At 70.1% G+C, this 57,671-nt stretch carries 49 protein-coding genes (1 of these 49 running past the window's edge); 23 read left to right on the forward strand and 26 right to left on the reverse strand.

Going from position 1 to position 57,671, the window contains the following annotated elements; translation table 11 throughout:
* Positions 1-959 precede the first annotated feature (959 nt).
* Positions 960-3,014: a transglycosylase domain-containing protein gene (locus ITJ69_RS04270; protein WP_228504859.1), complete on the forward strand. Its 2,055-nt coding sequence runs from the start codon at positions 960-962 to the stop codon at positions 3,012-3,014.
* 99 nt (positions 3,015-3,113) lie between these two features.
* Here ITJ69_RS04270 and ITJ69_RS04275 read toward each other — a convergent pair whose 3' ends face one another.
* Genes ITJ69_RS04275 through ITJ69_RS04290 form a run of 4 tightly spaced genes read right to left on the reverse strand, consistent with a single transcriptional unit; the run spans position 3,114 to position 7,157 of the window.
* Entirely contained in the window at positions 3,114-4,124 is a 1,011-nt protein-coding gene (locus tag ITJ69_RS04275) for an ABC transporter substrate-binding protein (RefSeq protein ID WP_123938322.1), read from the reverse strand.
* A gap of 11 nt (positions 4,125-4,135) precedes the next feature.
* Entirely contained in the window at positions 4,136-5,008 is an 873-nt protein-coding gene (locus ITJ69_RS04280) for an ABC transporter ATP-binding protein (RefSeq protein ID WP_194672102.1), read from the reverse strand.
* Positions 5,005-6,081: a FecCD family ABC transporter permease gene (locus tag ITJ69_RS04285; RefSeq protein WP_235035879.1), complete on the reverse strand. Its 1,077-nt coding sequence runs from the start codon at positions 6,079-6,081 to the stop codon at positions 5,005-5,007. The genes ITJ69_RS04280 and ITJ69_RS04285 overlap by 4 nt, the downstream gene beginning before the upstream one ends.
* The gene (locus ITJ69_RS04290; protein WP_235035880.1) at positions 6,078-7,157 is read right to left on the reverse strand and encodes a FecCD family ABC transporter permease; all 1,080 of its coding nucleotides are present in this window, start codon (positions 7,155-7,157) and stop codon (positions 6,078-6,080) included. Before ITJ69_RS04290 ends, ITJ69_RS04285 begins: the two co-directional genes overlap by 4 nt.
* Positions 7,158-7,185: 28 nt before the next feature.
* Here ITJ69_RS04290 and ITJ69_RS04295 point away from each other — a divergent pair, with 28 nt between their 5' ends.
* Entirely contained in the window at positions 7,186-8,025 is an 840-nt protein-coding gene (locus tag ITJ69_RS04295) for a siderophore-interacting protein (protein ID WP_123938320.1), read from the forward strand.
* 183 nt (positions 8,026-8,208) lie between these two features.
* On the opposite strand, the gene ITJ69_RS04300 is transcribed toward ITJ69_RS04295, so the two are convergent.
* The 3 genes from ITJ69_RS04300 to ITJ69_RS04310 all read right to left on the reverse strand — a co-directional run bounded on the left by ITJ69_RS04300 (position 8,209) and on the right by ITJ69_RS04310 (position 11,527).
* Complete coding sequence (locus ITJ69_RS04300) at positions 8,209-9,123, reverse strand: carbohydrate ABC transporter permease (protein WP_123938319.1); 915 nt, start codon at positions 9,121-9,123, stop codon at positions 8,209-8,211.
* A 1-nt stretch (position 9,124) separates the two neighbouring features.
* A complete protein-coding gene (locus ITJ69_RS04305; protein ID WP_111086244.1) occupies positions 9,125-10,096 on the reverse strand; it encodes a carbohydrate ABC transporter permease in 972 nt (323 codons plus the stop codon).
* A 75-nt stretch (positions 10,097-10,171) separates the two neighbouring features.
* Positions 10,172-11,527: an extracellular solute-binding protein gene (locus ITJ69_RS04310; RefSeq protein ID WP_111086245.1), complete on the reverse strand. Its 1,356-nt coding sequence runs from the start codon at positions 11,525-11,527 to the stop codon at positions 10,172-10,174.
* A gap of 308 nt (positions 11,528-11,835) precedes the next feature.
* Between ITJ69_RS04310 and ITJ69_RS04315 the strand changes: the two genes are divergently transcribed.
* Entirely contained in the window at positions 11,836-13,341 is a 1,506-nt protein-coding gene (locus ITJ69_RS04315; protein ID WP_194672103.1) for an alpha-N-arabinofuranosidase, read from the forward strand.
* Between the two features lie 464 nt (positions 13,342-13,805).
* On the opposite strand, the gene ITJ69_RS04320 is transcribed toward ITJ69_RS04315, so the two are convergent.
* Positions 13,806-14,840, reverse strand: coding sequence for a LacI family DNA-binding transcriptional regulator (locus ITJ69_RS04320; protein WP_194672104.1), 1,035 nt, complete (start codon positions 14,838-14,840; stop codon positions 13,806-13,808).
* A 191-nt stretch (positions 14,841-15,031) separates the two neighbouring features.
* Between ITJ69_RS04320 and ITJ69_RS04325 the strand changes: the two genes are divergently transcribed.
* The 4 genes from ITJ69_RS04325 (at position 15,032) to ITJ69_RS04340 (ending at position 20,317) form a co-directional block, all read left to right on the forward strand.
* On the forward strand, positions 15,032-15,979 hold the full coding sequence (locus ITJ69_RS04325; protein WP_131846757.1) for a carbohydrate ABC transporter permease: 948 nt from the start codon (positions 15,032-15,034) through the stop codon (positions 15,977-15,979).
* Positions 15,976-16,965 (forward strand): carbohydrate ABC transporter permease, encoded by a 990-nt coding sequence (locus ITJ69_RS04330; RefSeq protein ID WP_228504860.1) that lies wholly within the window; start codon positions 15,976-15,978, stop codon positions 16,963-16,965. The genes ITJ69_RS04325 and ITJ69_RS04330 overlap by 4 nt, the downstream gene beginning before the upstream one ends.
* 100 nt (positions 16,966-17,065) lie before the next feature.
* On the forward strand, positions 17,066-18,400 hold the full coding sequence (locus ITJ69_RS04335; RefSeq protein WP_173169216.1) for an ABC transporter substrate-binding protein: 1,335 nt from the start codon (positions 17,066-17,068) through the stop codon (positions 18,398-18,400).
* Between the two features lie 87 nt (positions 18,401-18,487).
* Positions 18,488-20,317 carry a glycoside hydrolase family 35 protein gene (locus ITJ69_RS04340; protein ID WP_194672105.1) on the forward strand — a complete coding sequence of 610 codons (1,830 nt, stop codon included), beginning with the start codon at positions 18,488-18,490 and terminating at the stop codon, positions 20,315-20,317.
* A 119-nt stretch (positions 20,318-20,436) separates the two neighbouring features.
* Here ITJ69_RS04340 and ITJ69_RS04345 read toward each other — a convergent pair whose 3' ends face one another.
* Together ITJ69_RS04345 and ITJ69_RS04350 are read right to left on the reverse strand one after the other, a co-directional pair.
* Positions 20,437-20,901 (reverse strand): hypothetical protein, encoded by a 465-nt coding sequence (locus ITJ69_RS04345; RefSeq protein ID WP_123938473.1) that lies wholly within the window; start codon positions 20,899-20,901, stop codon positions 20,437-20,439.
* Positions 20,898-21,197 (reverse strand): biopolymer transporter Tol, encoded by a 300-nt coding sequence (locus ITJ69_RS04350; RefSeq protein WP_194672106.1) that lies wholly within the window; start codon positions 21,195-21,197, stop codon positions 20,898-20,900. Before ITJ69_RS04350 ends, ITJ69_RS04345 begins: the two co-directional genes overlap by 4 nt.
* A gap of 44 nt (positions 21,198-21,241) precedes the next feature.
* Here ITJ69_RS04350 and ITJ69_RS04355 point away from each other — a divergent pair, with 44 nt between their 5' ends.
* Positions 21,242-22,315, forward strand: a complete 1,074-nt coding sequence (locus ITJ69_RS04355; protein ID WP_123938475.1) for a spore photoproduct lyase family protein — start codon at positions 21,242-21,244, stop codon at positions 22,313-22,315.
* On the opposite strand, the gene ITJ69_RS04360 is transcribed toward ITJ69_RS04355, so the two are convergent.
* Positions 22,303-22,959 carry a TetR/AcrR family transcriptional regulator gene (locus tag ITJ69_RS04360; protein ID WP_159572344.1) on the reverse strand — a complete coding sequence of 219 codons (657 nt, stop codon included), beginning with the start codon at positions 22,957-22,959 and terminating at the stop codon, positions 22,303-22,305. The two genes, ITJ69_RS04355 and ITJ69_RS04360, sit on opposite strands and share 13 nt — an antisense overlap.
* 92 nt (positions 22,960-23,051) lie before the next feature.
* Here ITJ69_RS04360 and ITJ69_RS04365 point away from each other — a divergent pair, with 92 nt between their 5' ends.
* Positions 23,052-23,399, forward strand: a complete 348-nt coding sequence (locus ITJ69_RS04365; protein WP_131921523.1) for a DoxX family protein — start codon at positions 23,052-23,054, stop codon at positions 23,397-23,399.
* A 22-nt stretch (positions 23,400-23,421) separates the two neighbouring features.
* On the opposite strand, the gene ITJ69_RS04370 is transcribed toward ITJ69_RS04365, so the two are convergent.
* Positions 23,422-24,522, reverse strand: coding sequence for an SDR family oxidoreductase (locus ITJ69_RS04370; RefSeq protein ID WP_194672107.1), 1,101 nt, complete (start codon positions 24,520-24,522; stop codon positions 23,422-23,424).
* 37 nt (positions 24,523-24,559) lie between these two features.
* On the reverse strand, positions 24,560-24,811 hold the full coding sequence (locus ITJ69_RS20315) for a DUF3253 domain-containing protein (protein WP_235035881.1): 252 nt from the start codon (positions 24,809-24,811) through the stop codon (positions 24,560-24,562).
* A gap of 228 nt (positions 24,812-25,039) precedes the next feature.
* Between ITJ69_RS20315 and ITJ69_RS04380 the strand changes: the two genes are divergently transcribed.
* On the forward strand, positions 25,040-26,380 hold the full coding sequence (locus tag ITJ69_RS04380) for an alpha-amylase family glycosyl hydrolase (protein WP_235035882.1): 1,341 nt from the start codon (positions 25,040-25,042) through the stop codon (positions 26,378-26,380).
* Positions 26,381-26,458: 78 nt separating this feature from the next.
* On the opposite strand, the gene mmsB is transcribed toward ITJ69_RS04380, so the two are convergent.
* From mmsB to chvE, 3 genes are all read right to left on the reverse strand, one after another.
* Entirely contained in the window at positions 26,459-27,640 is a 1,182-nt protein-coding gene (gene mmsB, locus ITJ69_RS04385; RefSeq protein WP_111086259.1) for a multiple monosaccharide ABC transporter permease, read from the reverse strand.
* Positions 27,627-29,177, reverse strand: coding sequence for a multiple monosaccharide ABC transporter ATP-binding protein (gene mmsA, locus ITJ69_RS04390; RefSeq protein ID WP_194672109.1), 1,551 nt, complete (start codon positions 29,175-29,177; stop codon positions 27,627-27,629). The genes mmsB and mmsA overlap by 14 nt, the downstream gene beginning before the upstream one ends.
* Before the next feature lie 102 nt (positions 29,178-29,279).
* Positions 29,280-30,410 carry a multiple monosaccharide ABC transporter substrate-binding protein gene (gene chvE, locus ITJ69_RS04395; RefSeq protein ID WP_111086261.1) on the reverse strand — a complete coding sequence of 377 codons (1,131 nt, stop codon included), beginning with the start codon at positions 30,408-30,410 and terminating at the stop codon, positions 29,280-29,282.
* 181 nt (positions 30,411-30,591) lie between these two features.
* Here chvE and ITJ69_RS04400 point away from each other — a divergent pair, with 181 nt between their 5' ends.
* Positions 30,592-31,641, forward strand: a complete 1,050-nt coding sequence (locus ITJ69_RS04400; protein WP_123938481.1) for a substrate-binding domain-containing protein — start codon at positions 30,592-30,594, stop codon at positions 31,639-31,641.
* A 210-nt stretch (positions 31,642-31,851) separates the two neighbouring features.
* On the opposite strand, the gene ITJ69_RS04405 is transcribed toward ITJ69_RS04400, so the two are convergent.
* From ITJ69_RS04405 to ITJ69_RS04420, 4 genes are read right to left on the reverse strand one after another with little or no spacing between them, the layout of a single operon-like run.
* Positions 31,852-32,805, reverse strand: a complete 954-nt coding sequence (locus tag ITJ69_RS04405; RefSeq protein WP_159572352.1) for a carbohydrate ABC transporter permease — start codon at positions 32,803-32,805, stop codon at positions 31,852-31,854.
* 3 nt (positions 32,806-32,808) lie between these two features.
* Complete coding sequence (locus tag ITJ69_RS04410; protein WP_123938482.1) at positions 32,809-33,777, reverse strand: carbohydrate ABC transporter permease; 969 nt, start codon at positions 33,775-33,777, stop codon at positions 32,809-32,811.
* Between the two features lie 58 nt (positions 33,778-33,835).
* Positions 33,836-35,143 (reverse strand): ABC transporter substrate-binding protein, encoded by a 1,308-nt coding sequence (locus ITJ69_RS04415; protein ID WP_194672110.1) that lies wholly within the window; start codon positions 35,141-35,143, stop codon positions 33,836-33,838.
* Between the two features lie 4 nt (positions 35,144-35,147).
* Positions 35,148-37,145, reverse strand: a complete 1,998-nt coding sequence (locus tag ITJ69_RS04420; RefSeq protein ID WP_194672111.1) for a glycoside hydrolase family 127 protein — start codon at positions 37,143-37,145, stop codon at positions 35,148-35,150.
* A gap of 172 nt (positions 37,146-37,317) precedes the next feature.
* Between ITJ69_RS04420 and ITJ69_RS04425 the strand changes: the two genes are divergently transcribed.
* From ITJ69_RS04425 to ITJ69_RS04475, 11 genes are all read left to right on the forward strand, one after another.
* Positions 37,318-38,331, forward strand: a complete 1,014-nt coding sequence (locus tag ITJ69_RS04425; protein WP_194672112.1) for a LacI family DNA-binding transcriptional regulator — start codon at positions 37,318-37,320, stop codon at positions 38,329-38,331.
* Positions 38,332-38,930: 599 nt separating this feature from the next.
* Positions 38,931-40,622 (forward strand): xylulokinase, encoded by a 1,692-nt coding sequence (locus tag ITJ69_RS04430; protein ID WP_194672113.1) that lies wholly within the window; start codon positions 38,931-38,933, stop codon positions 40,620-40,622.
* Positions 40,619-41,377: an L-ribulose-5-phosphate 4-epimerase gene (locus ITJ69_RS04435; protein WP_228504864.1), complete on the forward strand. Its 759-nt coding sequence runs from the start codon at positions 40,619-40,621 to the stop codon at positions 41,375-41,377. Before ITJ69_RS04430 ends, ITJ69_RS04435 begins: the two co-directional genes overlap by 4 nt.
* A complete protein-coding gene (araA, locus tag ITJ69_RS04440; protein WP_194672114.1) occupies positions 41,374-42,903 on the forward strand; it encodes an L-arabinose isomerase in 1,530 nt (509 codons plus the stop codon). Before ITJ69_RS04435 ends, araA begins: the two co-directional genes overlap by 4 nt.
* A gap of 26 nt (positions 42,904-42,929) precedes the next feature.
* Positions 42,930-44,195: a D-arabinono-1,4-lactone oxidase gene (locus ITJ69_RS04445; protein WP_323742975.1), complete on the forward strand. Its 1,266-nt coding sequence runs from the start codon at positions 42,930-42,932 to the stop codon at positions 44,193-44,195.
* An 88-nt stretch (positions 44,196-44,283) separates the two neighbouring features.
* Positions 44,284-44,748 (forward strand): DUF2510 domain-containing protein, encoded by a 465-nt coding sequence (locus ITJ69_RS04450; protein WP_131879525.1) that lies wholly within the window; start codon positions 44,284-44,286, stop codon positions 44,746-44,748.
* A 505-nt stretch (positions 44,749-45,253) separates the two neighbouring features.
* The gene (locus ITJ69_RS04455) at positions 45,254-46,177 is read left to right on the forward strand and encodes a cation-transporting ATPase (RefSeq protein ID WP_131879522.1); all 924 of its coding nucleotides are present in this window, start codon (positions 45,254-45,256) and stop codon (positions 46,175-46,177) included.
* Between the two features lie 217 nt (positions 46,178-46,394).
* Complete coding sequence (locus ITJ69_RS04460; RefSeq protein WP_165901369.1) at positions 46,395-48,059, forward strand: ABC transporter substrate-binding protein; 1,665 nt, start codon at positions 46,395-46,397, stop codon at positions 48,057-48,059.
* Positions 48,056-49,804: a dipeptide ABC transporter ATP-binding protein gene (locus tag ITJ69_RS04465; RefSeq protein ID WP_194672116.1), complete on the forward strand. Its 1,749-nt coding sequence runs from the start codon at positions 48,056-48,058 to the stop codon at positions 49,802-49,804. Before ITJ69_RS04460 ends, ITJ69_RS04465 begins: the two co-directional genes overlap by 4 nt.
* The gene (locus tag ITJ69_RS04470; protein WP_131921535.1) at positions 49,801-50,736 is read left to right on the forward strand and encodes an ABC transporter permease; all 936 of its coding nucleotides are present in this window, start codon (positions 49,801-49,803) and stop codon (positions 50,734-50,736) included. Before ITJ69_RS04465 ends, ITJ69_RS04470 begins: the two co-directional genes overlap by 4 nt.
* On the forward strand, positions 50,733-51,731 hold the full coding sequence (locus ITJ69_RS04475) for an ABC transporter permease (RefSeq protein WP_123672464.1): 999 nt from the start codon (positions 50,733-50,735) through the stop codon (positions 51,729-51,731). Before ITJ69_RS04470 ends, ITJ69_RS04475 begins: the two co-directional genes overlap by 4 nt.
* Position 51,732: 1 nt before the next feature.
* On the opposite strand, the gene ITJ69_RS04480 is transcribed toward ITJ69_RS04475, so the two are convergent.
* From ITJ69_RS04480 to ITJ69_RS04500, 5 genes are all read right to left on the reverse strand, one after another.
* Entirely contained in the window at positions 51,733-52,710 is a 978-nt protein-coding gene (locus ITJ69_RS04480) for a squalene cyclase (RefSeq protein WP_194672117.1), read from the reverse strand.
* A 38-nt stretch (positions 52,711-52,748) separates the two neighbouring features.
* Positions 52,749-54,068 carry a GNAT family N-acetyltransferase gene (locus ITJ69_RS04485; RefSeq protein WP_194672118.1) on the reverse strand — a complete coding sequence of 440 codons (1,320 nt, stop codon included), beginning with the start codon at positions 54,066-54,068 and terminating at the stop codon, positions 52,749-52,751.
* A gap of 29 nt (positions 54,069-54,097) precedes the next feature.
* Positions 54,098-55,573, reverse strand: coding sequence for a cryptochrome/photolyase family protein (locus tag ITJ69_RS04490; protein WP_194672119.1), 1,476 nt, complete (start codon positions 55,571-55,573; stop codon positions 54,098-54,100).
* Positions 55,574-55,611: 38 nt separating this feature from the next.
* The gene (locus ITJ69_RS04495; RefSeq protein ID WP_123291944.1) at positions 55,612-55,974 is read right to left on the reverse strand and encodes a hypothetical protein; all 363 of its coding nucleotides are present in this window, start codon (positions 55,972-55,974) and stop codon (positions 55,612-55,614) included.
* A gap of 64 nt (positions 55,975-56,038) precedes the next feature.
* Positions 56,039-56,578, reverse strand: a complete 540-nt coding sequence (locus ITJ69_RS04500; RefSeq protein ID WP_194672120.1) for a hypothetical protein — start codon at positions 56,576-56,578, stop codon at positions 56,039-56,041.
* 99 nt (positions 56,579-56,677) lie between these two features.
* On the opposite strand from ITJ69_RS04500, the gene ITJ69_RS04505 reads away from it, so the two are divergent.
* Positions 56,678-57,355, forward strand: coding sequence for a DUF402 domain-containing protein (locus ITJ69_RS04505; RefSeq protein ID WP_194672121.1), 678 nt, complete (start codon positions 56,678-56,680; stop codon positions 57,353-57,355).
* 6 nt (positions 57,356-57,361) lie between these two features.
* Here the strand turns inward: ITJ69_RS04505 and ITJ69_RS04510 are convergent, their stop codons facing one another.
* Positions 57,362-57,671, reverse strand: the 3' portion of a protein-coding gene (locus ITJ69_RS04510) for a hypothetical protein (RefSeq protein ID WP_194672122.1). It continues 188 nt past the right edge of the window; only the last 310 of its 498 coding nucleotides appear in the window; its start codon lies beyond the right edge, outside the window — the gene reads right to left on this strand; it ends in the stop codon at positions 57,362-57,364.

Consider the following 57,671-nt stretch of genomic DNA (forward strand, 5'->3'; position numbering starts at 1 on the left):
GAACTCCTCCGGATAGGGCTTGGCCATGATCGACATCCTTCCACCGAGGACCAAGTCCTCAGAGGTCAGGAGTCAACTAAACCTGCAGCAGTCCCGATTGGCGCCATCGCTGGAGTGCTTTACGCTACTGACGTGAACTGCAATGAGCTCTGAGCGACAGCAGCATGCCCAACGTCTGACGCTGAGACTCTTGATCGCACTGGGCGCCGTACTAGCCATCGTCGGTCTGATCCTCGGGCTGGTGCGAGGGTTTGGAGCAAGCTACGTAGCGCTTGTCGTTATCGGCATTCTTGTAGCAGCAGGAGCGGCGGTTTACAGATCTAAGCAGAAGCTGCGCTGACCGTTCGCGGCCGAACAGCCCGCGGCCCTCACCGAAGTATCGGTGGGGGCCGCGTTCTGCTTCAAGCGTCGCTAGACGAAATGATCCGCCCTTCTGCCTCTCACAACGCTACGGTTGCGAAACGTCTCGTCGGTAGCACGGCCGCGGCGTTCCGTCCCGCGGGATCCGGGGTGCGGCGGTTCTCACAACCATGTCTCGCAAGCGTCTTCGGTGAGGGTCTCGTCACAGAGGCTTGCGAGACAACGTGGCGATGCAGATCGGGTCTGGCTCGCCTGTGCGTCCGGCAGGGGGACACGGCTCGGCGCGAGGAATACCTCGTTGCCGCGGGCGTGCGCGCGACGACCATCGGGAGCTCGTGTCTCACGTGCTGCACGCTCGTACTGAACTGACCGCCTGGCGACGAGACGCGCAGGGATGGGCGCTCTCGGACTCGCCCGTCATCGTCCGGAGGGCCGAGATCGCCCCCACTGACGTCACGATCCCGTCACGACGGGCGCATTCCCAGCGGACACGGCGGTGTTCCGCGGCGAAGTCCCGGCGACCGCCCGAGATCGGCTGGGACGCTCCCGAACGACAGCACCAGATCGGTGCGGTGATGCACCACGGGGGATCCAGAGCGATGACGATGAGACGTGCAGGGGGAGCCGCGCTCGGCTTCGTGGGCGGCAGTGTGCTCGCCGGCTTGATGGTCGGGGTCGGCGTGACACCGATGATCGCGGTCGCCGGGGTGAGCACGAAGTCGGCGATCGGGGTGTTCGAGTCGCTGCCGGAGCACATCGAGATCGGGGACCTGCCGCAGCGCAACCAGGTCTGGGCCTACCGCGGTGGCGAACCGGTGCACCTGGCGAACGTGTGGGCGCAGGACCGGCAAGAGCTGTCGTTCGACCAGATCAGCGACCAGCTCAAGCACGCTGCGGTCGACGGCGAGGACAAGCGGTTCTACGAGACCGGTGGTGTGGACGCGACGTCGATGGTCCGCTCCCTGGTGAGCGTCGCCGCGTCGCAGGGCGAGGGCGGTGCGGGTGGCTCGACGCTCACGATGCAGCTCGTCCGGAACATCAAGATCCAGCGGGCGAGCGAGCTGCCGACGCTCGAGGAGCAGAAGGCCGGCTACAAGGAGGCGACGAAGCGGTCGCCGCAGCGGAAGCTCGCCGAGATGAAGCTCGCGATCGGCCTGGCGAAGAAGTACACCAAGGAGCAGATCCTGACGGCGTACCTGAACATCGCCTACTTCGGCGACCAGACCTACGGCGTGCAGTCAGCCGCGCAGCACTACTACGGCAAGTCCGCCACCGACCTGACCCCGGCCGAGGCGGCATCGCTCATCGCGATCGTGCAGTGGCCGGAGCGCCGCGACCTGTCCACGCCTGACCACTACCGCGACAACGCTGCACGGCGGAACGTGATCCTCCGCTCGATGCACGAGCAGGGGCACCTGACGACCGACGAGTACCGCACGGCACGGCTGTCGCGGCTGGCCGATTACGTGCGCATCACCGCGCCGCAGCAGGGGTGCGAGGCCGTCGAGACCGGGGCGGAGTTCTTCTGCGACTACGCCAAGCGCGTCGCCGAACGTCTGCCGCAGCTCGGCGCGACGAAGCAGCAGCGCGCCGATGCCTGGCGCACGGGTGGGTACCGCATCCAGACGACGCTGGACCTCGACCTGAACGCGAAGCAGAAGGAACTGCTCGACCGGTACGACCCGAAGACCGAGACCCGGCTGGCGCTGGGCGCGACGCTGAACACCGTCGAGGCGGGCACCGGCCGGGTGCTCACGATGGCGCAGAACACCGACTACGACCGGTCGGAGCAGGCGCCACCGACCGCGACGTCCCTGAACTACGCCGTCGACCAGGCCGACGGAGATTCGACGGGCTTCCAGACCGGCTCGACGTACAAGATGTTCACGCTGCTGGCGTGGCTCGAGGCCGGCCGCAGCCCGGACACGGTCGTGAACGGTACGCCGCACCCGCAGAGCACGTGGACGGCGTGCGGCGAGCAGACGACGGCCTTCTGGCAGCCGAAGAACGACTCGCCTGGCCAGAAGGGGCCGTACTCGGTCCGCTCGGCCACGGCCCAGTCCGTGAACGCCGCCTACCAGTCGATGGCGGCGCAGCTCGACCTGTGCGACATCCGCGACGTCGCGAAGCGCCTCGGTGTGCACCTGGCCGCCGGCGGCGAGCTGCCGTGGAACCCCGCGTCGCTGCTCGGCACCGAGAGCATCGCGCCGCTGACGATGGCGGCGGCGTACGCGGGTGTCGCGAACGGTGGTCGGTACTGCGCGCCGGTCGTCATCGACCAGGTCACCGCACCGGACGGCACGGAGCTCGGCGGGCAGCCGCGCACCTGCTCGCAGGCCGTCTCGCCGCAGACCGCGGCGACGGCCTTCGAGGTCATGCAGGGCGCGTTCCGGGGCGGCACGGCGAGTGGCGGCCAGACCCCGGACGGCACCACGCTGTTCGGCAAGACCGGAACGGCCGACGCCGCCGACCAGGTGTGGTTGGTCGGCGGGAGCTCGCGTGCTGTGACCGCGTACTGGCAGGGCAACACCGACGGCGGGAAGCACAACCTGCGGTACTACTCGAACGGTCAGGGCGGCACCTACGCGGGGTCCCGCGCAGCGGTCTGGCGCGATGCGCAGACCGCGGTGAACGCCGTCTTGCCGGTGGGCTGACGACACCAGGCGGGGCACGTGCACGAGAACGCACCACGGACAGACGGGAGGCCCGTTGCCAGCTGGCAACGGGCCTCCCGTCTGATCGTCGGTTGCGTTTTAGGACAGCTTCTTGCTGTCCTCGAGCCAGCCCGCGAGCTCCGTCATGTAGCCGGCCTGCGAGGCGTAGTCGAGCGCCGGGAAGGTGAAGCTGTGCACCTGGCCGGCCTCGAGCGCCGCGTTGTCAGCGAAGGTCGGCTGCTTCTCGAGGTCCGCGACCTGGTAGCCCTGCTGCGACAGCAGCAGGACGTCGGCCTTGATCTGGCCCGCGTTCTCCCACGAGTAGATGCCCCAGTAGAAGCCCTTCGGCTTCGGGTTCACGAAGTCGACACCGAACGACGAGTACATCTGCAGCAGCGGCTCGTCGGTCGGGCGGGTGACGTAGGCGCCGTCACCGTCGGCGTACATGGAGACGACCGACAGGTCCTGCTCCTTCGCGACCTTCTCGAGCTCGTCACCGGCGGTGTCGAAGCGCTTCTCGGCGGCCTCGATCGTCGACTCCTTCGCACCGAGCGACTCGCTCAGGTCGGCGATCTTCTCGATGACGTCCTCGCCCTTGCCGCCCCACTTGACCTGGACGACCGGCGCGATGGCCTCGATCTGCTTCTCCTGCTCGTTGTCCTTGAAGCCGTAGCCGGGCTGCGTGTCGTCGAGCGTGCCCTTCTCGTCGGTCGGGTAGACCGAGGTCACGACGAGGTCGGGCTTCAGCGCGGCGAGCTTCTCGAGGTCGACGTCGCCGTACCCGGTGCCGAGCTGCGTGATGCCGTCGGTGTCCAGGTCGTCGAAGCGGGCGTCCTTCGCCATGGTCAGCTGGCCGAAGGTGCCGACCGGCTTCAGGCCGTACTCGATGAACGAGATCGCGATGTCGTTCAGCACGACGACGCGCTTCGGCGTGTGGTCGACCTTGACGGTCGTGCCGGTGGCGTCCTCGTAGGACCAGGCCTTCGACGCCGCGGTGTCACCGTCGGAGTCGTTCGAGTCGGTGCTCGAGCAGCCGGCGAGGAGGAGGGCCGAGACGGCCACTGAGGTCAGGAGAGTGGCTCGGAGGGAGCCGCGTCGGGAGAGCTTCACGTTAGGAGAGGCTAACCTAAGTGCGCGGTACCCGCCAGTTCGACGTCTGGTTCGGCATGCGCCGCCAGGTCGTGCTCGTCGGCCTCGGGCACGATCATCGGGGCACCGGTCACGGGGTCCGGGAACACGCGCGCGTGCAGCCCGAAGGCGTGCTCGAGCAACGCGGGGGTCAGCACCTCGTGCGGTGCGCCGTCGGCAGCGACGCCGCCGTCGTGCAGGACGACGAGCCGGTCGGAGAACCGGGCCGCGAGCGACAGGTCGTGCAGGACCATCACGATGGTGGAGCCCTGCTCGCGGTTGAGTCGGCGCACCAGGCGCAGGACCTCGAGCTGGTGCGCGAGGTCGAGGTAGGTCGTCGGTTCGTCGAGCAGCAACGTGTCGGCCTGCTGCGCCACCACCAGGGCGATCCATGCACGCTGTCGCTGGCCACCCGACAGGCTCGCGACGTCGCGGTGGGCGACGTCGGTCAGCCCGGTCGCCGCGATGGCCTGCTCCGCCACGTCGGCGTCGTCCGCGGTCCACGGCTTCGCCCACGACTGGTGCGGGTTGCGGCCGCGCATCACCAGGTCGAGCACGCTCGTGCCCGCGGGTGCGACGGGGGACTGCGGCAGGATCGCGAGCTTCCGCGCGACCTGGCGGTTCGGTTCCTTGCGGATCGGGGCGCCGTCGAGCAGGACCTCGCCGGACTGCGGCTTCAGCACGCGCCCGAAGGCCTTGAGCAGGGTCGACTTGCCGCAGCCGTTCGCGCCGAGGAACGTCGTCACGGTGCCGCGCTCGATGCGCAGGTCGAGATCGGTCAGCACGGGGTGCCGGTCGTAGCCGACGGACAGGCCGCGGGCTTCGAGGACCGGGGTGGACGGCGGGGTGGACGGGGGTGTCGTCATCGGGACATCTCCTTGCGGTGACGGATGAGGAGCCAGATCAGGTACGGGGCGCCGATCACGGTCGTGATGATGCCGACGGGCACCTGCCACGGGAACGCCGATCGGGACAGCAGGTCCGCGGCGAGGACGAGCGCTGCGCCGAGCAGACCGGCGAGCAGCAGGGGCGGACGGTTCGTGCCGGCCAGCCGGAGTCCGACCTGCGGTACCACGAACGCGACGAAACCGACCGGTCCCGCAGCGGCGACGGCGGCGGCGGTGAGCACGACGGCCAGGGCGATCACGAGCAGGCGGTGCCGCTGGACGGCGAGCCCCACCCCGGTCGCGACCTCGTCACCGAGCTGTCCGATGCCGAGCGCCGCACTCGTCGCCAGGGCGATCGGCACCGCGACCGCGGCGACGATCAGCAGCGGCCAGACGCTCGACCACGAGGTGCTCGACAGGCTGCCGACGAGCCATTGCGACGCCGCGGTCGCGATGGTGATCTTGGCGCGGACGAGCAGGTAGCTCGTCACGGCGTCGAGGGTCGCGCTCACGCCGATGCCGACCAGGATGAGCCGGTAGCTCTGCACCCCGCCGCGCCAGCCGAGCCCGTACACGACGGCGGCGGCGACGAGCGCACCGATCGTCGCGGCCACCGGGATCCCGCCGCTGAGCACGATCGAGGACACCGAGTACGTGCCCCCGCCGAGCACGATGGCCGCCACGGCGCCGACGCTCGCGCCCGACGTCACGCCGATGATGTCCGGGGTGCCCAGGGGGTTCCGCGTGAAGGTCTGGGTCAGTGCGCCGGCGATGCCGAGGGTCAGCCCGACGAGCGCTCCGGTGAGGACACGGGGCAGTCGGAGCGTGGTGATGATGAAGCCGTCCGGGCCGGTCTCGAGCCCGACCAGGGAGCGGAGCACGATGCCCGGGGCAATCCAGGTCGAGCCGATCGCGACACCGAGGACGACGAGCACCAGGACCAGACCGAGCGAGGCGGCCGTGTACCAGAACACCCGCGGGCGCCAGGCGAGGCCGATCGGACCGATGCGGACCCCGGTCCGGCCGGGCGCACGGACCGCTGCGCCCGTCACAGGGACACCAGCGATCGGCGACGGGCGACGGCGACGAAGACGGGGCCGCCGATGACGGCCAGGACGATGCCGACCTCGACCTCCGAGAACCCGCCGATCAGGCGTCCGACGACGTCGGCGAGCAGCACGAGCGCCGCTCCGACGAGCCCGGAGACCGGCAGCGTCCACCGGTGCCCGGTGCCGACGAGGGCCCGGGCGACGTGCGGCACCGTCAGGCCGACGAACCCGATCGGCCCGGCGGCGGCGGTCGCTCCGGCTGCGAGCAACGTGATGGCCCCGAGCCCGACGAGCCGCGCGACGAGCACGTTCTCGCCCAGGCCCTTGGCCAGGTCCGAGCCGAGCCCGAGCGCGTCGAGGGCCCGGACGTTCAGGATCGCGAGCACCAGCCCGGCGACCAGGAACGGCCACACCGCGCCGAGGATGTCGAGCTGCCGTGCGGCGAGGGAGCCGACGACCCACAGCCGGTACGCGTCGAGCGAGTCCTGGTCGGTCAGGACGACGAACGAGGTCAGCGCGCCCAGCAGGGCCGAGACGGCGGCACCCGCGAGGGCGAGGGGGACCGGGCTGGCCGTCCCGCTGCCCGCGATGGTCACCGAGAACACCACGACGCTCGCGACCAGCGCGCCGCCGAGTGCGAACCAGACCGTCGCGCCGGTGCTCGTGACCCCGAACACGTAGACGCCGAGGACGACGGCGAGCCCGGCGCCCGACGAGACCCCGAACAGTCCGGGGTCGGCGAGCGGGTTGCGCGTGTGCCCCTGCATCAGGAGCCCCGCGATCCCCAGGGCCGCACCGACCGCGGCACCGATGAGCGTGCGCGGGACCCGGGAGCCCCAGACGATCGCCTCATCGGTGGTCGACCCGGTCCGGAACAGGCCGTCGAGCACCCGGTCGACGCCGATCCGGTTGCTGCCGAGGAGCATGCTCGCGACCGCCACCAGGACCAGCACGACGACCAGTCCGGCGATCACCAGGACGCGGCGACGGACGGCGGTGCGGTGGACACCGAGGGCTGCTGACGCATCGGCGGTGCGGGCCTCCGAGACGGAAGCCAGGGCGGGGGAGGGGGCTGGCACGGAGAACATCTTAGGTTAGCCTTGCCTCATGGCGAAGACTCCGCGGCTCCTGCCCGAGAATCCCCGGCTCTTCCGTGCCCGGGTCCTGCGCACCGAGCGCACGACGCCGTCGATGCAGCGTGTCACCGTCACCGGCGACGACCTGCACGAGTTCCCGTTCCTCGGCTTCGACCACTGGTTCCGCTTGTTCACCGGGCGTCCGGACCAGGACGCGTTCCGGATGCCGGACCTCGACGGCAAGAAGTGGTGGCCGACGTTCCTGGCCATCCCCGAGGACGTCCGTCCGCACTGCGCGAACTACACCGTCGCCGCGTTCCGCCCGATGCCCGACGGCACCGCCGAGATGGACATCGACTTCGTCGTGCACACCGACGCTGACGGCGAGCCCGAGGGCCGTGCCGCGATCTGGGCCTGCGGCGCCCGCCCAGGCGACCAGCTGGCGATGCTCGACCAGGGCTGCATCTTCGACTGCCCGGACGACACCAGCGAGATCGTGATCGCGGCCGAGGAGACCGGCCTGCCCGGCGTGCTCGGCATCGCCGCATCGCTGCCCCGGAACGCCGTCGGACGCATCATCCAAGAGGTCCCCACCGCCGGCGACGTCCGCGAGATCGACGCACCGGCCGGGGTCGCGGTCACGTGGATCGTCCGCGACGAGGTCGACCACCACGCCGTCCCGGGCCGCGCCGCGCTCGCCGAACTGCAGCGGCACGTGCCCGTCGACGACCGCGGGTACGCCTTCGTGGTCGGCGAGTCGACCCTCGCCACCGAGGGCCGCCGGCACCTGCACCGTGCGGGTCTGCCGAAGGCGCGCATCACGTTCTCGGGCTTCTGGAAGCACGAGGCCAAGGAGTCCGTCTCCGCCTGAGCGGTGCCCGTTCCTTCCCATGGCGTGTGCGATGCCTGGTGCTTTCGGGCGTACCGTCACGGAACTTCTCACCAGGTACGCCCGTTTCCGCCAGCTACGCCCGCGCCTGGGACGCGACCAGCACGACGGACGGGAGGCCCGGTGCCAGCTGGCACCGGGCCTCCCGTCCGTCGTGGGGTGGCGTCAGCCCTTGAGGCCGGAACCCGTCACGCCCTCCACGATCTGCCGCTGGAAGATCAGGTAGAGGATGATCAGCGGCAACGCCGCCAGGATCGCTCCGGCCTGGATGTCCGCGTAGCGCTGACCGAAGCTGCCCTGGACCGTGGCGAGCCCGACCGGGATCGTCATGAGGTCCGGGTTCGACAGCACGAACAGCGGCAGCAGCAGGTTGTTCCAGACACCGACGAAGGTCAGGATCGTCACCGCGGCGATCACCGGACGCGACAGCGGCAGGATGACCGACCAGTAGATCTTCCAGATGTTGGCACCGTCGATGCGTGCCGCTTCCTCCAGCTCCTTCGGGATCCCGTCGAAGAACTGCTTGAAGATGAACACCGCGATCACGGCGGGCACCTGCGGGAAGATGACCGACCAGTAGGTGTTCAGCAGGCCGACGGCGTTGAGCTCCTGGAAGATCGGGATGATCAGGACCTGCGTCGGGATCATGATGCCGAGGATGATGAGCAGGAACGCGATGTTCCGACCGCGGAACACCAGGCGGGACAGCGCGAACGCCGCCATCGAGGCGAACATGACCGTCAGGACGGCCGTGATCACGCTCGTGATGGCGCTGGCGAGGTACCAGTTCCAGATGTCACCGGCCTGGAACAGTGCCGCGTAGGAGTGCAGCGTCGGGTTCCAGTTCGACAGGATCGAGTTCGCGCCGAGGGCGGCGACGCCGTTGTCGGACAGCGACGTCTTCAGGGCGAACAGGCTGGGGATGAGCCAGATGATCGCGAAGACGATCAGGATGATCCCGGCGACCAGGTTGAAGCCCTTGCCGGAGACGCCGATCTTGGCGGCGTTCGCGGGGGCGGCGGCCGAGACGCCGGTGCGGAGCTTGGCGCGGCCGGTGGTGATGCTCTCGGTGGCGGTCATGTCAGGCCCCGATCTCTCGCTTGGCGGCAGCGCGCTCGACGAGCTGCCGGATGACCGCGATCGCGACGATCACGATGAACAGGAGCACCGACGCTGCCGAGGCGGCACCGAGTCGGTTGTCGGTGAAGCCGACGCCCGTGATGAGCTGCAGCGAGACCTGGGTGGAGATGCCCGGTCCGCCGTTCGTCATCAGGTACACCTGGTCGAAGATCTTCAGGCTCGCGATGATCTGCAACAGGATGACCAGCGTCGTGGTGCGGCCGAGCAGCGGCAGCGTGATCGACTTGATCTGCTGCCAGTTCGACGCACCGTCGACGGCGGCCGCTTCGTACAGTTCGCGCGGGATCTCCTGCAGGCCGGCCAGGTAGAGCACGAAGTTGAAGCCGAGGGTCCACCAGACGGTGGCGATCGCGACACCGATCATCGCGGTGTTCGGGCTGGACAGCATGCCGGAGCCCGGGGTGAGGCCGATCGCCGACTGCATGCTCGCCCACAGGCCGGTCGCCGGCGTGAAGATGAACACCCAGATGAGCGAGATCGTCGCCGACGGCAGGATGAACGGCAGGAAGAACGCCAGTCGGAAGAACCACTGGCCGCGGTTCATCCGGTTCGTCAGCACGGCGAAGACGAACGCCAGGATGACGAGCGGCGGCGTCGTGTACAGCGTGAACTGCAGCGTGTGCCAGAGCGACGACCAGAAGTCGGAGCGTCCGAGCATCTCGGCGTAGTTCGCGAACCCGGCGAAGCTGCCGAGGCCCGTGCGGACGGTCGAGGTGTTGAAGAAGCTCGAGACGATCATCCAGACCGTCGGGCCGAGCAGGAAGGCCGCGTAGAACAGGCCGAACGGGGCGAGGAAGAGCCAGCCGCTGCGGCCCTGGCCACGGGTGAGGCTGGTGCCGTAGGTGCGGTTCCGGCGCGGACGCGACGCGGTGGCCGCGTCCGTGGGCCGGTCGAGGACAGGTGCTGTGGTCACGTCATCGTGCCTTTCGCGCGGTGTTCACGGCGTTCACGTGGCGGGCAGGTGCATGCCCGGTGGTCGCGTGCCCGGTCACAGCGGGCTCGGGGTGTTCAGGTAGGTCGCGAGCTGCGACTTGATGGCACTGAGCGCCTGTGCGGGCGACGAGCTGCCCTGCTGCACGAGTGCCAGCTGGGCGCCGACGGTGCCCTCGAAGGTCGAACCGGAGCCGCCGTACCAGGCGGGGTCGTCGAACACGGCGGTCTCGGCTGCGGCCGCGTAGTTCGACTGGGGCTTCAGCTCTTTGTAGGCGCTGCTGTCGAAGGTCGGGATGTAGGCGGGGACGTGTCCGCCCTCGGCCCAGGTCAGGCTCTGCTCGAGCATCTGCTTGATGAAGAGCATGTGCTGCTTGCGCTGCTCCGGCGTCCGGTCCTTCTTCGGCAGCACGAAGGTGTGCGAGTCCGCCTGCGTCGCGGGCTTGTCGTAGAGCTGCGGGATCGGGGCCATGCCGAACTTCAGTCCCTTGATGGACTGCGCCGTGCTGATCTCCCACTCGCCCTGCATGAAGAAGCCGGCCTTGCCGTCGAACATCAGGGACTGTGCCGTGGCGTAGTCGAGTGCCTTGTTCATCCAGCCCTGCTTGACCCACTTCTGGGTGCGGCTGGTGACCTCGTTGTAGGCGTCCTCGTTGACGGTGAGCTTCGCGCCGCCGTCGCTGATGAAGGGTGTCGCGTCGTTGATCTGGTTGTACATCGTCCAGAAGAAGCGCCACGGGGTGGCGGTCTCCGGCACGACGTTGGCGACGTTGAGCGCGGTTCCGCCGGTGACCTTCGCGACCGCGGCGAGGGCGCTCTCGAACGTGTCCATGCCGGACAGGTCCTTGAGGTTGCCGTCGCTGTCGAGCAGGCCCGCCTTCTTGCACACATCAACGTTGTAGAAGAGCACGAAGGGGTGGGTGTCGAGCGGGATGGCGATGTTGTTGCCGTCGGTCTTCTGCGCGGTCCACGCCTTCTGGTTGAAGTCGGCGGCACTGAGGCCGACGCTCGCCAGGTCCTCGGACGTGATCGGGTCGAGCAGGTCGCCGTCCCACAGTGGCTTCGCGCGGGTCAGGTGGGCGACCGCGACGTCCGGCGGCTTGTTCCCGACGGTGGCCAGTGTCAGCTTCGAGTAGTACGGGTTGCCCCACGCGAACGTGGTGGCCTGCAGCGAGCTCGATCCGCCGTGCTGCTTCGCGTAGCCGTCCTCCATCGCCTGCATGCGGAGGCCGTCACCGCCGCCGAAGAGGTTCCAGAAGACGAGCGTCTCGGGGTTGAGCGCACTGCCGGCCAGGCCGGCTGCGATCGGGCTCGAGCACGCGGCGAGCGGCAGCACCGTCGCGGCGGCCGCTCCTGCGGCGAGGAAGCCGCGGCGCGAGAGGCGCGACGCGGGTGTTGCTGGGCGGTTCGGCATGGCATCACTCCATCGGGATGGGCCGGGCTCGGGAACAGGGTCGGTGCTCCCGCCGGAGCATCGCTGCTCCGTTCGCGGAACACTGCTGCTCCGTGCACGAGAGCCGTGGGTCGGTGCTCCGTGAGCGCTCACATTAGCGCTCGCGAAGATCATCCGCCACCCCTTTCGCGTCGCCGTGGAACCCGGTAGCGTTTCGGTCAGGTGAGCGCTCACTTTCGTGACGGTCCGCTTCGCTACCCCTGGCGCCGGACCGAGCACGCGCACCGCACGACCCGCAGTACCCGCTCTCGCACGATCGAAGGAGATCCATGCCCCGCACACACCTCGTCCTCGACGCCGCGTTCACCGTGGGGCCGGTGCGACGTCGCCTGTTCGGCGGGTTCGTCGAGCACCTCGGCCGCCACGTCTACGACGGCATCCACGAGCCCGCGCACGAGACCGCCGACGAGCACGGCTTCCGGAAGGACGTCGTCGAGCTCGTCAAGGAACTCGGCGTCTCCGCCATCCGCTACCCCGGCGGCAACTTCGTCTCCGGCTACAAGTGGGAGGACGGCGTCGGCCCCGTCGAGCAGCGCCCGAAGCGCCTCGACCTGGCCTGGCACTCGACCGAGACCAACGAGGTCGGCCTGCACGAGTTCCAGCACTGGCTCGACCAGGTCGGTTCGGAGCTCATGCTCGCCGTGAACCTCGGCACGCGCGGCACCGCCGAGGCGATCGAGCTGCTCGAGTACGCGAACATCAACGCCGGCACCGCACTGTCCGAGTACCGCAAGTCCAACGGCCGCCAGGAGCCCTTCGCCATCAAGATGTGGTGCCTCGGTAACGAGATGGACGGCCCGTGGCAGCTCGGCCACAAGAACGCCGAGGACTACGGCAAGCTCGCCGCCATGACCGCGAAGGCCATGCGCCAGATCCAGCCCGACCTCGAGCTGGTCGCCTGCGGTTCGTCCGGAGCGTCGATGCCGACGTTCGGTGAGTGGGAGCGCACCGTCCTCGAGCACACCTACGACGACGTGGACTACATCTCCGCGCACGCCTACTACGAAGAGGACAACGATCTGCCGTCGTTCCTCGCCGCCGGCGTCAACATGGACCACTTCATCAAGACGGTCACCACCGCCGCCGACCACGTGCAGGCGCAGAAGAAGTCCGACAAGCGCATCGACATCTCGTTCGACGAGTGGAACGTCTGGTCGATCACGAAGTGGAACGAGCAGCAGAAGACCTTCGGGCCGCAGGACTGGCCGGTCGCCCCGCGCCTGCTCGAGGACGTCTACACCGTCGCCGACGCCGTCGTCGTGGGTGGGCTGCTCATCTCGCTGCTCCGCCACGCGGACCGCGTCGCCTCGGCCTCGCTCGCGCAGCTCGTCAACGTCATCGGCCCGATCATGACCGAGCCCGGCGGCCCGGCCTGGCGCCAGACGACGTTCTTCCCGTTCTCGGTGACGTCGCGCCTGGCGAACGGCACGTCGCTGCAGGTCAAGGCCTCGGGTGACACCGTCGACGGCGGCAAGTACGGCGAGGTGCCGGTCGTGGACTCGGCCGCCACCGTGACCGAGGACGGCAAGGCAGCGGTCTTCCTCATCAACCGCCACCCGTCCGAGTCGACCACCGTCACGATCGACCTCGCGGGCCTGGCGGCCTCGGGCGACGTCCGTGCCGAGGGCGTCTGGGACGACGACATCCACGCCGTGAACGACCTCTCGTCCACCGAGCGCGTCGGGCTCCGCACGAACGAGACGGTCAGCCGCGACGGCGACACCATCACGATCGAGCTGCCGCCCGTGTCCTGGACCGCCGTGTCGATCGGCTGAGACGCCTCGGCGTTCGCTGCGGCGGGCGTCGAGTGAGCACAGAGGACGTCGGGCGCTCGCGCCCGACGTCCTCTGCTCGTTCGTGCGGGGCGCGGGCGGGGCGCGTGTCGTGTGTCGTGTGTCGGCCTGGTCCGGTCCGGTCCGGTCCGGTCCGGTTCGCGAAAGCGACAGTCGCCCGGCATGCTGCGGCGTCCGGTCCGTGAAAGCGACAGTTCTCCGCAAATGGTTGGCGGCACACTGTCGCTTTCGCGGGTGTGCCCCGGGCGGCGGACGGGAGGCCCGTGGCGGGCTGGCACCGCGCCTCCCGTCCGCCTGTTGGTCGCGAAAGCGACAGATGTGCGGCCCGCTACGCCGTCAGGTCCGCGAAAGCGACAGTTCTCCGCGGAAGGTTGGCGGCACAGTGTCGCTTTCGCGAACCGGGGCCGCGAACCGGGGCCGCGATCCGGCGCCCGAGCCCGGGCGCGTCAGCGCGCGGCGGGCGGCGGCGCCGTGCTCGCCCGCTCCACCAGGCGCACCGGCACCAGGTCGGGGGCGGAGGACACGGACTCGCCGTCGATCTGGGCGAGCAGGTTCGCGACGGCTCGACGCCCGACCTCGTCGAAGGACTGGTGCACGGTGGTGAGCGGCGGCCAGAAGGAGTCGGACTCGGGGGAGTCGTCGAAGCCCACCACGCTGAGCGACGACGGCACGGACCGCCCGAACTCGTGCGCGGCGCGGAGCACCCCGAGCGCGGTCTGGTCGTTGGCGGCGAACACGGCGGTGATGTCCGGGCGTGCGGCGATGGTGACGCCGGCGCGGTAGCCGGAGTCGGTGCTCCAGCCGCCGTGGAACACCGGCGGGACGAGCCGACCGGCGCGCTCGAGGGTGTCCTGCCACGCGGCCAACCGGCGTGCGGCGGAGTACGACGAGGTCGGTCCGGCGACGTGCCAGACGGTCTCGTGGCCGAGGTCGAGCAGGTGCTGGGTGGCCTGGCGCGCGCCGTCGGTCTGGTCGGTGTCGATCGCCGGGTGGTCGGTGCTGCCGGTGGAGTCGATGATGACCATGGGCACGCCGTCGGGCAGCACGACCTCGGCCGTGTCGATGATGTGCGACTCGATGATGATCACGACGCCGTCGACGGCCTGTTCGTGCAGGCGGGAGAACGCGGAGCGCACGCCTTCTTCGGTGCGCGAGGCCATCGGCAGCAACGTGATCGTGAAGTCGGCGGTACCGGCGGCGTCGGCGATCGCCTCGAGCGTGCGCATGTTGCCGAAGGACGCGAGCGTGAACATGATCACGCCGATGGTGCGGAAGCGCCCCGATCGCAGGGCCCGTGCGGCACGGTTGGGCCGGTAGCCCAGGGTGTCCATGGCGCGCTGCACGCGGTCGCGGGTGTCCGGGCTGACGTTGTCGAACCCGCGGGCGACGCGCGAGACGGTCTGCATCGAGACCCCGGCGGCGTCGGCGACGGCGGCCATCGAGGGGGAGCGGCGGGTGCCGGCGGGGGACTCGGTCGTCATCGGCTCGAGCTCCTTCCGTTGCGGGATCACGCAGTCTGCGTTCCCGGACGCTAGCGCATGTTGACGTTGCCATGCTATCGTCCTGACGTTCGATGTTGACGTCAACATCTGCGACCGCCAGAGCGCCCGTCACCGGGCCCGGGTCGCGGCCGAGACACCGGACACCCGAACGCAGCAGACGAAGGAGTCACATGAGCACGCTCGCAGCGCGGCCCGGCGAGGCAGCCGCAGCGCAGCCGGCAGCCCCCCGCCCGGCAGGTCGCCGGACCAAGGCGCGGGGGCGCTACACCGGCTGGCTGTTCGTCGGCCCCTTCGTGGTCGTCCTGATCGCCATGCTCATCGTCCCGATCGGCTACGCCCTCTGGCTCAGCCTGTTCCGCGACCAGCTCATCGGCGGCAACCAGTTCGTCTGGTTCGCCAACTACGTCCAGCTCTTCCAGGACGCCAAGTTCTGGTCCGGCTTCGGTCGGGTCGCGATCTTCCTGGTCGTCCAGGTGCCGATCATGCTCGGGCTCGCCCTCGTCGCCGCCCTCGCACTCGACAGCGCACGGCTCTGGGGCACGAGCTTCTTCCGCATCGCGGTGTTCCTGCCCTACGCCGTCCCCGGTGTCGTCGCGGCCCTGATCTGGGGCTTCATCTACGGCAACCAGTTCGGCCTGACCGGTGCGGCGAACGACGCGCTCGGCATCGACCTGCTGCAGCCGTTCAGCCCCACCTGGGTGCTGACCTCCATCGGCAACGTGGTCACGTGGGAGTTCCTCGGCTACAACATGCTGATCTTCTACGCCGCACTCCGCACGGTCCCCGGTGAGCTGTACGAGGCCGCCGAGCTCGACGGCGCCGGCCCCCTGCGCACGGTCTTCTCGATCAAGCTCCCGGCCCTGCGCGGCCCGATGGTCATCGCCACCATCTTCTCGATCATCGGCAGCTTCCAGCTCTTCAACGAGCCGAACCTGCTGAAGACCCTGGCCCCGAACGTCATCGGCAGCGCCTTCACCCCGAACATGTACGCCTACTCGCTGTCCTTCAGCGGCCAGCAGTTCAACTACTCCGCCACCGTCGCGATCGTGATGGGCGTGATCACCGCGGTGATCGCCTACGTCGTCCAGGTCCGCGGAACCCGCCAGGAGAACCGATGAGCACCATCCAGCACCCCGCGGCCGGCGCCGCCGGACCGGCCACGGTCACCGAGGCGACCACGACGCAGCGCGACCCGCGCACCCGCTCGACCCGGGCCTCCCGGAAGGCCGAGCGGAAGGCCGAGCAGCACGTCGACGGACGCAAGCCGAAGCGTTCCGGCCTGCTGACCGCGGTCATGGTCGTCTTCGTCGTCTACTCGTTCGCGCCGCTGTTCTACCTGCTCGTGAACAGCACGAAGACGCAGGCGTCGCTGCTCTCCACCTTCGGGCTCTGGTTCGGCGGGGACTTCAACCTCTGGCAGAACATCGTCGACACCGTCACCTACAACGACGGCATCTTCCTGCAGTGGTTCGGCAACACGTTGCTCTACGTGGTCGTCGGTGCCGGTGGCGCCACCCTGCTCGCGACCGTCGCGGGCTACGGCATGGCGAAGTTCCAGTTCCCCGGACGCCGCGCGGTGTTCGCCATCGTGCTCGGTGCCATCGCGGTCCCCGGCACGGCCCTGGCGGTCCCGACCTTCCTGCTCTTCTCGCAGGTCGGCCTGACCAACACCCCGTGGTCGATCATCCTGCCGTCGCTCATCAGCCCGTTCGGCATGTACCTGATCTGGACCTACGCGGTCGACGCGATCCCCGCCGAGCTCCTCGAGGCCGCCCGCATGGACGGTGCCGGCGAGTTCCGGATCTTCTTCACCATCGCGCTCCGCCTGCTCGCTCCCGGTGTCGTGACCGTCTTGCTCTTTGCGGTCGTCGCCACCTGGAACAACTACTTCCTGCCGCTCATCATGCTGAGCGACCCGAAGTGGTACCCCCTGACGGTCGGCCTGAACCAGTGGAACGCCCAGGCCACCGGGTCCGGTGCGCAGCCGATCTACAACCTCGTCGTCACGGGATCGCTCCTCACGATCATCCCGATCGTGGTCGCGTTCCTCTTCCTCCAGCGCTTCTGGCAGTCCGGCCTCGCGGCCGGGTCCGTCAAGGCCTGATCCGTCGGACGGGAGGCCCGTGGCGACCTCGCCACGCGCCATCCGGTCCGGAACGCAGCAGCCCTACCCCCCTCTCCACGAAGAAGTGAAAGGCACCCCCATGAACAAGCGTCTCCGGCGCGGGCTCAGCGCCCTCGCCATCGGCGTCACCGCCACGATCGCCCTCGCCGCCTGCGCGACCGGCGGCTCGTCGTCCGGTGGCTCGTCCGACGACATCACCAAGGCACTGAAGGACGGTGGCACCCTGACCTACTGGTCGTGGACCCCCTCCGCCAAGGCCCAGGTCGCCGCGTTCGAGAAGCAGTACCCCAAGGTGAAGGTCAAGCTCGTCAACGCCGGCACCGGCGCCGACCAGTACACCAAGCTCCAGAACACCGTGAAGGCCGGCTCGGGCGCCCCCGACGTCGCCCAGGTCGAGTACTTCGCGCTGCCGCAGTTCGCCCTGTCCGACTCGCTGCTCGACCTGTCCGGCTACGGCTTCGACTCGCTCGAGGACAAGTTCGCGAAGAGCACCTGGAGCTCGGTGTCGATCGACGACAAGGTCTACGGCCTGCCGCAGGACTCCGGCCCCATGGCGCTGTTCTACAACAAGACGGTCTTCGACAAGCACGACATCGCCGTGCCGAAGACCTGGGACGAGTACGTCGCCGCCGCGAAGAAGCTGCACGAGGCCGACCCGAACGCCTACATCGCGGCCGACTCCGGCGACGCCGGCTTCACCACGAGCATGATCGCCCAGGCCGGCGGTACCCCGTTCACCACCGACGGTGACAAGGTGACCATCAACCTGCAGGACGAGGGCTCGAAGAAGTGGACGAGCACCTGGAACGAGCTCGTCGAGCAGGGCCTGCTGTCGAAGACCGTCGGCTGGACCGACGACTGGTACAAGCAGCTCGGCAACGGTGAGATCGCCACGATGATCACCGGCGCCTGGATGCCCGGCAACCTGGAGTCCGGCGTCGCCCAGGCCTCGGGTGACTGGCGCGTCGCCCCGATGCCGACCTACGACGGCGGCACCGCCCAGACCGCGAACAACGGCGGCAGCGCCGAGGTCGTCATGAAGCAGTCGAAGAACCCGGCCCTCGCCGCGGGCTTCCTGAAGTGGCTGAACTCGTCGAAGGAGTCGACCGGCGTCTTCATGAAGTCCGGTGGGTTCCCCTCGACGACCGCTGACCTCGACTCGTCGGCCTTCCTCGACGAGAAGCCGTCCTACTTCGGTGGGCAGCAGATCAACAAGGTGCTCGTCGACGCGTCGAAGTCCTCGGACAACGACTTCACCTACCTGCCGTACCAGGTGTACGCGAACAGCGTCTACGCCGACACCGTCGGTCAGGCGTACGAGAACGGCACCTCGCTCGACGCCGGCCTCGAGGCCTGGCAGAAGGCCCTCGCCAAGTACGGCAAGGACCAGGGCTTCACGGTCTCGACCAAGTAGGCACCGCACCCTCGGCGGGGCCGTGCGGACACGTCCGCACGGCCCCGCTCCACGCCCGGCTCCGGCCGGCCATGAGAAAGTCACACCATGCGATTCGCCATCGGCGACACCGACTTCCTGCTCGACGGCGAGCCGCACCGGGTCCTGTCCGGCGCGATCCACTACTTCCGCGTGCACCCCGACCTGTGGGCCGACCGCATCCGCAAGGCGAAGCTGATGGGGCTGAACACCATCGAGACCTACGTCGCCTGGAACGCGCACGCCCCGTCGCCCGGGGTCTTCGACCTGACGGGCGGGCTCGACCTGGGCCGGTTCCTCGACCTGGTCGCCGCCGAGGGCATGCACGCCATCGTCCGCCCCGGCCCGTACATCTGCGCGGAGTGGACCAACGGCGGTCTGCCGTACTGGCTCTTCGCCGACGGCACCGTCGGCGTCCGACGCGACGAGCCGGGGTTCCTCGCCGCCGTTTCCTCGTACCTGCACGCGTTGGCGCCGGTGCTGGTCCCGCGGCAGATCGACAACGGTGGACCCATCGTCCTGGTGCAGGTCGAGAACGAGTACGGCGCCTACGGTTCCGACCCCGTCTACCTGTCGAAGCTCGAGCAGATGCACCGGGCGATCGGGCTCACCGTCCCCTTCACGAGCGTGGACCAGCCGATGGGCACGATGCTCGAGGACGGCTCGCTGCCGTCGCTGCACAAGACCGGCTCGTTCGGCTCGCGCTCTGTCGCCCGCCTCGAGCGCCTGCGGCAGGCCCAGCCCACCGGCCCCCTGATGTGCTCCGAGTTCTGGGACGGCTGGTTCGACAGCTGGGGTGAGCACCACCACACCACGCCGGCTGCTGCCTCGGCAACGGACCTGGACGACCTGCTCGCCGCCGGCGGCTCGGTCAACATCTACATGTTCCACGGCGGCACGAACTTCGGCTTCACGAACGGCGCGAACGACAAGGGCGTCTACCGTCCGATCGCGACGTCCTACGACTACGACGCCCCGCTCGACGAGGCCGGTCGGCCCACTCCGAAGTTCCACGCCTTCCGCGCGGTCATCGAGCGCTACGCGCCCGTGCCGCCGCTGCCGGCATCGATGGAGCCGGGTGGATCGGGTCGGCTCGCGTCCGATGCTGCGGACGGAGCCGACCGGGAGGCCCGGGTCGTCCCCGCCGCGGACCTCGCCGTCCGCCTGGACCGCGTCGCGTCGCTCCGCTCCCTGCTGCCCACGCTCACGACGTGGTCGGCGTACGACGAGCCGCCGACCTTCGACGCCCTCGGTGCGGCGAGCGGCTTCGTCCTGTACCGGGCCGAGGTCGACCTGCCGTCCGGCGGCGTGCTGACCGTCGGCACCGAGGTCCGCGACCGCGCGATCGTGTCCGTCGACGGTGTGGTCGTGGGCGTCCTGGAGCGCGAGCACCACGACCGTGCGATCGTCCTGCCGCCGGTGACCGGCACGCTCGAACTGCTCGTCGAGGACCAGGGGCGGGTCGACTACGGCATCCGCATCGGCGAGCCGAAGGGCCTGATCGGCGGGGTCGCCGTCGACGGGGTCCCGCTCTCGCGCTGGACCGCGTCGCCGTTGGCGCTCGACCCGATCGCCCCGTCCGCACTCGATGCGCTGTCCGCCGTGGAACCGGCCGACGGCGAGGCGCTCGCCGGACCGACGTTCGCCACCGGGTCGTTCGACCTCGACGCGGTGGACGACCGCTACCTGTCGCTCGACGGCTTCCGCAAGGGTGTCGCCTGGGTCAACGGGTTCTGCCTCGGCCGGTACTGGTCGCGCGGCCCGCAGCAGACCCTGGCGATCCCCGGCCCGGTCCTGCGTCGCGGCCGGAACGCAGTCGTCGTCCTCGAGCTGCACGCGTCGGCATCCCGCACGGCCCACCTGCTCGTGCAGCCCGACCTGGGCCACACCGAGGGCTGACGCGGCTCGTCGCGTAGCTGGTCGAATCGGGCGTACCGGGTCGGAACTTCCGACCAGGTACGCCCGATTCCGCTTTCCACCGCGGGTGTCATGGGACGTTTCGGTTTCCACCGCGGGTGTCATGGGACGTTTCGGACTTCGTGAGTCGCTGCCCACGCCCGCACCTCGAGGAGCGCCTCGTGTCGCCAGCGCCAGAGCGGGGCGAACTTCGTGCCGTCGTCCGCCCAAGCCCGGGTCAGCAGCCAGATCTGCCGTCGGTGGCCGACCCCGCGATCATCGCGCCACTCGACGTACGCGTCGTCGAGCACCGCGGTGATGCCCGCACGCGGTGCGGTCCACGACGACAGGAAGCCGGAGTACCGGAGGGTTTCGTCGGACAGGTGCACGGCGACGCGACGGAGCCTGGCCGTGGCCCAGGTCCCACCGGCGATGAAGGCGACACCGAGGACGAAGACGAACACCCGCGCCGATGCTCCGGGAACGAAGGCCACGCTCGCGAGTGCGACTCCTGTCCCGATCATCACCGGGCCGAACACGATGAGGTTCAGGATGCGATCCAGGCGCGGCGGACGGATCGTCGTCACGGCAGGGCGTCCAGATCGGCGAGTGCCCGCTCGGCGTCGGCGATCCGATCGGCCTCGGGGCGCGTCCACCACTCCGGGCCGCGTTCGCCCAGACCGTGCTTCGCGAGCCCGTTCCGGTGCCGAGCCGCGGCCAGCGCAGCGTCGTCGCCGGCGCGCTTCGCGGTCTTCACCGCGTTGCGCCCGCGCCCCAGGTGGGAGCGGAGCGCGGCCGCGAGTTCCTCGGGCAGGGCCGGGTCGGTGCGGCGCCAGCGTCGGCGGTTCACCACGAAGTAATGGTCGTCGGCTTCGGCGGTCATGCCCCGAGTCTGCACCGTCAGTGGTCCCCGGTAGACAGGAGTCGATGAGCAACGACCGCGCCCGCCCGATGCTCGACGTCCGTCGGATCTACGCCGAGCCCGCTGCCCTCGAACTGCAGCGCGGGCAAGAGGTGATCGGGCGCTGGCCGGACGCCGAGATCGTGCCGGTGGAGTCCCACTGGAACATCCCCGAGGTGCACGGCGACGAGCGCAACGTGCAGCGGTGGGTCCGGATCAAGACCGAGGCGCTGGTGCTCGGCGTGAAGAAGTCGTTGATCACGCGACCGAACGGCCGCTCCGCCGACTTCATCGCGCCCTCGACGGCGAACGGCTGTGCGATGGCGTGTGCGTACTGCTACGTCCCGCGGCGCAAGGGCTACAGCAACCCCGTCACGGTGTTCGCCAACATCGACCAGATCACGAAGCACGTCGCTCGCAACATCGCGAAGCAGGGGCCGAAGACCGAGCCGAACCAGTGCGATCCCGGGTCGTGGGTGTACGACATCGGCGAGAACAGCGACTGCTCGGTCGACGCGATGATCAGCGACAACGTCCGTGACCTGTGCGACCTGTTCCGGATGACCCCGACCGCGAAGGCGTCCTTCGCGACGAAGTACGTCAACCGCGAGTTGCTCGACTGGGACCCGATGGGCCGCACGCGCATCCGGTTCTCGCTCATGCCGCACGACACCGCGAAGGTCACCGACATCCGGACGAGTCCCGTCGCCGAGCGGATCGCTGCGGTGAACGAGTTCGTCGACGCCGGCTACGAGGTCCACCTGAACTTCTCGCCCGTCATCGTCACCCCGACGTGGGAGTCCGACTGGACCGAGCTGCTGCGGCAGGTCGACGACGTACTGTCACCGGCCGCCAAGGCGCAGATCGCGGCCGAGGTGATCTTCCTCACGCACAACCAACCCCTGCACGAGGTCAACCTCGGCTGGCACCCGAAGGCCGAGGACCTGCTCTGGCGCCCCGACCTGCAGGAGCAGAAGGTGTCGCAGAACGGCGCGGTGAACGTCCGCTACCGGTCCGGGATGAAGGGGCAGCTCGTCGAGCGCTTCCGCGAGCTCGTCGCCGAGCACCTGCCGTCCTGTCGGATCCGCTACGCCTTCTGACGGCCGGCGGGCTGGTTGCGCTCCGCCAGGGCCCGACGGACCTGATCGCCGCGCAGGGGGCGTCCGGCCAGCACGCCGCGCGGGACGTCCACCGCCCGGAACCCGTCGAGCACCAGGTCCACCCAGCGTCGGTACGCCTCGGGTGCGACCCGGCCGAACGTGCGGATCGTCTCCGCGATCGACAGCTGCAGGAGTGCGACGTCGGCCAGGGTGGCGTCGGCGCGGATGACCGCGGCCGCCTGTCCGGCTGTGAAGAGGGCGTCGATCCCGTCCTGCACGGCGATGCGGAGCCGGAGCAGTTCCGGAGCGTCGCGGTAGTCGGTGGTCATGAGTTCGCTGAAGCCGGTGCGGCGCGCCTCGATCGCCGCCGTCTCGCGGACGAAGGTCGCGAAGCCCTCCCACGGGTCCGAGGCGGACAACTCGCGGCAGTGCTCGACGAGGTCGAGCACCTCGTGCATCGGCTCGACCAGGACGGCTTCCCACAGCGCCGCTCGGGTCGGGAAGTGCCGGTACAGGGTCGCGTTGCCGAGTCCCGCTGCGACCGCGATCGGTTCCAGTGCAGCCTGGAGGCCGTGGTCGGTGAACGCGGACCGGGCCGCGTCGACGAGCGCCTGACGGTTCCGGGCGACGTCTCGGCGGGTCATGCACCGAGCCTAGATCGCGTGGCCGGGAATACGGGGAGCAGTCTCCGGTTTGAAACGGGGACAACCATCCGTTTCATCACCTGGAGTTCCCCGTGCACATCGCAGCCGTCGTCCTGTCCCTCGTCCTCGCCGTGGCCCTGCTCGGCTCGGGCGTCATGAAACTCGTCCGCAACCCGAAGATCGTCGCTTCGATGCAGGCCGTCCACGTCACCCCCGCGCAGATGACGGTCCTCGGGTTGCTCGAGGTCGCCGCTGCCGCCGGGCTCGTCATCGGCATCTGGTGGGTGCCGCTCGCCATCGCCGCAGCCGTCGGCGCGGTGGTCTACTTCGTCGGTGCCGTGGTGGCGCACCTCCGAGCGCACGACCGCGACCTGCAGGGCGCCGTCGTCCTGCTGGTGCTGTCGGTCGCGACGCTCGTGGTGCTCCTGCTCGCGCTGTAGCCCGCTGTTCCGGGCCGACGACTCAGGGGATGAGTCGGTCGGCCCGGTAGCGCGCGAACAGGTCGGCGAACGCGCGTTCGGTCCGGCGGAAGGCCGTGAACCCGGCCTCGCGGCTCTTCCCCATGTCGGTGACGACCTCCATCGCGCGACCGAGGTCGGCGTCGGTGTGCCACCACGAGGCGAGCCGTGTGATGTCCGCCTCGGCCAGACCGTGTCGCTCGGCGATGCCGGCCCACTCCGACTCGTACGGCGCCATCTGCTGCTCGAGCGGTCGCGGCTCGTCCTGGTACCCGACCACACGGGCCGGGTCCACGCCGAGGTGTGCAGCCAGGCGCGGCCACATCCAGCGCCACCGGAAGACGTCGCCGTTCACGATGTTGAAGGCCTCGTCGGCACCCTCGGGTGCGGTCGCTGCCCAGACCATCTGCTCGGCGAGGATCCCCGCCTCGGTCATGTCGGTCAGGCCGTTCCACTGCGCCTCGCTGCCCGGGAACACGAAGTCCAGGTCGAGCTCCTTCGCGAGGGTCGCCTGCACCGCGATCGTCAGGCCCATGTTCATCGCGTTGCCGACGGCGTGCCCGATCACGGTGTGCGAGCGGTGCACCGACCACGTGAAGCCCTGGCGCTCGGCGGCGGCGAACAGCTCGTCCTCCTGCGCGTAGTAGAAGTTCGGGGTGTCCAAGCGGGGTTCTTCCTCGTGGAAGGGCGTGTCCGGCATCTCGCCGGCGGCGTAGGCCTCGAACGGGCCGAGGTAGTGCTTCAGCCCGGTCACCAGCGCGACGTGCGCCAGCGGAGCATGCGCGAGTGCAGCGAGCAGGTCGCGGACCATGCCGCCGTTCACACGGATGTTCTCGGCTTCGGTCTCCTGCCGCTGCCACGCGGTGAAGAACACGTGCGTGGGGCGTTCGTCTGCCAGCGCGGCGCCGAGGCTGTCAGGATCGCGGAGGTCCGCGGCGACGGTCCGGACGTCCTGCAGGGGGAGCGGTCGGCGGGACAGCGCGGTCACGTCCCAGCCGAGGTCGAGCAGGTGGCCCACCAGGGCGGAGCCGGTGATGCCGCTCGCTCCCACGACGAGGGCTCGGGGCTGGGCGGAGGTCGGTTCGGTCGATCCGGTTGCAGTCATCCCCGTCCCCAACCGAGGTTGGACGACACGTGTTCCCTCACCGCGGGCGGCGGATGCGGATCGGGCCCTTCGCGGTCGACGGGTCCACGACGGAGCCGCCCTGGGTGATCTCGACCTCGCCGCGCGCCATCATGCGCTGGGCCGCTCGACGGGCGGGCTCCATGAGCGGGCGCCAGTCGTCCGGTTCGAGCGACCGCGCGACCTCGGACGGGCAGATGCTCGAGGTTCGTGCCCGTGCGGCGAGCAGCTCGTCGATGCGCTGTTCGAGGGCCAGGTCCGTCCGGTCCACTCCGTGGCGACGGCAGGCACGGGAACACCACTTGGCCTCGGGCGCCGCCGTCGACGGCATCCGACGGCCGCACGACGCACAGGTCCGATCGGCCTGTGCCGACTCCGCCGCCGCAGCGTCCGCTTCCGTCCTGATCGCACGTCCCATGCCCACATCCTCGTCCTGCCGTCCCTGTCCGTTCCCAGCACGGGAGCGCCCAGCACAGGCGCGGCTGGCAGCATCGGAGCGGTGAGCACCGACACCGCACCCTCCCGTCCGCCCGAGCCCGCCTGGGTGCCGCACGTCATGTGGTGGCACGTGTACCCGCTCGGGTTCGTCGGGGCGGACGTCCGCCCGGGAGTGCCGGTCGAGGAGCGCGCCGTCGAGCACCGTCTCGGCCGCATCGAACCCTGGCTCGACCACGTGGTGGACCTCGGCTTGAACGGCCTGGTGCTCGGGCCGGTGTTCGCGAGCTCCACCCATGGCTACGACACGGTGGACCACTTCCGGATCGACCCTCGGCTCGGCGACGACGCCGACTTCGACCGTCTGGTGTCCGGGGCGCACGAGCGGGGGGTCCGGGTCCTGCTCGACGGTGTCTTCAACCACGTCGGCCGTGAGCACCCGGCGTTCCGGGCGCTCGAAGAAGAGGGACCGGACGCGGCGACCGCTGGCCTGTTCGCGATCGACTGGTCGGGGTGGACGCCGGGGCAGCCGGTTCCCGTCGGGTTGTTCGAGGGACACGACATCCTCGTGGCGCTGGACCACGACAGCCGAGCGACCGAGGACCTCGTCGTCCAGGTGATGACGCACTGGCTGGAGCGCGGGATCGACGGCTGGCGCCTCGATGCTGCGTACGCGGTGCCACCGGCGTTCTGGGCCAGGGTGCTGCCGCGGGTGCGGGAGCGGTTCCCGGACGCGTGGTTCAGCGGTGAGGTGATCCACGGCGACGCGGCGGCGATCGCGCGGGAGTCGACCATGGACTCGTTGACGCAGTACGAACTGTGGCAGGGCATCTGGCACGGCATCGCGGACGGCAACGGCCACGAGCTGGCGCACGCGATCGAGCGGCACGACGCCCTGCTCGAGACGTTCGCCCCGACGACCTTCATCGGCAACCACGACGTCACCCGCATCGCGAGCGCCGTGGGGGAGCAGTTCGCCGGGCACGCGGCCGCGGTGTTGTTCACCGTCGCCGGCACCCCGATCGTCTACGCGGGCGACGAGTACGGCTGGACCGGGGTGAAGGAGGAACGCGAGGGTGGCGACGACGCGGTCCGACCGGAGTTCCCGGACACACCACCCGCAGCGGGGGACCTGACGCACGCGTACGAGGCCCTGATCGCCCTGCGCCGCCGCAACCCGTGGTTGCACCGGGCGCACACCGACGTGGTGCACCTGACGAACACGGCGGTCGTCCTGCGGACCGCGACGTCGGACGCGGCCGTGGTGACCGCCCTGAACCTGTCGGCCGATCCCGTCGAGGTGCCCGCGGCGGATGCGACGCAGGTGGAGGCGGGCGGTGCCGATCTCGGGGACGGAACCCTGCGCCTCCCGGCCAGGGGTTGGGCCGTCGCGTCGCGATCGTGAGCAGAAAAGGTCGGGTCCCCACAGAGGACCCGACCTTTTCTGTTCACCAAGCGACCGCGAACGCGACCGCGGACGCCCCTACTTGCGCGCGGCAGCCGCCCGACGCTTGTTGAACACGTCGAACGCGACGGCGGCGAGCAGGACCAAGCCCTTGATGAGCGACTGGTACTCGGTGCCGACGCCGAGGATCGACATACCGTTGTTGAGCAGACCGATGATGAGACCACCGACGATGGCGCCGGGGACCGTGCCGATGCCGCCGGTGACCGCTGCGCCACCGATGAACACCGCGGCGATGGCGTCGAGTTCGAAGCCGTTGCCCGCACCGGGTGCCGCCAGGTTGAGCTGACCGGTGAAGACCACGCCGGCCAGGGCCGAGATGACCCCCATGTTGACGAAGAGCATGAACGTGACGCGCTTCGTCTTCACGCCGGACAGCTGCGCGGCCAGGGCGTTGCCGCCGATGGCGTAGACGTGGCGGCCGAACACCGCGCTCCGCATGATGACCGAGTAGATCACCACGAGTGCGCCGAGGATGACGAGCACGATCGGGGTGCCGTTGTAGCTCGCGAGCAGCAGGGCCACGTAGACGACCAGCACGACGCCGAAGACGAGCTTCACGATGAACCAGGCGAACGGTTCGCTCTCGAGCTGGTACTTGCGGCGGGTGGCCCGGCCGCGGAACGCCGTGACGGCCATGACGGCCGCGGCGGCGAAGCCGAGGATCATCGTGAGCGGCTCGTACCCGGTGGTGCCGAACGACGGCAGGAAGCCGGAGCCGAGGGCACGGAACCCGTCCGGGAACGGCGAGATCTGCTGGTTGTGCAGCACGATCTGCGCCGCACCGCGGAAGGCGAGCATGCCGGCCAGGGTGACGATGAACGCCGGGATCCCGAAGTAGGCGATCCAGAACCCCTGCCAGGCGCCGACGAGCGCTCCGACGACGAGGCAGAGCACGACGGCGATCGGCCACGGGATGTGCCACTGCGTGATCATCACGCCGGCCATGGCGCCGGTGAAGGCGACGACCGACCCGACGGACAGGTCGATGTGCCCGGCGATGATGACCATCACCATGCCGATGGCGAGGATGAGGATGTAGCTGTTCTGGACGATCAGGTTCGAGACGTTGATCGGGGCCAGGGTGATGCCGTTGGTCGTCACCTGGAAGAAGACGACGATGACGATCAGCGCGATGAACAGGCCGATCTGTCGGAGCTGCCCGGTGAGGTAGCCGGCGGCGGACTTAAGCGCGTTCATTGACAGGGGTCTCCCGTTCCTGGGTCATGTACTGCATGAGGACCTCTGGGGAGGCCTCGGAGCGGGGCACATCGGCGGTGATGGTGCCCTCGGAGAGTGTGTAGATGCGGTCGCAGATGCCGAGGAGCTCCGGGAGCTCCGAGGAGATCACGATGACCCCCTTGCCCTGGTCCGCGAGGCTGTTGATGATCGTGTAGATCTCGTACTTCGCACCGACGTCGATGCCGCGGGTCGGCTCGTCGAGGATGAGCACGTCCGGGTCGGTGTACATCCACTTCGACAGGACGACCTTCTGCTGGTTGCCGCCGGAGAGCTTGCCCGTGATGACGTCGACGTTCGGCGCCTTGATGTTGAGGTTCTTCAGGAACTGCCCGGCGACCGTGGTCTCCTCGGACGCGTTCACGAAGCCCCAGCTGGCGAGCTTGCCGAGCGCCGACCCGGAGATGTTCCGTTTGATGTCGTCGATCAGGTTCAGGCCGTAGCGCTTGCGGTCCTCGGTGACGTACGCGATGCCGTGGTCGATCGCCTGCGACACCGTGTGGGTCTTGATCGGTTCGCCGCGCTTGTAGACGGTGCCGCTGATGCCGGATCCGTACGACCGGCCGAACACGCTCATCGCGAGTTCGGTCCGCCCGGCGCCCATGAGTCCGGCGATGCCGACGATCTCGCCGGCGCGCACGTTCAGGTCGACCTGGTGGATGATCTCGCGCGACCCGTCGAGCGGGTGGTGGACCGTCCAGTCCTCGATCCGCAGGAGTTCCTCGCCGATCTTCGGCTCGTGCTCGGGGTACCGGTTCGACAGGTCGCGGCCGACCATCCCGCGGATGATGCGGTCCTCGGAGACGTCGTCGGCGTGCATGTCGAGCGTCTCGATGGTCTTGCCGTCGCGGATGATCGTGACCTTGTCGGCGATCGCCTTGATCTCGTTGAGCTTGTGGCTGATGATGATCGCCGTCATGCCCTCGGCCTGCAGCGAGCGGATGAGCTCGAGCAGGTGCGCGGAGTCGTCGTCGTTCAGGGCAGCGGTGGGCTCGTCGAGGATGAGGAGCTTGACCTTCTTCGACAGCGCCTTCGCGATCTCGACGAGCTGCTGCTTGCCGACACCGATGTCCACGATCTTCGTGACCGGGTTGTCCTTGAGGCCGACGCGCTGCAGGAGCTCGGCGGCTGCCAGGTTCGTCTTGTTCCAGTCGATGAAGCCGCCCTTGGACCGCTCGTTGCCGAGGAAGATGTTCTCGGCGATCGACAGGAACGGGCTCAGCGCGAGCTCCTGGTGGATGATGACGACGCCAGCGGCTTCGGAGTCGTTGATGTTCGCGAACGAGACAGGTGCGCCGTCGAGCAGGATCTCGCCCTCGAAGGAGCCGTGCGGGTAGACGCCCGACAACACCTTCATGAGGGTCGACTTGCCGGCGCCGTTCTCGCCGCAGATGGCGTGGACCTGTCCACGCTCGACCTCGATCGAGACGCCCTGCAGGGCCTTCACGCCGGGGAACGTCTTGGTGATGTCACGCATCTCGAGGATCGTGTCCGTCACGTCGACCGCCTTCCGTGGTGCGCGCCGTGGCGCGCGGATGGGGCGGACGGGAGGCACGGGGCGGGGTCGACCCGTGCCTCCTGTCCGACAGGTGGGTTGCGACTACTTCAGGTCGGCTTCGGTGTAGTAACCCGAGTCGACGAGGACTTCCTTGTAGTTGTCCTTGGTGACGACCGTCGGCTGGAACAGGAAGGTCGGGACGACCTTGACCTTGTTGTCGTAGCTCTTCGTGTCGTTGACCTCGGGCTTGTCACCGGTGAGCAGGTCCTCGGCCATGGTGACCGACTGCTTGGCGAGCTTGCGGGTGTCCTTGTAGATGGTCGAGTACTGCTGACCGGCGATGATCGACTTGACCGAGGCCGCCTCGGCGTCCTGGCCCGTCACGATCGGCAGCGGACGGTCGCTGGTGCCGTAGCCGGCACCCTGCAGCGCCGAGATGATCCCGATCGAGATGCCGTCGTACGGCGAGAGCACGCCGTCGAGCGTGGTGCCGCCCGAGTACGACTTCGCGACCAGGTTCTGCATGCGGGCCTTGGCGGTCGCCGGGTCCCACTGCTGCGTGGCGGCCTGCGAGAGCTGGTCCTGACCGGACTGGATCTTCAGCGTGCCGTCCTCGAGGTACGGCTTGAGGGTCTTCATGGCGCCGTTGAAGAAGAAGCTGGCGTTGTTGTCGTCGAGCGAGCCGGCGAAGACCTCGATGTTGAACGGGCCCTTCTCGCCGGTCTTCTCGCCCTTGTCGTCGAGGACGCCGAGGCCGGTGAGCAGGCTGGTCGCCTGGTCGACGCCGACCTTCTCGTTGTCGAACGACACGTAGTAGTCGACGTTCTTGTTGCCCGTCAGCAGGCGGTCGTAGGAGATCACCTTGATGCCGGCCTTGGCGGCGGCGTCGAGCTGGTCGGAGAGGGCTCCGCCGTCGATCGACGCGATGATGAGGACCTTCGCGCCCTTCGTGATCATGTTGCTGACCTGCTGGGCCTGCTGCTGGACCTTGTTGTCGCCGTACTCGAGGTCGACCTTGTAACCGGCCTTCTCGAGGTCGCTCTTGACGGCGTCGCCGTCCTTGATCCAGCGTTCCGAGACCTTGGTCGGCATGGCGACGCCGACGAGGGCGCCCTTGTTGTCGTTGCTGCTGCCGCCGCCGTCGGTGGACGCGCGGCCACCGGCCGAGCAGCCGGCGAGTGCGATCGCGATGCCGAGGGCTGCAACGCCCGCGATGATCCTGCGCTTCGTCATCGAAGTACCTCTGTTCCTCTCGCGTCGTCCTCGACGCGCTCAGGTGCCGGGGCTGCTGTGCCCCGAGGGATGTGCTCGTGTGAGCGCTCACATACTGGGGCTTTCGTAACGGGGTGTCAACTCGACCTGACCGTTTCGCGATCTTGCCGCGCGGGCCGGACTGCGCGGTACGGTTGGCCTCGTGACGACCACGACCGCCCCAGGGGGCACGGGCGGCAAACGCCGGAAGGCTCCGACGATCTTCGACGTCGCCGAGCGCGCGGGCGTCTCCCACCAGACCGTCTCGCGCGTCATCAACGGCGACCCGACGGTCCGCGACGCCTTCCGCACGCAGGTCACCGACGCCGTCCACGACCTCGGCTACCGGCCCCGCGCCGCCGCCCGCGCACTCGCCGGGGGGCGGAGCCGCGCGCTCGGCATCATCACCGCCGGCGACGCGCTGTACGGTCCGTCGAGCACCGCGATCGGCTTCGAACGCGCAGCCCGGTCGGCCGGGTACCACGTGCTGCTCTCCACCCTGCCCGAGGAACCGACGCCGTCCGACCTGTCCGGTGCACTCACGACGCTGCTCGCGCAGGACGTCGCCGCGATCGTGCTCGTCGCCGCGGACAACCGGGTGCTCGACGCCCTCGGGTCGCTCACCGTGCCGGTCACCGTGCCGGTCGTCGTGTCGAACGCCGTGCAGCGCGACGCCGTGCGGACCCCGGCGGCGTCGACCGTCGCCGCGGTCGCGATCGACCAGGCAGCGGGGACGTCGCTCGTGATGGAACACCTGTTCGCGCGCGGGCACCGGCGGATCGTGCACATCGCCGGACCACCGGTGTCGCAGGAGTCCGAGGTGCGCCGTGCCACGTACGTCCGGATCATGCAGGACGCCGGCCTCGAGCCCGTCGTGCTCGACGGCGACTGGACCCCGGGGAGCGGGTTCGCGGCCGCACGGCACATCGACGTGACGGCCGTCGACGCGGTGTTCGCCGGCAACGACCAGATGGCGCTCGGGGTGCTCCACGCCTTCGCCGACGAGGGCCTGCGCGTGCCCGACGACATCGCGGTGGTCGGGTTCGACGACGTCCCCGAGGCCGCGCACTTCACCCCGCCGCTGACCACCGTGCGGCAGGACTTCCGGGCGATGGGGGAGCGGGTGCTCGACACCGTGCGGGCCCTGGTCGAGGGCGAGCCGCGCGACGAGACGCTGCTGGCGCCCGAGCTCGTGGTGCGCCGGTCGGCGTAGAGCGCACGGTGCGGGGTTCTCCGGCCGGGGCGACGTTCTGCCGTGCGCGGGGCAGCGGCGCACGGTGCCGCCTTGCCCATCCGGTGCGAGGTTGGTCGCTCGGTGCGGCGCTACAGCCCCTCACCGAGCGAGCAACCTCGCACCGGCCGGGCAGGGGCGCACGGTGCGGGGCCGTGTCAACCTCGCACCGACCCGAGGCCGACCCGACCGTCAGCCCTTCAGGGCGCCCGACGACAGGCCTGCGACGTAGAACCGCTGCAGCCCGACGTAGAGCGCGATGCACGGGATCATCGCCACGACCGACCCGGCGACGAGGTTGCCGTACGACACCTGGCCGTACGCCCCGGTCTGCAGGTTGAGCAGCGCCACCGGCAGCGTGTAGAGCGAGTCCTTCGTCAGGAACGTCAGCGCCCCGAGGAACTCGGTCCACGACGCCAGGAACGCGTACAGCGCAGCGGTCGCGGCCCCGGGCAGCAGGAGCGGGCGCAGCACCGACACGACGACCCGGAAGCGTGAGGCCCCGTCGACGAACGCCGAGTCCTCGAGCTCGGTCGGGATCGACTCGAACGCGTTCCGCATCACGAACACCCCGAACGGCAGGTTCACCGTCGTGTAGAACAGCACGAGCCCGAGCAGCGAGTTCGTGAGTTTCATGGCGTTCATCTCGAGGTACAGCGGGGTGAGGATCGCCTGGAACGGCACCATCATCGTCAGCAGCACCAGACCGAACACGATGCCCGACCCGCGAAACTGGAAGCGGGCGAACCCGTACCCGGCCATCGTGGCGATCACGGCGGTCAGCACCGCGGTGGCGATCGACACGATCAACGAGTTGAACACGCCGGTCAGCAGGTGCGACGACGAACTGAAGACGGCCGCGAAGTTCTGCCAGCCGAGCTGGAAGAAGGTCGCGGGGTCGGCGGCCTGCGTGATGACGGCCTCGGACTGGAACGCCCGCAGGATCGACCACAGCAGTGGGACACCGAAGACGAGCACCGACCCGACGCCGGCGATCACGTACAGGGTGCGCTTGACGGCGGTGTCGCGGGGGTGCCGGACGCTGCCCTGGTGGTGTCGTCGACGGCGTCCGTCGCCGGTGGTGGTCAGCGTGCGGGTGGACAGGTCCGGCGCCGCGAGGCCGGCACGGGAGGTCGTGGTGCTCATGGCTCAGTCCTTCTCTCGCAGTGCCCAGAACTGGAACACCGTGACGGCGGCGATGACGACGACCAGGGCGATCGACTCGGCGGTCGCGGCGCCGAGCTGCAGGTTGACGAAGCCACGGTTGTAGATCGCGTTGACGATCGTCGTGGTCTCGGTCCCCGGCCCGCCCTGGGTCAGGATGTAGAACTGGTTGAACGCGAGCAGCGAGCCGATCACCGAGATGATGGCGCTGAGGGCGATGGTCGACCGGATCATCGGCAGGGTGATGAGCCGTTCGGTCTGCCACCAGGACGCGCCCTCGAGCTGCGCCGACTCGTACACCTCGTCGGGGATGCCCTGCATGGCCGACATCAGCAGCACCATCGTCAGGCCGGACACCGCCCAGACCACGAGCACGCAGATGAGCAGCGTGGCGAGGGGGCCGTTGACGAGCCAGGCGGTGCTGCCGTCGGTGATGCCGAGCCAGCGGAGCACCATGTTGACGGCTCCGGAGTTCGGCTGCGCCTCGAGCACGAGCATGAACGACAGCGTCGTCAGGCCGACGACGTACGGCAGGAAGAACACCGTCCGCAGCAGGGTGCTGCCCCGTCGCCGCGCCCGGATGAGCACCGCCAAGAAGTAGCCGAGCACCAGGATCGGCACCGTCACGATCGCGGTGTACAGCAGCGTGTACCCGATGGCGTGCACGAACGTCGGGTCCTGGAACAGCGTCAGGTAGTTCTGCAGCCCGATGAACCGGTACGGGCCGATCAGGGGCCAGTTCGTGAACGAGATGTAGAGCGCGAACACGAGCGGGGCGAGGACGAACACCGCGACGAAGACGATCGCCGGGGTGACGAGCACGGCGCCGGCGCGCGGCGGGTGCGTGAGCGACCCGCGGGACGGACCCGAGCGACCCTGGCGGCCCGGGCGGCCGGCGCCGCGGCCGACGGTGGGGCGGCCGGCGCCGGTCCGTCGGTTGGAGATGGTGGTCATGTCTGCACCTCTCTGTGCAACGAGCGAACGAACGAGCGAACAGGCGAGCGAGCGACGGTCAGGCCTGGACCTGGTCGAGGATGCGGGTGTAGTCCGCCTGCGCCGTCTTCATCGCGGCAGCGGTGCCCGAGCCGAACACGGCCTCGCGGAACATCGCGAAGTACGGTGACGACGGCTGGTTGTTGAGCAGGTTGTACGCCAGGGTCTGCGGCGCGTAGCCCTTGTCGATGGCGTCGAGCGGGCCGAACGCCAACGGGAACCGCTTGCGGTACTCGGGCGTCGCGGCGTCCGAGCGGGTGGGGAAGTAGCCGCCGTCGGGCAGGGCCTGCTGTTGCTGCAGGCCGTTCGCGTACTGCATGAACGCCCAGCCGCCGGACGGGTTCGCCGCCCCGTTCGGGATGCACATGTTGTCGCCGCCGTCGAAGAACGACCGCTGGCCGTCCCACGACGGGATGAGCACCGTCTGCATCTTCGCCCGCATGGCCTTGGTGGCCGCGGGCACGGTGGCGCCGTACGAGGTCGGGAAGATCCCGACCTTGCCGGCCCGGAAGTCCGCGCCCCACGTGGTGCCGGCGTCCGAGTACGTCGCCTTCGACAGCGCGCCGTCCTTCCAGAGCTGCCGGTAGAACTCGAGCATCCGTTCCAGGGCCTCGTTGCCGGTGATGTTCGCCGTCTGGGAGCCGACCTCGCCGGACATCATGTCGACACCCGTTGCCCAGACGTGCGGCTGGGTGACGAAGCCGATGATGCCGGCGGCGTTGCCGGAGATCGACCACCCGTAGACGTCATCGTCGAGCTTCCGGATGGCCTTCGCCGCGTCGAGCAGCGTGGAGAGGTCCTTCGTCGACTCCTCGACGTCGAGCCCGGCCCGGTCGAACAGTTCGGTGTTGACGAACAGCTGCGAGTTGTCCGCCAGGTAGGGCAGCCCGTAGTACCGGTCGCGGTACTCGAGCAGCCGCAGGTGCCCCGGCGAGATCGCGTCGAAGTAGTCGAGGCCCTTGACGACGTCGGTCAGGTCGGCGAACGCCTCGCGGAAGATGAACAGCTGCGAGTTGATGTCGTCGATGTCCACGACGTCCGGCGGCTCACCGCCGCGGATGGCCGTCGCGAGCTTCGTCACGTACTGACCGTCCGGCACCGGGGTCAGCTCGACCTGCAGCTTCGGGTTCGCCTTGTTGAACCCGGCCACGGCCGAGGTCAGTCCGGCCTGGGTCGCGGACCGGCACCAGACGTGCACGGTGCCGGTCGCGTCCTTCCCGAAGCTCGCCACCTCCGCGTCGACCTTGGGCAGGGTGCCGGAGCACCCTGCCAGGGCGAGTGCTGCGCCGCCGGCGACACCGCCGACCAGGAACGCTCTGCGGTCCATCACGTCACCGCGCCAGCGGGAGCCACACGCGCATCGGCGCAGCCCCGCGGTTCGCCCAGGCGTAGTAGGGAACCGCGGTCGCGGTGACGGCCGGGAGGTCCGTGGTGGCGCCCTGCGAGCCGGCCGCGTCGTCGACGCTGGTCGCGTCCACGGCGTGATCCGCGCCTCCAGACCGGGTCGCGTCCAGCCGCTGGTACGGCCACGATGCCTGCTCGTGTCCGGCCGGGGCGTGTCCGGGCACGCGCAGCGTGACGATGCCGTCGAGCAGGTCGTCGCGACGTTCCTCGGTGATCGGTGCGACCGCGTCGACCGTCAGGTCGTCGACCGTGAAGCCCTGCTGGTCCGCCTGCTCCACCGCGTACACGAGGGGGCCGCGCTCGATGGCGACCTGACCGCGGGCGGCGTCGATGCGGGTGTCGGCCACGTACCGGTGCGGCGTCGTGTCGAAGACGAGCTCGACGGTGTCCCCGGCGGTCCAGTGCCGGTCGACGACGTGCAGCGTGCCCGGCTCCGGGTGCGCCGTACCGTCCGGTCCCTGCACCGTCGTCGTGTCCGACCAGACCGGGATCCGCAGGCCGAGGGCGAGCGGGCCGTCCTCGGTGACCGTGACGACCACGTGGCCGTCGTGCGGGTACCCGGTCTCGACCGACACCGGCCCGAGGTCCGCCGTCGCGTACTGGTGGATCTGCAGGCCGCCGTCGGTCGCGGTCGCCAGGTAGCCGTCCAGGCTCGCGAACGTGCGCATGATGTTGGGCGGGCAGCAGGCGCAGTCGAACCAGCCGCGGCGCCCGTGAGCGGGGGAGCGGTTCTCGTCCTGGTGCGCGTGGTCCCGCTGCTGCAGCGGGTTCACGTAGAAGTACTCGGTGCCCGCCAGGCTCACGCCGGCCAGGAACGCGTTGTACAGCAGGCGCTCGATCGCGTCGGCGTAGACCGGCTTGCCGGTGGCGAGCAGCAGGCGCCACGCCCACTGCACACCGCCGATGGCCGCGCAGGTCTCGGCGTAGCCACGGTCGGTCGGCAGCTCGTAGGGGTCGCCGAACGCCTCCCAGTCCCAGCGCGCCCCGAGTCCGCCGGTGATGAACGCCTTCGTGGCCATCATGTCCGCGAACTGCGTCTCGCTCGCGGCCAGCAGCTCGGTGTCGCCGGTCTCGATCGCGACGTCGACGGCGCCGGCTGCCAGGTACACGGCGCGGACGGCGTGGCCCTCGACGGTCGTGGCCTGTCGGCTCGGCACGCGGTCGGAGAAGTACGTCGGCTCGCCGCCGGCGCGCTCGATGATGCCCGTGCCGCGGGCGTCGACGAACCAGTGCGCCAGGTCGAGGTACTCACGGTTGCCGGTCTCGCGGTACAGCTCGACCAGCCCCATCTCGACGACGGGGTGGCCGTCGACGTCGCGGGTCTTCGGCGTGCCGTCCGGGGCGGTGCCGTCGCCGAACGTGCGGACCAGGTGGTCGGCGTTCTTGATCGCGACCTCGAGCAGGCCGGTGTCGCCCGTCGCACGGTGCTGCGCCACGGCCGCCTGGTACAGGTGGCCGGCGCAGTACATCTCGTGGCTCCACTTGAGGTCCGTGTACCGCTCGCCCTTCCCACGGATCTGCTGCACGGAGTCGAGGTAGCCGTCGTCGGCCTGCGCCTGGGCGTACAGGGCGGTGACCTCGCGCTGCAGGTCGAGCAGGTCCTCGGACGGGGCGCGGCCGTACTCCCACGCCACCGCCTCGAGCCACTTCGTCACGTCCGAGTCCATGAAGATCGGGCCGGTGGCCTCGCCCTCCTCGAGCCCGGCGGCGATGCGCAGGTTCCGGAAGTTGCCGGCGGTCTCGAGCAGGGCGTACCCGCCGCGGACCGCGTCACGGCCGTTGCGCTCCTGCCGGAGTGCCCAGAAGCCGCCGGTGATCCGGGCGTCGCCCGTCGGCAGGGGCCGAAGCGTGAGGTGCGCGTCGGCGGTCGGGAGGACCGGGGTCGCGGTGTGCGCACGGCTGTCGGTCGCGAGCGTGGTGGTCATGTCGCCTCCTTGCGATGTGACTGGGACCGTCCCGGAGCCGCCGTTCGTGCAGCGCTCCGGAAAACGGTTTCTGCGGTGGACGTTACGACACTGGTCTTCGCCGCGCAAGAGCAGTGCTGAGTTTTCTGCGTATGCTCATCGTCACGTCCCGCGATCCGGAAAGGAACTTGCCGTGACCCTCGAGCGCACCGGTGCCGACCGCAGCACGCAACCCGTCCGGATCACCGACGTCGCCGCGCTCGCCGGGGTGTCGATCGGCACGGCGTCGAAGGCGCTCAACGGCACCGGACAGCTCCGCGACTCCACCCGGGCACGGGTCAAGGACGCCGCCGAGAAGCTCGGGTTCGTCGGCGACGCCCGGGCCCGTGCGCTGTCCTCCGGTCGGACCTACACGGTCGGCATGATCACCACCGACTCCTTCGGTCGGTTCTCGATCCCGGTGCTCCTCGGCGCCGAGGACGCCCTGTCCGCCGGGCAGATGGCGGTCCTGCTCTGCGACACCCGCGACGACCACGTCCGCGAGGCCCACTACCTCCGCTCGCTCGCAGCCCGCGGAGTCGACGGCATCATCGTGACCGGACGCTCCGCCGACCCGCGACCGCCGATCGACGTGGCGATCCCGGTCGTGTACGCGTTCACGCCGTCGACCTCGGCCGACGACGTGTCGATCACCCTCGACGACTCCGCCGGGTCCGCGCTCGTCGCCTCGCACGTGCTGACGCTCGGGCGGCAGCGGGTCGCCGTCGTCACCGGGCCCGCGCGCCACCGTTCCGCCGAACGTCGCGTGGCGGGAGCGGCCTCCGTGCTCGGGTCACGACTGGTCACGCCGCCGTTGTTCGGCGAGTGGTCGGAGCGGTGGGGGCGACAGGCCGTCGACGTGCTCGCGCGGCAGTCGCCCGACGTCGACGCGATCGTGTGCGGCAGCGACCAGATCGCCCGCGGCGTGTGCGATCGGCTGCGGGAGCTCGGGCGATCGGTCCCCGAGGACGTCGCCGTCACCGGGTACGACGACTGGGACGTGATGGCGCTCGCCTCGAGGCCGCCGCTGACGACGGTGGACCTGCGGCTCGAGGAGCTCGGGCGCGTGGCCGGGCAGGCGTTGCTCGGTCTGATCGACGGCGGTGCGGCCGCCTCGGCGACGGTCACCCCGGCCCTCGTCATCCGCGAGAGCACCGCCGGCGCGTAGCCCGCCCCGCGCCGTCGCGCCGATGCCGGTGCCGATGCCGGTTCCGGTTCGCGTTGCGGTCTGCACTGAGCGGTCACGACACCCCGTTCCTCCATGCCCGAGTGGTCATGAACCGGCGCCCGGGGTGCCTCCAGCTGACAGTTCGTGACCGCGCCGCGGGGAGGCAGCGGGGTGTCGTGACCGCACCGGGCGCGGCCGTTCGGAGTGGCACGGTCCGGCGAGCCGGCATGCGCGGGTGAAGGGCGGTGGGTGGTCAGGACACGCGCGAGTGCGGGGCGGTGGGTGGTCAGGACACGCGCGAGTGCGGGGCGGTGGGTGGTCGGGACGTGCGCGGGTGCGGGGCGCCGATGGATCGCACGTCGTCGTCGCCCTCGTTCGTCGCACGGTCACGACCTGTCGTGCGTAGGACGTCGACCGGTCAGGAACGGTCGGCTGTAGTTGCTCCGGACGACAGTTCGTGACCGGCCGGGAGAACTGAGCGGGGTGTCTCGACTGGTGGGGTAGGCGAGAAGGGCGGCGCGCGCGGACGTTGCGAGAGTGAGCGCTCACGTGCCAGGATGTGAGCGCTCACGGAGGACGACGGAGTTCTGGAGGAACGCATGGGCGACGACCCCACCCAGCAGGTCGCGAACGGCCGCACGACACTCGGGATCGAGCTCGGCTCCACCCGCATCAAGGCATGCCTGGTGGACGAGGACCTCGTCCCCATCGCCGCCGGCTCCCACGAGTGGGAGAACGAGTTCGTCGACGGCCGCTGGACCTACTCGCTCGACGCCGTCGAGACCGGCCTCCGGGCCGCGTACGCCGCGCTCGTCGCCGACGTCGAAGCGCAGTTCGGCGTGCGTCCGACCACGTTCCGCGCGGTCGGCGTGAGCGCGATGATGCACGGCTACCTGGCGTTCGACGCCGCAGGCGACCTGCTCGTGCCGTTCCGGACCTGGCGGAACACCTCGACCGGACCCGCAGCCGAACAGCTCAGCGAGGCACTGGCCTTCAACGTGCCGCTCCGCTGGTCGATCGCACACCTGTACCAGGCGGTCCTCGACGAGGAACCGCACGTGGCCGAGGTCGCCGGCATCACGACGCTCGCGGGCTACGTGCACCGACGACTCACCGGACGGAACGTGCTCGGCGTCGGGGATGCCTCCGGCGTGTTCCCGATCGAGGGCGGACCCGTCGACAGCGGCCCCGGAGACCCGGGCGCGAAGGACTTCGACCAGGCCATGCTCGCCACCGCGCAGGACCTGATCGGTGTGCGGGACCTGCGGTCCCTGCTGCCCGAGGTCCTCGTCGCCGGTGCCGAAGCCGGTGAGCTGACCCCTGAGGGCGCCGCGTGGCTCGACCCCACCGGCACGCTCGAACCCGGCGCGCCGCTCTGCCCGCCCGAGGGTGACGCCGGCACCGGCATGGTCGCGACGAACGCCGTCGCACCCCGCACCGGCAACGTCAGCGTCGGCACGAGCATCTTCGCGATGGTGGTCCTCGAGCACCCGCTGAGCACGCCGCACGAGGAACTCGACGTCGTGACCACCCCGGCGGGCGACGCCGTGGCGATGGTGCACTGCAACAACGGCGCCAGCGAGATCGCGAGCTGGGCGAAGGTCTTCGGACGGTTCGCCGAAGCGGCCGGGCAGCCCCTCGACGTCGACACCGTCTACGCGACACTGCTCACCGAATCGATCGCGGACAGCACCGACCCCGACGCCGGCGGCCTGCTCTCGTTCAACTACCTGGCCGGCGAACCCGTCACCCACGTCGAGGACGGCCGGCCCCTGCTGCTCCGCACCCCCGACGCCCGCTTCACCCTGGGCAACCTGGTTCGCTCCGAGGTACACGGCGCGTTCGCCACCCTGGCGATCGGCATGGACGTGCTGCACGGCGAGCGGGTGCAGGTCGACCGGATGACCGCGCACGGCGGGCTCTTCCGCACGCCCGGTGCCCCGCAGCGACTGCTCGCCGCGGCACTGCGAGTGCCGATCGCCCTCGAGGAGACCGCGGGCGAGGGCGGGGCCTGGGGCATCGCCGTCCTGGCCGCCTACCTCGAGCACACCGACCAACAGCTCGCCGACTTCCTGTCGGACACCGTGTTCGGCGGGGACGCCGTGCACGTGGCCGAGCCCGAGCCGGCCGACGTCGACGGCTTCCAGACCTACCTGGGCCGCTACCGGGCCGCACTGCCCGTGCAGGACGTGGCGGCGGCGGCGACCCGCCCCAGCGCGACCACGCGCCCGACCGAGCAGACCGACGGCGCCGACCCGCGCCTTCCGGCAGAGCAGGAAGCGACCCGATGACCGACGCGACCCAGCAGGACGCGACCCAGCAGAACGCGACCCAGCACGCCGACGCGACCGACCCGACCACGCGCCAGGCAGTGGCGACCACCCGGGAACGCGTCGCCCGCCTGCACGGCGAACTCGTCCGCTACGGCCTGGTGATCTGGACCGGCGGCAACGTCTCCGAGCGTGTGCCCGGCACCGACCTGTTCGTCATCAAGCCGAGCGGCGTCTCGAGCGACGACCTGACCCCCGAGAACCAGGTCGTCTGCACCCTCGACGGCGAGCCGGCCGACGGCTGGGGCAACGAGCACGGACCGAGCTCCGACACCGCCGCGCACGCCCACGTGTACCGGAACATGCCCGAGGTCGGCGGTGTCGTGCACACCCACTCGACGTACGCGACGGCGTGGGCCGCACGAGCGGAACCCATCCCGTGCGTGATCACCGCGATGGCCGACGAGTTCGGCGGGCCGATCCCGGTCGGCCCGTTCGCGATCATCGGCGACGACTCCATCGGCCACGGCATCGTCGAGACGCTGACCGGCCACCGATCCCGCGCGGTCCTCATGCAGAACCACGGCGTCTTCACGATCGGCAAGGACGCGAAGGACGCCGTCAAGGCCGCCGTGATGTGCGAGGACGTCGCCCGCACCGTGCACATCGCGAAGCAGGGCGGGGACGTGGTCCCGATCGCGCAAGCAGACATCGATCGACTCTTCGATCGCTACCAGAACGTCTACGGACAGAACCCCGAAGGAGCCATGCAATGACGCAGGAGACCACCGTCGACCCCCAGGCCACGCTCGACGGCTACGAGGTCTGGTTCCTCACCGGCTCCCAGGGGCTGTACGGCGAGGAGACGCTGCGCCAGGTGGAGGAGCAGAGCAAGGCCGTGCACGCCGAGCTGGCCGGCGCCCTGCCGGTCAAGCTCGTCTGGAAGCCGGTCCTGAAGGACGCCGACGGCATCCGGCGCGCCCTGATCGAGGCCAGCGCCGACGACAAGGTCATCGGCGTCACCACCTGGATGCACACCTTCAGCCCCGCGAAGATGTGGATCGGTGGCCTGCAGGCGCTGACGAAGCCGCTGCTGCACCTGCACACGCAGGCGAACGTCACGCTGCCGTGGGCGGACATCGACTTCGACTTCATGAACCTCAACCAGGCCGCGCACGGCGACCGTGAGTTCGGCTACGCGCTCGCACGCCTCGGTGTCCGACACGCCACCGCCGTCGGGCACGTCTCGGATCCCCGCGTCCAGCAGCGGGTGTCGAACTGGACCCGTGCCGCAGCCGGTGCCGCAGCAGTCCGTGAGCTGAAGCTCACCCGCTTCGGCGACAACATGCGCTACGTCGCCGTCACCGAGGGCGACAAGACCGAGGCCGAGATCGAGCTCGGCGTGCAGGTGAACACCTGGGCGGTGAACGAGCTGGCAGCGGCCGTGTCCGCCGCGTCGGACCACGAGATCGACGCGCTCGTGGCGACCTACGAGCGCGACTACGACGTGGACCCGTCACTCCGCAGCGCCGGCGGCGAACGACACGCGGCGCTCCGCGACGGCGCCGCCATCGAGATCGGCCTCCGCACCCTGCTCGCGCAGAACGGTTCCGCTGCCTTCACCACCAACTTCGAGGACCTCGGCACGCTCAAGCAGCTGCCCGGCCTCGCGGTCCAGCGCCTGATGGCGGACGGCTACGGCTTCGGCGCCGAGGGCGACTGGAAGACGGCCGTCCTGGTCCGGGCGATGAACGTCGCCGGCGCCGGACTGCCCGGTGGTGCGAGCCTGATGGAGGACTACACCTACGACCTCACGCCCGGGGCCGAGAAGATCCTCGGTGCCCACATGCTCGAGGTCTCGCCCACGCTCACCACCACGAAGCCGACGCTCGAGATCCACCCGCTCGGCATCGGCGGCAAGGACGACCCGGTCCGCCTGGTCTTCACCGCCGACTCCGGCGAGGCCGTGGTGGTCGCGCTCTCCGACACCCGCGACGGCTTCCGCTTGACCGCGAACGTCGTCGACGTCGTGCCGCCGACCGAAGCCCTGCCGAAGCTCCCCGTCGGCCGTGCCGTCTGGGAGCCGCGCCCGTCGTTCCCCGTCGCCGCCGAGGCCTGGCTCACCGCGGGCGCCGCCCACCACACCGTGATGACGACGGCCGTCGGTCTGCAGGTGGTCGAGGACCTGGCGACCATGGTCGGCACCGAGTTCCTGGTCATCGACGAGCACACCACCGCCCGCGGCTTCCGCGACGAGCTGCGTCTCCAGCAGACGTGGCACCGTCTCGACCGCGGCTTCTGAGGGACGCGGACCGTACGATGAGCGACGTGATCGCAGAGCAGCGCACGCGGACGAACTGGGCGGGCAACGTCACCTACCGGGCGTCCGGTCTGGCGCGTCCTTCGTCGGTGGCCGCGTTGCAGGAACTGGTCGCGTCGACCCCGCGCCTGACGGCGCTCGGCTCACGGCACTCCTTCAACACGATCGCCGACACCGACGCCGTGCAGGTGTCGTTGCAGGACCTGCCGCCGGTGCTCGACATCGACACGTCGCGTCGTGTGGTCCGTGTGGCCGCCGGCATGACGCACAGTCAGGTCGCGGCCGGTCTGGAGGCCCGTGGCTGGGCACTCGGGAACCTCGCGTCCCTGCCGCACATCTCCACGGCCGGGGCCGTCGCCACGGGCACGCACGGCTCCGGCGTCCGCAACCCGTCGCTCGCGCAGGCGGTGGTCGGGCTCGACGTCGTCCGCGCTTCCGGCGCGATCGAGCACGTCGATGTGTCCTCGCCGGACGGGGCCCTCGACGCCCACCGGGTGGCCATCGGTGCGCTCGGCGTCGTCACCACGGTGGAGCTCGCGATCGAGCCGACGTTCGAGGTCGCCACGACGGTGCACCTCGACCTGCCGTGGGACGCCGTCTCCGAGCACTTCGACCAGGTCATGTCCGACGCCTACTCGGTGTCGATGTTCACCTCGTTCGACGACCGCGGCGCCCGGCAGGTCTGGGTGAAGCACCGCGTGGACGAGCCCTCGCCCACCGTCGACCTCGTCGCCCTCGGAGCGCGGCGCGCCACCGGCCCCGTGCACCCGGGGGAGAACGACCCCGCCGGCGTCACCGAGCAGGGCGGCGTCCCCGGGCCGTGGGCCGAGCGGCTGCCGCACTTCCGGTCCTCGTTCACGCCGTCGACCGGTGCCGAGATCCAGGCCGAGTACTTGATCCCGGCAGCGTCGGCAGTGTCCGCGCTCGAGGCCCTCCGCCCGCTCGAATCGGTGTTCGCGCCGATCCTCATCGCCGCCGAGATCCGCACGATCGCATCCGACACCGCCTGGCTCGCGCCGTCGTCCGGTCGGCAGTCGGTCGGCATCCACTTCACCTTCCGCCGGGACGCCGCTGCCGTGGCGGCCGCGGTGACGCGGATCGAGGAAGCGCTCGCGCCCTTCGACCCGCGGCCGCACTGGGGCAAGGTGTCCGGCGTGAGCGTCGAGCGCCTGCACGAGGCGTACCCGCGGCTGTCGGACTTCGCCGCGGTCGCCCGCGACGTCGACCCCACGGGCCGGTTCCGCAACGCGTACCTGGCGCGCGTCCTGTCCTGACGGGGCGTGCCGCGTGGCACCACGACTGGGGCGTGCGCGTGACGACACCGGTTCCGTAGCCTCCTCGGAGGCAACGGAGGGGAGCACAGTGACGCTGCCGATCGCCGGGTGGTACCCGGACCCGCAAGATTCGAACCGCACACGGTGGTGGGACGGAGCACGCTGGGGAGCACTCGCACCCCAACCTGCTGCAGCTGTCCCCACGCCACAGTGGGAGCCGGCACCGCGTCCGCCCGCGCCGTCGGAGTACCGCGCGGCCGTCACCGAGCAACCGCTCCGAGGGAGGAAGGCCCGGATCGCCAAGGACCGGGCGACCCGTGCAGCGAATCCGTTCGGGTACGCCGGGCTGGTCCTCGCGCTGCTCGGGTTCATCGTCAACGTGTTCGCGATCCCCGGCATCCTGGGGATCGTCTTCGGCGCGATCGGTCTGGCACGCGCCGGGCAGCTCACCGGGCAACGGATCACCGGGTTCGGAGTATCACTCGCAGCGGTCATCCTCGGGTTGGCGGCGTCGGCTGCCTTCGTCGTGCGAGCGGCACAGCTGCTCGCGTGACGACAGGTGTCCCGCACCGTTGAGCGCGATGCGGGACACCCGGGTCCTCAGTCCCTGCGGGACAGGTCGATCAGGAGCCTGACCACGGTCACGAGCAAGCTCGCGATCCCCAGCCAGGGCACCCGACGCCTGGACCGATCATCGGTGTCGTTCGACATCGGTGACCTCCTGGTGTCGTCGCCGGCTGACACGAGGAGCTTCGACCAAGGGATGCGTCGCCGAGCGTGCTCGGCTACCATCGGTTCCGAGCGTTGGACTCGGGATGGTTGGTTCATCCCTTGGCTTTCCACTCGGAAGGCAAATCGAAGCCCGGAACTGTTGTCGCAGTCCCGGGCTTCGTGCTTTCGCCCGGATCGCGCTCCGGCGGTGGCGCGACCGGGTCAAGCCTACGACGAACTGTCCGGTGACATTCCGGTCGTTGCTCACAGCGGTTTCCCGCCGGATGTGCGGGCGACCCGCCGGTTCGTCGCTGGGAGCGCACATGTGCATCCACAAAGGTCGGGGGATGGCGAACTTCAACCGCATCCTCGGCATGGCCTCGAAGGTCATCGACAAGCAGCTCCAGAAGCGTGGGCAGGGGGACGGTGCGCCCGGCAACGGAGCGCAGCGCGCTGGCGGGACCGACTGGCGTGACGTCGTCCGCGGTGCAGCGGACCGGCTGACGGGCGACGACCGGAGCCAGCAGCAGCGGCCGCAGCAGCAGTACGGCCAGCCGCAGCAGCAGCAGTACGGCCAGCAGCAGTACGGGCAGGCGCCCCAGCAGCAGTACGGCCAGCAGCAGTACGGGCAGCCGCAGCAGCACGGCCCGGCCGACTCGGACAAGGTCGCACTCGCGAAGTACGACTACCTGCTCCGCACCTCGTCGCCGGACCAGCTCGAGCAGGTCCACCACGACGCCTTCGCCCGCCTCACCCCGGCGCAGCGGCAGCAGGTGCGCAACCGCCTGAACTCCGAACTCCCGCCGCACGAGCACCTGCGCGACGACTCGGCGGGCGGCATGGCCCGCGCGATGACCCGCGGCGAGGTCCGCCGTCCGGGCCTGATCCGCCGCGTCCTCGGCGGCTCGAGCAACGGCAACGGCAACGGCCGCGGGCGTGGTGGCGCCTTCGCCGGCGGTGCCGCGGTCGGCGCCGGCGCGATGGCGCTCGGCGGCATCGGTGTCGCGGTCGCCGGGGGAGCGGTGCTGAGCGCCGCCGCCGGGCCCGTGCTGGCCGAGGCCGCGAACCTCGGCGTCGACTTCGACGGCATCGCCTCCGGCATCGGCGACCTCGGACTGGCCGACCTCGGGGCCGACCTCGGCGGTGGCTTCGAGGGGATCGCGGGCGAGGGTGAGCAGCTCCTCGGCGGCCTCGGTGAGCAGGCGTCGGGCCTCGGCGAGCAGGCCTCGAACCTGGGCAACGACTTCCTCGGGGGCCTGTTCGACCGCTGACCCACGCCCCTCGGGTGGACTCGGTGCAGATCCATCGGGAATAGACGGACGTCGCGCGGCACTTGGATTGTTTCGTCGTGCGACGTCTGTCGCACGTGTGATTCGGACGGGCGACCGCCGCGGTGTCAGGATGGACGCCGCCCGGCGACCCGGTCCGTGCAACCACAGCGGCTGCAGCACGGTCGCCACCACCCTTCCCACGAGGAGCACCACCGTCATGAGACGCCCGAACCGCCTGACGATCACCGCGGCCGTCGCCGCAGCAGCAGCCCTGGTCCTGACCGGCTGCTCGGGTGGGAGCTCGTCCGACGACGGTGACGGCACGGCCAAGGGCGGCACGCTCAACATCCTGACGACGGCCACCGCGGTGCACCTCGACCCGGCGACGAGCCAGAACCTGAACATCACCACCTTGGGTCTGGTGCTCCGCCGGCTGACGGCGTGGGACGTCGAGCCCGGCAAGGCCGCCAAGGTGGTGCCGGACCTGGCGACGAACACCGGCGACTCGAGCGACGGCGGCAAGACCTGGACGTACCACCTGAAGGACGGGCTGAAGTTCCAGGACGGCACGCCGATCACCACGAAGGACATCAAGTGGGGCATCGAGCGCTCGTTCGCGCCGACCCTGACCGGTGGCCTGAGCTACCACAAGTCGCTCCTGGTCGGTGGCGAGGACTACAAGGGCCCGTTCGACGGCAAGACCCTCGACAGTATCGAGACGCCTGACGACTCGACCATCGTCTTCAAGCTCAACGCCGCGTACGGCGACTGGCCGTGGCTCGTGTCGATGCCGGCGTTCGCTCCGGTTCCCGACGGCGACGGCACGGACACGGGTGCGTACGACAGCAAGCCGGTCGCGTCCGGGCCGTACCAGGTGCAGTCGAACACCCAGGGCTCGCAGATCACCCTCGTCCGCAACAAGGAGTGGAGCGCGAAGACCGACGACGTCCGCACCGCCGGCCCGTCGAAGGTCGTCTTCAAGGAGAGCCAGGACCCGTCGACCGTCACGCAGACGCTGATCGCCGACAACGGTGACGCGAAGGACTCCTTCGGTGCGAGCTACCTGGGCGCAGCCGAGCTGAACCAGGTGCGGAGCAACCCCGCCGCCCAGGACCGCCTCGCCACGTCGAAGGCCGGCCCGATCAACTACATGGCGATCAACACGCAGAAGGGCTCGCTGAAGGACCTCAAGGTCCGTCAGGCCCTGCAGTACGCCGTCGACAAGAAGTCGTACCGGATCGCTGCGGGCGGCGCGCTCGCCGGTTCGTACGCCACGACCCTGATCACCCCGGGCATCGCGGGCCGCGAGGACTACGACCTGTACAAGCCCGGCGCGAACGGTGACGTCGCGAAGGCGAAGCAGCTCCTCAAGGACGCGGGCGTGTCCGACCTCAAGCTGACCCTGGCGACCCAGAACGACCCGACCTACCTCGCCCAGGCGCAGGCGCTGCAGTCCGGCCTCAAGCGCGCCGGCATCACCGTCACGCTGAAGCCGCTCGACGCGGACTCGTTCTACACCGCGACGACCGACGGCACCGACTTCGACCTGGCGCTGTTCAGCTGGCAGCCGGACTTCCCGAGCGCGAACGCCAACATCCAGCCGCTCTACGACTCGTCGCAGATCGGTGGCGGCGGCTACAACGTCTCGAAGTACAGCAACCCCGACGTGGACGCCCTGATCAAGAAGGCCAGCGCCACCGTCGACCAGCAGGACGCGCAGAAGCTGTGGGTCGAAGCGGACAAGAAGATCATGGCCGACGCGCCGATCGTCCCGCTGACCTACGCGAAGCAGTCGTTCCTGGCCGGTTCGAACGTGCAGAACTTCCAGATCGCGGACTTCCCGGCGTACCCGAACTACCTCAAGGTCTCGCTCGCGAAGTGAGTTCGCCGCTGCTCGAGGTCGAGGGGCTCCACGTCGCGTTCGGCGACGCGGAGCCCGTCGTCCGTGACGTCTCCTTCACCCTGACCCCCGGTCGTGTGCTCGCCCTCGTGGGGGAGTCCGGCTCCGGCAAGTCCGTCAGCGCCATGAGCGTGCTCGGCCTGCTGCCGCCCGAGGCGCGGGTCTCCGGCAGCGTCCGGTTCCGTGGCGAGGAGCTCGTCGGTGCCTCCGACGACACGCTCCGTGCCGTTCGCGGCGCCGGCATCGGCGTCGTGTTCCAGGAACCGATGAACTCGTTCACGCCGGTGCTGTCCATCGGCACGCAGGTCGCCGAGGCGATCCGGGCGCACCCGACGGACCTCGACCGTGCAGCGGTCTCCGTGCGCGTCGACGAGCTGCTGCGTGCCGCAGGCCTCACCGACCCCGAGCGCATCCGCAAGGCCTACCCGCACGAACTGTCCGGCGGGCAGTTGCAGCGCGCCATGATCGCGATGGCCCTGGCCGGGGACCCGGTCGCGCTGATCGCCGACGAGCCGACGACCGCGCTGGACGTCACGGTGCAGGCCGGGATCCTCGACCTGCTCCGCCGACTCGGTCGCGAGCGCTCCTTGGCCGTCCTGCTCATCACGCACGACATGGGTGTGGTGGCGGACGTCGCGGACGAGCTCCTGGTGATGCGCCGCGGCGACCCCGTCGAGCACGGGACGGTTGCGGAGGTCTTCGCACACCCGTCCGCCGACTACACGCGCGAGCTCCTCGCCGCCGTCCCATCCCTGGAGGGCCGTGGCGGCCCCGCCGACGCTGCTGCGGATGTCGAAGGGGACCCGTCCACTGCCCGGGCCGACGTGGCGGAGGCGAGCCGTTCCTCCCCCCACCGGCACGGCCGGCCAGCCGCTGGCGCGTCGGTCCGGAACCGGCGGCGTGGGCCCCGTCCGCTGGTCGCGCAGCTGCGCGACGTCGCCGTGCGGTACTCGCGCCGCGGAGGACCGACCGTGTCGGGCATCGACCTGGACCTGCGGGCCGGCGAGACCGTCGGGCTGGTCGGGGAGTCCGGGTCCGGCAAGTCGACCATCGGCCGTGCGCTGGCGGGCCTGGTGCCCGTCGTCGAGGGCTCGGTCGAGGTCGACGGCAGCGACCTGCGGACCGCCAGGGGGCGACGGCTCCGCGAGCTCCGCAGCCGCGTCGGCATCGTCTTCCAGGACCCGGCGTCGTCGCTCAACCCGCGGCAGACCATCGGCTGGAGCATCGCCGAGCCGTTGCTCGTGCACGGGACCGCCTCGGCGGCCGATCGTGCGGAACGCGTCCGTGAACTGCTGACCGCCGTGCAGCTCGACCCGTCGTGGGCCGAGCGGTTCCCGCACCAGCTCTCCGGCGGGCAGCGCCAGCGCGTCGCCGTCGCGCGGGCCTTGGCGCTCCGTCCGGCGCTCGTCATCGCCGACGAGCCCACCTCGGCACTCGATGTGACCGTGCAGGCGGCCGTGCTCGACCTGCTCGCGCAGCTGCAGGACGAGTTCGGGTTCGGCATGCTCCTCATCAGCCACGACCTCGCGGTCGTCCGGCAGCTCGCTGACGAGGTCGTCGTCCTGCACGACGGTCGCGTGGTCGAGCGGGGGACCACGGACGCCGTGCTCGACGACCCGCAGCAGGACTACACGCGCATGCTGCTCGCAGCGGCGCCCGTCGCCGATCCCGTGCGACAGGCGGCCCGCCGCGAAGCCTGGCGCGCCTGGGAAGGAGTGTCCTCGTGACCGCCAACGTCGTAGAGCGCCCTGTGGCCTCGTCCGGACGCACCACCGGCTTCCGCGCCGTGGTGCGCCGCATCCGGCAGGACCGCTGGGCCGTGACCTCGGCCGTCGTCATCGTGGTGTTCCTCGTGGTCGCCGTCGCGGCGCCGCTCATCAGTGCCGTCACCGGGCAGGACCCGTACGGGTACGACATCGACGCGCTCAACTCGTTCGGGGCACCGAAGGGCTTCGGCGGGGGGATCAGCGGCGAGCACTGGTTCGGCGTCGAGCCGCTGACCGGTCGCGACCTGTTCGCGATCGTGACGTACGGTGCCCGGACGTCGCTCGGCATCGGGCTCGCAGCGACCTTCCTGTCGATCGTCATCGGGGTGCTCGTCGGCGTCACCACCGGCTTCTTCGGCGGCTGGTACGACCGCGTGCTCTCCCGCGTGGTCGACGTGATCTTCGGCTTCCCGTCGCTCGTCTTCATGATCGCCCTGACCGCGATCGTGCCGACGTCGTTCCCGAAGCCCGTCCTGGTCGTGCTCGTCATCGGGTTCTTCGGCTGGCCGTCCGTCGCCCGCGTGGTCCGCGGCCAGACACTGTCGCTCGTCAGCCGGAACTACGTCGTCGCCTCCACCGCCATGGGCGCCGGCCGGTGGCACGTCATCCGCACCCAGCTGCTGCCGAACCTGGCGGCGACGATCACCGTCTACGCGACGATCTCGATCCCGTCGATGATCGGAGCCGAGGCCGCGCTGTCGTTCCTGGCGGTCGGCGTGACCCCGCCGACGCCGTCGTGGGGCCGCAGCATCGGCGACGCCGTCGGCTGGGTGCAGACCGACCCCATGTACCTCGTGTTCCCCGGAGTGGCACTGTTCCTCATCACCCTCGCGTTCAACGTGCTCGGCGACGCCCTGCGTGACGCCCTCGACCCGAGAGGAGCACGCCGATGAGCACCTTCCGCTTCATCGCGATCCGCGTCCTCGGTGCAGCCGTCGTGCTGCTCGTCGTCGCCGCGATCACCTACGCACTGTTCATGCTGCTGCCGACGAACCCCGCGAGGGCGATCTGCGACAAACCGTGCACGCCGGACCGGCTGCGCGAGGTGCAGGCGTTCCTGGGGACCGACAAGCCCTGGCTGGCGCAGTTCGGCGCCTACCTGGCGGGGATCTTCACCGGCCGCACGTTCGGCAGCGGCGCGTCCGTGATCACCTGCGCCGCACCGTGCTTCGGGTACTCGTTCCAGCTGCACGAGAGCGTCACCGACCTGATCCTGTCCCGCCTGCCCGTCACCGCGTCGATCGCCGTCGGTGCCGCCGTGCTGTGGCTCGTCGCCGGGGTGTTCGGCGGAGCCGTCTCGGCGCTCCGTCGCGGCACGTTCGTCGACCGGGCCGTGATGACCGTGGCGGTCGCCGGGGTCTCGTCGCCGGCGTACCTGATCGGGTTGCTCGGCATCCTGCTGTTCGGGTTCGTGCTCGGCATCCTGCCGACGAGCGGGTACGTCGCGTTCACCGACGACCCGGTCGGCTGGTTCACCCACCTGATCCTGCCGTGGTGCGTGCTCGCGTTCATCAGCGCCGCGATCTACGCGCGCCTGACCCGTGGCGAGATGCTCGAGTCGATGTCGCAGGACTTCGTGCGCACCGCTCGGGCCAAGGGGCTGCGCGAGCGACAGGTCGTCGTGCGGCACGGACTGCGTACCGCGATCCTGCCGGTGGTGACGCTGTTCGGGCTCGACCTCGGGTCGCTGCTCGGCGGTGCGGTCATCACCGAGAAGGTGTTCTCGATGCAGGGCCTCGGCGCGCTGCTCATCGACGCCGTGCACACCCTCGACCTGCAGGTCGTCGTGGGCTTCACGTTGTTCTCGGCGCTGTTGATCGTCACGGCGAACGTGATCGTCGACGTGGTCTACGCGTTCGTCGACCCGCGGGTGCGGCGCCGGGCGTAGCTCAGGCGGCGTCCCACCAGCGCAGCATGCGGGTGCCGTGGAGCGTGAGCCACTTCGACGGCTCGCCCTCGGGGACGTCGACCTCGAACCACTGCCGACCCGGCGGCCGCGTTCCCTGCGTCCACGTCCCGTCGTCGTTCCTGGCGGCACGGACGACCTCGATCGCCTCGGCCGCCCGGGCGTCCGGCGCGGTACCGTCCTGCAGCGCAGCAACCCGCAGGTGGTCGGTGACCCGGAGCGCCGAGTAGATCCAGCGCAGCGGGTACGCGAACCGGGTAGCCCACGGCCCGACGAGCTCGCCGTCGTGCTTCCGGAACAGCAGCCGTCGTTCGAGCAGGTACTCGGTGCCGCGGAGTCGAGCCGCTCGGAGTTCCGCTGCTCGGGGGTGGTTGCCGCCGGTCAGCTGCTCGTGCTGCAGGAGCCCCTCGATCACGTTGAGGGTCGAGTGGAACGACGACACGGTCGACCCCTCGATCCACTCGCAGTTCCAGCCGCCGTCGACGAGCTGGTGGTCGAGGAACCAGTCCGCCAGCTGCCCGACGTCGGCACCGAGCCAGGCGCCGTTCGCCAGGGTGAAGGCGTTGATGCAGCAGTCGACCTCGCCGCTCCAGTAGGGCAAGTCCTCGTACTCCCAGCGGCTGTTCGTCGCGAGCCGGGCGGCCGTGTCCCCGAGGACCGCGGAGTCGAGCCCCCAGTCGCGCAGGGCGTTCAGCGACCAGGTCGTCGCCGTGTAGGGCTGCCCGGGCTCGCCCGCCTCGGGACCGTCGAAGTCGAAGTCCGCCGGGAAGTACGCGCCGCCGGCCCACTGCCCGTCGGGGTCCTGGTGCGCGAGCATCGCCGCCCCGAGGCCCTCGGTCGCGACCCGTGCCCGGGTCTGCTGCCACACCGACGGCGGCGCACCGGTCAGGTCACGCTCGACCTGCCACCGGACCGCCGGGTCCGAGTCGAGCAGCCACTCGACCACCGCGTCGTCGCTCATGGCGCGGAGGCTACGCCGTGCGGCGCACGCGCGGTGGATCAGAAGTAGGTGATGCCGTGCGGGGTCCGCGGGGGCAGGAGCATCGCGCGCAGCAGCTCGATCGACGCGGGGTCCGCAGCGCGGACCAGGCCGGCGGCCGCCAGGGTGACGGGCGAGACCGACCCGATGAGCAGCGCTCCGAGCTCTGCCACGTCGAGCTGGACGTCGGAACCGGCCACGTCGACGTCGTCGGCGATGCGCGTGACGCTGCCACGGGCCTCCTGGACGTCCAGCCGGTACGTGCCGGTCGTGTGGCCGAGCGCATCGGTGACCGCGAGTGTCAGCGAGCCGTCGACGGCGAACGGCCGCGACTCGAGCACGGCGGCCACGTCGAGGACGCGCAGCCAGACGTGGTCCTCTTCGTGGTCGACGTCGTACGCACGGTTGTCGCCGAGGGCCGCGACGATCGGGTCGTCGAGGCGCGAGCGGTTGTACTTCACGACGTCGTTCAGGTCGATCGACAGCACGAACTCCCACAGCGCCGTGTAGGCCTGGTCGTTCGCGTAGACCAGGTCGACGATCTCGAGTGCGGTGTCGGAGGACCCGTCTTCCTTGACGCGCCAGGTGACGTAGCCGTCGATCTCGTCCGTGCCCTCGGCGCGGTGCGCCGCCGCACGGACGTCCTTCGCCTTCTGGCCGTCGTTGCCGAGCAGTCCGAAGACGACCGGCCAGGTGCCCGCGTTGCGGACCATCGAGCCGGGCGTGCGGGTGTGGAAGCGCTCGAAGACCGCCTTGCCGGGGCCGTCGGCGAGCCACTGCGGCGTGACGACGGACACCGAGCCCGACGTCGGGGCGAGGAGGGCGAGTGCGCGTTCGCGACGTACGCGCACCGCGCGCTCGCGGATCGCGCTGCCGAAGCCGAAGCGGCGGTAGATCGTGCCCTCGGACGCGGTCAGGGACGCCACGGCGTAGCCCTCGGCGACACCGCGCTCGAGCGCGTGCGTCATCATGCGGCGCAGGATGCCGCGGCGACGCTCGGTGGGCCGGACGGTGACCGCGGAGATGGCCTGCGTGTCGACGGACGACCCGTCGCCCCAGCTCAGTGCCTTGCGGAACCACGTGAAGGTGCCGGCGGGCCAGGTCTCGTCGACGGACCCGGGGAAGGGCTTCCGGACGTAGACGCCCAGGAAGGTCTCTTCGTCGGCGATGAAGTGGGACGCCATACGGGCTGCACCTTCGGCGTCCGGATCGGCTTCGTGGAACCCGAGGCCGACGGCCTGCATCCACGATCCGGTCTCGGCGTTCGGTGCCCCCTCGTCATCCGTCCCGGGCGCGAACTCGCGCAGCTCGTAGCGGTCGTCGAATGCCTCGTTGCTCACGCTCACGACCCTATCGGGACCGGGTGACGTCACGGCAAGGTGCGACGGGCCTCCTGCGCGACGACCTCGTCGAGGTCCGCCAGCGACCGCATCTGCTGCAGCGGGCGAGCCATCCGGTGGTTGTCACGGAGCGCAGGCTCGGTGCGCGCGAGGAACGCCCAGTACCCGGCGGTGAAGGGGCACGCGTCGTCGCCGACCCGCTTCGTCGGGTCGAAGCGGCAGCCCCCGCAGTGGTCCGACATCCGGTCGATGTAGCGACCGCCCGACGTGTACGGCTTCGTGGCGACCATGCCGCCGTCGGCGTGCTGGGACATGCCGATGATGTTCGCCGGCATCACCCAGTCGGTGCCGTCGACGAACACGTCGGTGAACCACTCGGTCAGGTGCACCGGGTCGTAGCCGCGCTGCAGTGCCCAGTTGCCGAGCACCATGAGGCGCTGGATGTGGTGCAGCCAGCCGTGGTCGTGCAGGCCCTCGATCGCGGTCCGCACGCAGACGGCGTCGATCACGGACGCGTCGAGCTCCCGCCACCAGTCGGGCAGCCGTCCGTGCGCGCCGAGGGCGTTCTCCGATGCGCCGTAGTCGTCGCCGAACCACCAGTAGAGGTGCCAGACGTAGTCGCGCCACCCAGCGACCTGGCGGACGAAGCCCTCGACGCTGGCGAGCGGGGCGGCCTCGGTGCGGTGCGCTTCGAGGGCGGCGTCGATCGCCTGCCGCGGATCGAGCACCCCGAGGTTCATCGGCACGCTGAGGAGCGAGTGCGCCATCGTCCAGTCGTTCGTCAACGTGGCGTCCTCGAACGGCCCGAAGTCGCCGAGGCGCACCGCGACGAAGTCGTCGAGCGCACGCTGGGCCTCGTCCGCCGTCACCGCGAACCGGCGGGTGTCGTCGCGGCCGACGAACCGGGCGGTGCCGTCCCGCTCCCAGCGGTCCAGGTCGTGCCGCACCTGGTCGTCGATGTCGTCCTCGTCCGGCCACCAGGGCTCGGGCAGCCCGAGGGTCGTCGCGCCCTTCGGCGGCGGCTGGCGGTTCTGGCCGTCGAGGCTGAACTTCCCACCGATCGGCTTGCCGTCGCGCAGCAGCCAGCCCTCACGGCGCCGGACACGCTCGTAGTGGTCCTCCATGCGGAACCGACCCGTGCCCTGCGCCGCCCACTCCGCGAACTCGTCCTCGTCGGTCACAAACCCGCGGCTCGGCAGGACCACGGTTCCCCGGCCCCAGTGCCGGATCTGCGCGCGGAGGGTACGGGACGGCGGATCGATCGCCTCGAGGTCGTCGCGGCCGGTCAACGCCTCGCGGAGGGTGTCCACCTGAACGTGCTCGGCACGGTCACCGAGTTCGTGGACGCGGTGGCGCAGGGCACTCAACCAGAGGTGGGCCTTCGCCCGGTGGACGGGGCGAGCGGTGAAGAACTCGCGTGCCTCGACGACGAGCGCCGGGCCGCCGTCGTCGAACAGGGGCCCGTACTGGCCGGGGAGGACCAGGCGACGACGTTCGGAGGGCATGGGTGGACCGTACCCAGCGAGTGGGGTGGAGCTGTCAGTCAGGGGCGTTCGTCGACGAGGGCGATGAACCGGCTGCCGATGCCCTCGACCTCACGTCGGGTGAGCCCCGCAGTCGGTTCCGGCGCCTGGTACGGCTCGTGGTAGTCGCACATCAGGTAGTCCCACTCCGGCCACCACTTCTTCGGCCGTGCTTCTTCGGCGAACGCGCAGACGACGCACTCGAGGCGAACCCAGACCTTCTTGGCACCCGTGCGGTTCGCTCGGGACTGCACGAGCCACGCGGGCGGATCCTGTTCGATCGCGTCGAGTTCGGCTTCGCTGAGACGCGAGGGGATTCCGTGGTGGGTCGCCATCTCGAGGGTGATGTCAAGTCGAACGGCGGCGTCGCGTCGGGAGAGCATCCGACAAGATTAGGTTCTGTCGGGGCGCAGTGCTCGTCGGAGCGCTCGGTGCCGGTCGGACCGTTCAGTGCCCGTCGAGGGCGTGGCATCCGCCGTCGAGGACCCAGCCCGCCGCCGTGACCTCGGCCGTGCCGTCGCGCTGGACCTCGCCGATCAGGCACCCGGACATCTCGACCTGTGCCTCGAACAGCACCTTCTCGCCGGTCTGCGTCGTCACGATCCAGCGGTTCGGTGCTCCGACGCCGTCGAGGATCTCCTCGACCGCGGGCTGCAGGACCGGGGTCGACTGCGCGGCGAGCTCCCGCTCCACCTGAGCACGTGCGACGTCGAGCGCTGCCGCCGACTCCGCGCTCAGGTCGGTGCGGTCGTGGTGCCGCTTGTTGAGCCCGTACTGCGATGGGCTGTCGGCGCCGGGGCCGGCGCCGTCCCCGGAAGTGGCGTACGTGCCCGCAGCGCCCGTCGGTTCTCCGGTCGTGGCGCCGGCCTGCGTGCTGCTCGTCGACGGGCCGCTCGAGGCCGTGCTGCTCTCGACCGCGCAGCCCGTCAGCACGATCAGCGCGAGCAGCGCCCCGGTCACCGATGCGGTCGTTCTGTGGTCCCCCATGAGCGGCATCCTGACAGAGCGCGGGGGAGAGCACGGGGCTCGACACCGGATCGTGATGCAGGGTGCGGTGACCGAGAACTCCTGTGAGAGCATCACCGGATGCACGACGATGTTGCGAACGACGTGCGGAGCGAACCGTTCCGCTCCGGTGAATCCGTGGTCCTCCGCAGTCTGCACGCGCTCGGTTCGCACGGTCGAGCCGTCGCCTTCGCCGTCGCGGGTCGAGTCCTCGTCGATGACGACGACGTCGCGGTGGTCGCGAGTCCGCTCGGTTCCGCGGTCCGTCGCCGGGCCGGTACCGGCAGCGGACCGAACGCGCGGCTCGTCCTCCCCTCGGACTGGGACGGCTCCTACGTCGAGGACAGCTGGTTCGGAGCGACCGTGGTCCGCGTGCACCCGAAGGGCGCAGCGTGGTCGGTGTGGCGCTGGCACGACGGGACGCAGTGGCTGCCGGACTGGTACGTCAACCTCGAGCTGCCGTGGGTGCGTACCTCCGTCGGCTTCGACAGCCAGGACTGGACCCTCGACGTCATCGCGACCCGAGACGATGCGGGCCGTTGGTCGGTTCGGTACAAGGACGAAGACGAACTCGCGTTCTACACGGACGAGGGCCTGGTCACGGAAGCGGACCGCGCGATGATCGAACGCACCGGCGAGGATGCCGCCGCGGCCGTGCACGCGGGCTCGTTCCCGTTCGAGACCGACTGGTCGCGGTGGGTGCCGGACCCGAACTGGTCCGCCCCGCAGATGCCCGCAGGGTGGGATGCCGTCCGCTAGCTCCGCTCAGTGCGTCTGCGCTGCGAGGTCGGCGTAGGCGGCGGCGTACCAGCTGACGGTCGAGTCACCTGCCGTCGGCCCGATGGTGATCGAGTCGGCCGACGTCACGACGTAGAGGTCTTCGTCGTGGCCGCACTGGACCGAGCGCGCCGCGAGCTCCCTGCCGGTGTCAGCGCCGTCGGCGATGCGACCGCCCCAGACGGCCATGCGGACGGTTCCGTGTCCCTGGCAGGCGACGGACACGCGGACGTGTGCGCGCTCGCCGCCGTCTGCGACGCCCAGGGACAGCCGACTCGACGCGTCGTTGGTCCCGGCA

Origin of the sequence: Curtobacterium sp. VKM Ac-2887 (assembly GCF_015350935.1) — a bacterium.
Lineage (GTDB): Bacteria > Actinomycetota > Actinomycetes > Actinomycetales > Microbacteriaceae > Curtobacterium.

Excerpts from the sequence above, each read along its gene's own strand:
- ITJ69_RS04270 (WP_228504859.1), top strand. The coding sequence starts at position 960 with ATGACGATGAGACGTGCAGGGGGAGCCGCGCTCGGCTTCGTGGGCGGC.
- ITJ69_RS04280 (WP_194672102.1), bottom strand. The coding sequence starts at position 5,008 with ATGACGACACCCCCGTCCACCCCGCCGTCCACCCCGGTCCTCGAAGCC.
- ITJ69_RS04295 (WP_123938320.1), top strand. The coding sequence starts at position 7,186 with ATGGCGAAGACTCCGCGGCTCCTGCCCGAGAATCCCCGGCTCTTCCGT.
- ITJ69_RS04300 (WP_123938319.1), bottom strand. The coding sequence starts at position 9,123 with ATGACCGCCACCGAGAGCATCACCACCGGCCGCGCCAAGCTCCGCACC.
- ITJ69_RS04310 (WP_111086245.1), bottom strand. The coding sequence starts at position 11,527 with ATGCCGAACCGCCCAGCAACACCCGCGTCGCGCCTCTCGCGCCGCGGC.
- ITJ69_RS04315 (WP_194672103.1), top strand. The coding sequence starts at position 11,836 with ATGCCCCGCACACACCTCGTCCTCGACGCCGCGTTCACCGTGGGGCCG.
- ITJ69_RS04320 (WP_194672104.1), bottom strand. The coding sequence starts at position 14,840 with ATGACGACCGAGTCCCCCGCCGGCACCCGCCGCTCCCCCTCGATGGCC.
- ITJ69_RS04325 (WP_131846757.1), top strand. The coding sequence starts at position 15,032 with ATGAGCACGCTCGCAGCGCGGCCCGGCGAGGCAGCCGCAGCGCAGCCG.
- ITJ69_RS04330 (WP_228504860.1), top strand. The coding sequence starts at position 15,976 with ATGAGCACCATCCAGCACCCCGCGGCCGGCGCCGCCGGACCGGCCACG.
- ITJ69_RS04335 (WP_173169216.1), top strand. The coding sequence starts at position 17,066 with ATGAACAAGCGTCTCCGGCGCGGGCTCAGCGCCCTCGCCATCGGCGTC.
- ITJ69_RS04340 (WP_194672105.1), top strand. The coding sequence starts at position 18,488 with ATGCGATTCGCCATCGGCGACACCGACTTCCTGCTCGACGGCGAGCCG.
- ITJ69_RS04350 (WP_194672106.1), bottom strand. The coding sequence starts at position 21,197 with ATGACCGCCGAAGCCGACGACCATTACTTCGTGGTGAACCGCCGACGC.
- ITJ69_RS04355 (WP_123938475.1), top strand. The coding sequence starts at position 21,242 with ATGAGCAACGACCGCGCCCGCCCGATGCTCGACGTCCGTCGGATCTAC.
- ITJ69_RS04360 (WP_159572344.1), bottom strand. The coding sequence starts at position 22,959 with ATGACCCGCCGAGACGTCGCCCGGAACCGTCAGGCGCTCGTCGACGCG.
- ITJ69_RS04370 (WP_194672107.1), bottom strand. The coding sequence starts at position 24,522 with ATGACTGCAACCGGATCGACCGAACCGACCTCCGCCCAGCCCCGAGCC.
- mmsB (WP_111086259.1), bottom strand. The coding sequence starts at position 27,640 with ATGAACGCGCTTAAGTCCGCCGCCGGCTACCTCACCGGGCAGCTCCGA.
- chvE (WP_111086261.1), bottom strand. The coding sequence starts at position 30,410 with ATGACGAAGCGCAGGATCATCGCGGGCGTTGCAGCCCTCGGCATCGCG.
- ITJ69_RS04405 (WP_159572352.1), bottom strand. The coding sequence starts at position 32,805 with ATGAGCACCACGACCTCCCGTGCCGGCCTCGCGGCGCCGGACCTGTCC.
- ITJ69_RS04410 (WP_123938482.1), bottom strand. The coding sequence starts at position 33,777 with ATGACCACCATCTCCAACCGACGGACCGGCGCCGGCCGCCCCACCGTC.
- ITJ69_RS04415 (WP_194672110.1), bottom strand. The coding sequence starts at position 35,143 with ATGGACCGCAGAGCGTTCCTGGTCGGCGGTGTCGCCGGCGGCGCAGCA.
- ITJ69_RS04420 (WP_194672111.1), bottom strand. The coding sequence starts at position 37,145 with ATGACCACCACGCTCGCGACCGACAGCCGTGCGCACACCGCGACCCCG.
- ITJ69_RS04430 (WP_194672113.1), top strand. The coding sequence starts at position 38,931 with ATGGGCGACGACCCCACCCAGCAGGTCGCGAACGGCCGCACGACACTC.
- ITJ69_RS04435 (WP_228504864.1), top strand. The coding sequence starts at position 40,619 with ATGACCGACGCGACCCAGCAGGACGCGACCCAGCAGAACGCGACCCAG.
- araA (WP_194672114.1), top strand. The coding sequence starts at position 41,374 with ATGACGCAGGAGACCACCGTCGACCCCCAGGCCACGCTCGACGGCTAC.
- ITJ69_RS04455 (WP_131879522.1), top strand. The coding sequence starts at position 45,254 with ATGGCGAACTTCAACCGCATCCTCGGCATGGCCTCGAAGGTCATCGAC.
- ITJ69_RS04460 (WP_165901369.1), top strand. The coding sequence starts at position 46,395 with ATGAGACGCCCGAACCGCCTGACGATCACCGCGGCCGTCGCCGCAGCA.
- ITJ69_RS04475 (WP_123672464.1), top strand. The coding sequence starts at position 50,733 with ATGAGCACCTTCCGCTTCATCGCGATCCGCGTCCTCGGTGCAGCCGTC.
- ITJ69_RS04480 (WP_194672117.1), bottom strand. The coding sequence starts at position 52,710 with ATGAGCGACGACGCGGTGGTCGAGTGGCTGCTCGACTCGGACCCGGCG.
- ITJ69_RS04490 (WP_194672119.1), bottom strand. The coding sequence starts at position 55,573 with ATGCCCTCCGAACGTCGTCGCCTGGTCCTCCCCGGCCAGTACGGGCCC.
- ITJ69_RS04495 (WP_123291944.1), bottom strand. The coding sequence starts at position 55,974 with ATGCTCTCCCGACGCGACGCCGCCGTTCGACTTGACATCACCCTCGAG.
- ITJ69_RS04500 (WP_194672120.1), bottom strand. The coding sequence starts at position 56,578 with ATGGGGGACCACAGAACGACCGCATCGGTGACCGGGGCGCTGCTCGCG.
- ITJ69_RS04505 (WP_194672121.1), top strand. The coding sequence starts at position 56,678 with ATGCACGACGATGTTGCGAACGACGTGCGGAGCGAACCGTTCCGCTCC.